This window comes from Duganella sp. BJB476 (genome assembly GCF_003416895.1).
Classification (GTDB): Bacteria; Pseudomonadota; Gammaproteobacteria; order Burkholderiales; family Burkholderiaceae_D; genus Rugamonas.
On the sequence record NZ_QVIO01000009.1, the window covers coordinates 114610 to 171443 of the forward strand.

Consider the following 56834-nt stretch of genomic DNA (forward strand, 5'->3'; position numbering starts at 1 on the left):
TCGCTGACGCCGCCATCGCCCAGTGCCGAGGTTGGACGGAAATACTGGCCATGGCCGTCGAACACTTCGCCGGCATGCACCACGATGGTCTTGCTGACGTCGACGACGCCGGTCGGCTCCTCCATTGCCTTGCCCTCCATGGGTTTGCTCACCGCGGTGCTGCCGCTGGACTGAAGGATTGCGACCGGGCTTGCTGCGGGAGCCGGCGCATGGCCGACCGCTGCCAGCGTCAGCGCGGCGGGCGCCGCGACCGCCGCGGCCACGCTCAGATGCGACGCGTGTTCCACCGGCTGCACCGCTGCCGGCGGCAGCGCCATATGCATCGCCGGATGCGCCACATGGCTGTCTTGCGGCACATGGAGGTGGTGATGCTGCGCGTCGGCATGGTGATGTTTGTGATGCTTGTGATGATGGTGGTGGTGATGCTGCTGGTGATGATGGGTATCGGCGGTCGACGCTTTGGACGCGCGCAGCAGCTTGGGCAACAGGCTCTCCGTCGAGTGCATCGCCACGCGCACGCGCTCGGCATGGCTGCCGGCCTGCTGCTTGCAGCTGTCCATCCCGCCTTCATGCATCTGCACCGCCATCACATTTTTAAGTGCCAGTTTGCTACTCATGGAATTTCCTCCTGTGAATGACTGATCTATGGGCGTTCCAGCCGGCGCGGGCTGCCATCCCAAGCCTGCCACTATACGGCCGGCGTGCCGCCGCGCAGGCGGCGCGAGCGAAGGGGCACGGCGGCCAACGAAGCAAGCGGCCGCGCCGGACGTTCGGCAGGCACATCAGGTTTTCGCTTCATGGATGATTCGCCCGCGGCATTGGCGTAGGCTGGCCCGGCGACGGTTTTATTTCAACGTCGCCGTATATTTTCACGAGGGACAACATGTTCAAGAATTTTAGATTGGGATCGTCCAGCCATAGCACCCCCGCATGGGATCCTCTGGAAAACCATCGGCAGGCGGCGACGAACGGGCGGCGCGCCGACACGGTCCGGGCGCATGAACATTTCACCAGCGCCGAATTGGGCATACGCCAGCTGCCCAGGGCGCCCAAGCGGATTCGGGTGGACGCGCAAACTTTCGAACATCTGGAGCTCGCCCAAACGGTGAACCTGGTGGTGAAGGATGCCTTCGTCGCCGGAGCCGGGAACCAACGTCTGGATATCCTGGCGAGCGGTGGCGAAAGCTGGGCGCGCCGCGAGTTGGCGACCACCAAATTCCCGCGCGGGAATACCGAAAGCCAGTTGCAGCGCGTCCAGTATGCGCAGGGCGGGCACTGTTCCACCCATGCTGCCTTGTCCGCCGCCATGCTGGCCCAGCATGCCTTGAAAGCGCCGGTGGTGCAAATCTGGGAGAATGAGATGGACCACGTGTATGCGTTGATCGGCGATCCCAGGGATCCTGTGTACGGGGAGAAGAATACCGTCGTGGTCGATCCGTGGGTCGGCGCGCCCAGCGCGTGCACGCTTGCTGAAGCCCGGCTGCACGACGCCGGATCGGGCGAGGTCACCAAATTCAGGCCGGAGCGCGGCCTGCGGACGGGGGTATACAATCCGGGTCAACCGATGCCCGCGCAACAGGTCAATATCGCACGCAACATCTACCGCATGGACACCGAACAGGTCGACAAACGACTGGCCAAGATCAACAAGACGCTGCGCAAAGACGGCGTTGGCATCGGCGCCGGCTTGGTCGACCATATCCGACGCGGGCAGGACGCCGGCACGCTGTTCGACTGCCGGGTCAGCACCGACCCCAGAACCGAGTATGAAAATCGGTCGACAGGCCAGGTCAAGACCTTCGACGCGCTATCGCCCCAGACCGCTGATCGGCTGCGCCGCGGCGACGCCGCCATGAACGCGATCATGCGAACGGAAGGCCGATGGCGGAAATGACAGCGCTCGATAACGCCGGCACGGTCTCTATGGCTACTGCGCATCACCTTAGTTAGCCTCCCTTTGCTCAGCAACGTGGCCGGCCGTTTTCGATGGGGCAGAATCTCGATGCAAGCCGGGTTCTCGCAGCCTCATCCTATGCCCCTTCCAGGGAAATCCCCCTCATTTAATTCAAGTACCAGGAACGATATATGGCAAGCAATAATGACTTATTGAATTCGCTCGACGAAATGGCAAGACTGGAGAAGGCAATCTGGAAGTCCTTTAAAAAGGCTGAGAATGAATCTTTCATCAACCCTTGGAATTTTCGAAAGCAGATCGAAGTCCGGAGGAGTCTTCCTGGAACAACTCCGTGGTTTTGGAAAAATTATCCATTCTGGCCAATTTTGGCGCTAATCTGTGCATTTATTATCATCTTCGTAAACCCAACAACAATTTCCTATGGGACGTTATCCTACATTCCGTACATGGTGTTTATTCTTTTGGGAGTTGTATCTCGTGATAAATTTATAAAAGCCTACAGTCAGCTCCAACTCAAACAGAAGAATTTTACCGATCATGCATTTGGTATCGATAATTTGTCTCTACGCATCTTTGACACGCTAAATTTTCATAAAAAATCTGGCGAAAAGCTTACTAAGAACGACATAGCAAGTTTGATAAAAATTGTGAAGGCATCACAGGACTACCAAAGCATGAGTTTTGGTTACTATGATTACCTTAGGAAGACTATTATTGGTTTGGTCGTCTCGTCTCCAGTGACAGGGTCATATTTTTTATACACACACTGGAAGGAGCTTCCTAAATATTTGGTAAAACTTGACGATTACGTATCATTGCATCACTTGTTCAGCCCAGGGCCAATTATTATGTCATTGATATTGTTATTTGCTGTGCTAGGGCTTATATATACATTGGTCTTTCATGAGCCAAAGATTGATATGCAGAAAAAACGATATCTTTTGATTTTGAATATTCTTCATGAATCCTGGCGCTAGCAGTATCCATGCCGCCCGGGGCAAGTAAATTTGTTAGCAAGCAATATTCTATTGAAAGTATCCATGCCATATTCATTACAGGACAAGCTGGTTGTTGGAGTTGCCTCAAGTGCGCTCTTTGATCTCAGTGAGTCGGATAAAGTTTTTCGCAGTCACGGAGAAGCCGCATATCGGAAATATCAAGAGGAGCATCTGAACGATCCGCTGCCTGTTGGGGTGTCCTATTCTTTCATCAAGCGCTTACTGTCGTTGAATGATCTGTCTGTTGACGGAGAACCTCTAATTGAGGTTATGCTGCTTTCTCGGAATGACCCGGATACCGGCCTACGTGTAATGAACACCATCAAGCATTATGGGCTGGGGATCACTAGGGCAATTTTTCAAGCAGGAAAGTCACCGTATGAATACATCCGCCCGTTGAATATTTCTTTGTTCCTCTCTGGAAATAAAAGCGATGTGCTGGAGGCGATTGCGTCAGGACTGCCGGCCGGCTTTGTCATAGATTCCATGAAGATTGATGATGAGAAAGATCAAACCTTAAGAATTGCATTTGACTTTGATGGGGTCTTGGCAGATGACACTTCAGAGCGTGTGATGCAGAGCTCAGATCTTGAGCATTTTCACGCACATGAAACTGCTAATGTAATGGAACCGCATGGAGGTGGGCCATTAAAGGAGTTCTTGCTCCGTGTCTCTAAAATTCAAATGGCTGAGGAAGAAAAAAAACAAACAGACCCGACGTATAAAAATAGGCTGCGTGTGTCCATCGTTACTGCGCGCAATGCACCGTCTCATGAGCGCGCCTTGAATACGCTGAAAAATTGGGGGGTAATGGTCAACGACGCATTTTTCCTTGGGGGCATTGCGAAGGGGACGATACTTGAGGTCTTACGACCTCATATTTTCTTCGATGATCAAGCCGGTCATCTAGCCTCCACGAGTCCAGTCGCTCCGTCGGTTCATATTCCATTCGGTATCACTAACACAGGTATGTGATCTGAGATGGCTCATCCGCTCTCATGCAGGGTTTTGTCGTCCTCGACGGGCTTGGAGTTGCGGCCTGTGCGCTTTGGGGGGCGAAGTGTGCTGGGCCATGCCGGACATTTGCGCACCTTGAGATTCGGCAGATTGCTTCTCCGCTGACTTAAGACTTGACACAGGTGGGATTAAATCTTCGTTCTACAACGCTAACCACCGTTGCTGGCGCCGTGGCCGTCCTGATCAAGTTGCGAGTAGTGCTGGACTTCAACGTCTGCTAGCTAGATGGAGCTTTAGTATTAATTGAACGTTCCGGCACGCTCCTTTGGCCCCAAACTTTCGGCTAACTGTGGAGCTTCGCGGATGAAAGAGATTAAGCGCAAAGTCCTAAGGTACTGAGTCACCGGTCCTTTGCCGGCGGGCTAATTCTGGTGATGCCCAGCTACGGCGGCGGCTCCAGCACCGCCTTGATCTCGGCATCGAGCTGCCCGGCCTGCTCGCGGTGCACCAGGTTTTCGATCACCTGGGCCTGCTGTTCGCGGGTCAGGGCCACGCCCATGTCGCGCTCGGCGGCGTCAATCGCGGCGCCCAGTCCAAGCTCCCGGTCCAGCGACAGCTCGGGCATCTTGCGCAGCGCCTGCGCCGCCATCCGCTGCGGCGTCACGTCGCCATCCGGCGCCGCCAGCGGCGTCTGCGGCGCCAGTACCGCGTTGGCCGCCGCCGCGAAGCCGCCCACGCAATTCTGCTCGCTGTTGAGCGTGTACACGGGCGCATGCTCGAAAGCGCGCAGCGCGCTCGCCTGCTGGGGGCTCAGGTGGGGACCGTTCAAGCGCGTCATCGGCAAATGCCGCGACGACGACGAGCGCGCCAGCCGCGCTGCCATGCGCGGCGGATCGGCATCGAACGGCCTGGCCTGTTTGGGATAGACCTGGGTACCGAAATCGTAGGGCGTGCCGGGCGGGTGTTGCAGCGCGCCGCGCACCCGCCGCGGCGCGGCGTCGGCGCCGGCCTTGCCCGTGGCGCCATGGCCATAGGCCGGCGCCAGTCCGTGTTCGGTCCGCTCGCGCGCGGTGGTGACGATCTGGATGTGGCCCGGCGTCACGCCGCGCCCCTCCTCTCCGTGCAAGGTGGTGGGCTCGACGTCGACGTGATAGCGGCGCCGCGGTATCAGGTTGGCCAGCAACGCCGGGATGCTGCGCTTGGGCGAGGACGGCGGCCGGCGCGGCGAACCGGGCGAGCCCGGCAGATCGTCCAGCGCCGCGGCGGCATCGGCGATCGACGCGGCCGCGGTATCCCTCAGTTTTTTCAGCATGAAGCAGTCTCCTGTTGGAAGTCGATGACCGGCGACCGCGCATGCCGGTATCGTGACGCGGCGCTACGCCGCCGGCGCCCTGGCCTGCTGCGCCTGGATCTTGGGCAACAGCTTGAACCAGATCACCACGGCGGCGCTATAGGCCGCCACCGTCGCCACCGTGTTGGCCGCCACCCGCACCGCGTCGCTGTCGGGGGCGATGGCGCGGGCGCCGGCCATGGCCGCCGGCTGGACCAGCGCGTTGACCACGGTGGCAGCCAGGATGCCGGTGGCGCGTTGCCCCACCTGCGAACCGGCGTGCAATGCCAGCCCGACGCCGGTGCGGCCGCCGGTAAAGCCATTCCAGCCGGCCCGCAAGCTGTTGACCAGCAGGTCGATCCGGCGGGGATTGCCGCCATCGCCGGCCGCGCCGCCGGCGTGCGGATTGCGCACCGTGAACAACGGCAGGTCGTACTCCTCGCCGCCGGCCGTCACCCGCACCGTGGTGTGGGCCTTCAGCGCGGCCAGCGCCACGCCGGTGGCCGCTCCCGCCGCGCCCGAACCCGCCGTGCCCAGCGCGACCCGGGTCAACAACGCCGGCGCCTTGAACTGGCTGGTCGGCGTAGTCAGCGCGGCGCGCAGCGCGTGCGCCGAGTCGAAGGACAGTACGCCGGCGCCGATGGCGCGCACGCTGTCCAGCGTATAGCGGTCCTGCAGCTGGGCCACGGCGGCGCGCTGGCCCTGGACTTCGGCCAGTTCGGCCTGGTACCGGGATTCCGGCTTGACCTCGCCCGCCGTCCCGTCCACATACGGCGAGGGATCGGGGTACAGCTGTTCCGGCGGCACTTTCTGAAACACCCGCGTGCCGCCGGCCAGCGCCTGGGCCGCGCCGCTCAATCCTGGCGCGACCAGCGCCTGGCCGACCACGCTGCTGATCCCGCCCGCCAGCGCACCGGCGGCCGTGCCGGCGAATGAACGCGCCATCGCCGTCTTCAACGACACCGGCGGCGCCGGCGTCGGCGTGTGCAGGCCGGTCAGATGGTCGCCGGCCATCCCGGTCATGGCGGCGATGGCGCCCTGTTCGCCGCCGGTGCGGCCGGCGCCGAACGTGGTGGAGGTGTTGGCCCCGATGCCGAGCGCCTCCAGCGCGCCGGCGCTGACGGCGCCCAGGCGGTCGCTGTAGCCGCGCAGTTGCTGGTGGCCATCGAGCTGGATGGCGCGTACCCCGGCGCGGGCGGCGGCCTGCTCCGGCGTGACCGGCGCCCTCGCCCGCGACGAACTGGCGTGGCGGGACAGGGCGGACAGGCTGGCGCTGTCGGAACGGCGCGGCGGACTGACGCCGCCGCTCCCCGGCGCCGCGCCCGAGCGGATGTTGGCGACCATGCTGCGCCACGAACCGAAGCGGCTGGAGCGGCCCGTCACGCCGGCGGCGCCCGAACCCGCCTCGGACGCGTCCGAGCGCATGGACGAACCCAGCAGCGAGCGGCTGATCGAGCGCGGTGGACTGCCGATCTCCGGCGCGGACTCGGGCAAGATGTCGATCACGGCGGCGTCCGGGCGCGGCGCCTGGGTCAGGCCGGCCAACTGCGGCGGGCGCTGGCGGCGCGGCGCCGACGGCGCGGCGGGCTCGCCGCCCACGGCCGCCATCGGAACGGCCGCGTCCGGCGGCGCGGCGTGGCTGCCGCTGATCTTCGTCATGGCGCTCCCCGCTGCCGCAAGGGCGCCGCCAGCTGCGCCAGCCCTTCGCCGGCGGCCGCGGCCACCGCCGCGATCTGCTGCAGCTTGCGCGCCAGTTGAGCGCCGTCGGTCGCGGCCAGCCGGGCCGGATGCATCACCATCAGTTCGCTCTCGGCGGTGAGGCCGAAGGCGCAGCCGGCCGCCAGCAAGTTGGGCAGGTTGGCTTGCAGCAGCCGCAGCATGGCGCCGGATGTCAGTCCCGGCGCCGCCTGCACGGTGGCAGCCACCACCAGGTCATACTCGGTCTCGCCGTCTTCAGGCAGCGCCACCACCGTCACGATCTGTCCGTCGATATCCACGGCGCCGCTGGTTGCCACCTGGGCGGCCGTCTGGTCGTCTAGGCCCAGGCACAAGGCGGCCTGCCGCAGCAGGGGCGGCAGCGCCCCCGCCGATGTCGCGGTATGGTTCATCATGCCTCCAATCTACCTGGGCGCAGCACCGCAGGATTCTTCATTTCCGCGTCGATCTTCGCCAGATAGCTGGCGCCGGACGCATTGCCCGGGTCGGCGTTGCCGGAGACGTAGTAGGACAGGCCCTGCCGCAGGCCGCCATGGTCGGCGACACGCTGGGCCAGATTGGACGCGGCCATGCGCAATTGCACGGTCACGCTGTGCTCGTACTGGCCGGTGGTGACGATCTGGCTGCCCACGCGGGTGTTGCCGGGGCCGCCATCGGACCATGCGCGGCCATCCAGGTATTTCCTGGAAATCTGTCCCAGGCCGATCGAGGTATTATTGTCGGAGGCGCGGTCCAGATCGCCTTCCTGGTGCATGGCCTTCTGGTAACCCTGCGTGAAGGCGCCCGATTCCACCTGCAGCTGCGCGCGAAACGCGCCGGGATCCAGTCCATATTCCCTGGCGGTGGCGTCCGCCGCCCGGCCGAAGTCGCCCTCCGTCTTGATCTGCGCGTCCCGCGCCGGTTCATCGCCACGGATGACGGGCAGGAACCGGGGTTGAGTCCGGGTGGCGGCCTCGCTCACGCTGGACGCCCCGGGAACGGCGGCCGCGCCGGCCGCGGGGGGCGCGGCCGCCTTGATCGATGGCGATGACGACGTATCCTGCTTGCAGCGGGCCGCCATGTTCTGGAAGTGCCGCTCCAGCTGATGCGCTATCCCGGGCGCCGGCGCCGCGCCTGGCGCGCTCGCGGATGCGTCAAGCGCATCATGGGCCGCGCGGGTCTTGTGCGCCGTGGCGTGATGATGGTGGCCATGGTGGTGATGGCCATGATGATGGTGCGGTGGTCCCGAAACCTTGTGATCTGACATGATGCGCCTTGCGGTAACGTTATTGAAGAAGTGAACTGCGCGCGACCTAACGCACGCCCAATTTTTTCAGCATCGAGGCAACGCCGCCTGGCTGCGCCACCCGGCTGGGTTGCTTCGGGTCGTAGCCGCTCTTTTTCAGCGCATCCTTCATCAACGCCGACATCGGCCGCTTGTCGCCGCTCAGTTTGGCGGTGACGGCGGCGGCGACGAACGGCCTGCGGCTTTCAAACTGGCTGGTCGAGTCGCCCGGCCTGGTCTCGGCATAGGAAACAGCGCCATTCAAGGGCTCCATGCCCGGCGGCGCCGCCGGGCGATCCGGCATCGGCAAGCCATGCGCGATCTGGTCGGCCAGCAGCTGCGCATCTTTCACCTTGACGGCGTTCTTCGCTCCCAGATAGACCACGGCGTCGTCGACGCGGCGGCCGATCTGGCCGAAATTGGGCAGTTTGAATTCCTTGATATCGACATGCTTGCTGGTGGCCTCATGTATCCTGCCGATATACGAGGGCGCGCTGGCCGCCGTGAAATTGACCGTCAGGCGGCCGGCCGGGCCCTGCAGGTTGGATGGAGGCGCGCCGGTTTCCAGGTATTCCGAGCGCTGCCCCACGTACTGGAAATCGCGCGCGGATTTGCGCTGCTGCCCCTGCCGCGGCGCGGTCTTGGGATACTTCTGGAACACCCGCTCCGGCCGGTCCGTCGTCATCGCCCCGGTCACCGAGAGGCCCGATTTTCGGACCATGGCGCTGTTGCCAAGCTCGGTCAAGGTATGGAATGCCTTGACCAGATTGCTGGTGCGCAGGTCGCCGGTGCTCCGTCCCGACGCATTGCTGGCCGGCTTGGCATAGGTCTGCCTGGTCAGTTCGGGACTGCGCCAATGCTTGTACAGATGCTTGGACGCCTGTCCCAAGTACTGCTTCGCCATCGCCGGATCCGGGTGGCTGCTGACCACGCGCTCGGTGCGCCTGGCCCATTGCTCCATCGACGTCCGCGCATAGTCCTTGGCGGCCGGCGCCCCGGCTTGCGCCAGGCCGGCCTGCACTTCCGCGATCTCGCGCCGCAGCGCCACCGTGACGTCGGTGTAGCCGTGGGCGCTGTCGCCGCGTTTGCGCGGGATCAGCGTGGCCGCGGTGGTCGGCTCGTGGGGCAAGGTGACGCCTTGCAGCGGCTGGAGCGCCGCGCGCCCGCGCTGCAACTGGGCGGCGCTCGGCAACGCCCGCCTCGCGGTTTCCCGGCCGATGTTGTCGCCAGCCTGCTCCAGCGCGTTGCCGGGCCGTTCGCGCCCCGCCGTTTGCCGGGTCAGGCGTGGTCCGCCGCCGGCCGCCGGCGGGCGGGCCAGGCCGGATAAGGGGCCGGTCAGCTGTTTGGCCGGCGTCGACAGACGCGGACGCTCCTGCGGTATGTCCCGGTGCGGCTCGCTTGGGTGGGAGGGCGAGGCTGGCATGTGGAAGCGGATTTTGTGCATGTTGACGTCTCGTTGGAGAGAGTGCCCAGTGTAGGTAAGCGGGAGGCCCGCGCGGCGGCGCAATACGCTGCGATGTCGCGCGGAACGAAATCCGGCGGGTTCAGGCCGGCCGGTCCGCCACCAAAACGCTGAGCTGGCGGGCGTGGCTCATCTCGGTGCTGCGCTGGGCGCCGGCAAAGAAGGACGCGCCCACCGTGCGCTGGGTCGAGTTGCTTTCCAGCGTGTACAGGAAGCGGCAGTCCCAGCTGGAGTCGGCCTGCAGCAGCGCCGCCTTCTTTTGCTGCAACGCGGCCAGCTGCGCGCTGTCGCCGGCATGGCCGCCCGCGCCCAATTCCTCGATGGCGTCGTCGCAGTGGTTGAGCGCCGCCGCCGCCGGGTGGGTCAGCCACTGGCGTTCGGCGAACAGCTGCTTGCCCGACACCGCGTCCAGCTTGGCCTGGGTCAGGTATTCGTCCAGCTTGGCCGCCGCCGCCTCGGGCGCGCCGCCCAGCGCGGCGATCCACTGCGGCCGCCGGCTGTCGACGTAGTGGACGAATTTTTTCGCGCTGAGAAATTCGGTATCGCGGAAGGTCAGGTCCGGGTCGAGCCGGCCGGCCTCGGAGGTCAGGCGCAGCGTGACGCCGGCCTGGGTCTGCAGCATGGTGCAGGCCTTGCCCACCAGCGGCGCATTGGGCAGCACCTCGGACTTGATATGGCCGGTTTCGCCGCTGAAATTGCCTTGCGGCGGCAGCCCCGCCACCAGCGAGGCCGACGCCGCCACGGCGCTGCCGCTGTTGTGGTTGATCTGCTCCAGCGTCTGCTTGCCGCCGGTCTCGTGGCGCTGCGTCCGCGCCCGCCACACCTTGGTCGCGCCGGCGCCGGCCAGCGGCCCGACCTTGTAATGGTCGAGGATGGCGCGCGCCCCGCCCGAGATGCCGACGCCGCTCCACACGGTGCTGGCGCGGGCGGTGTCGAGCCAGTTGATCGACAGGTCGGCGTCCTTGTAAAATTTGTCGGCCAACTCGGCCCACATGGTTTGCGGACTGGCGCCGGCCTGGCCCGGCCGCGCCGTGTCGAGCACGTCGATCAGCTTGGCGCGCCAGGTTTCCATGCCGTTCGTCTCGGCCGGGCCCGGCGTCTTGAAGCGCATGCGCGTCATCACGCCGCGCGGGGCCGCGCTGTCGTGGGCATACACCAGCGCCTGCACCGAGCCGGCCAGCATCAGCGATTCATGCCAGACCAGGCCGCCAATGGCGCTGGCGCCGACGTGGCTGGCGTGGCGCCGGTCGGAGCCGATGAACAGGCTGCCCGAGCTGGCCGAGGAGCCGACGTTGACGATGGCGTGCCGGCCGTGCAAATACTTCACTTCCGGCGCCACCATCGCCACCGGCACGCCCAGCTTGCCGACCGCCGCCGCCAGCGACGCGGCCAGGTTGCCGTTGATGCCGAACACGCCGCCGTCGGACAGGCGCACATCGTAGGTGCGGCGCACCTGTTCGACCACGCCCTTCAGTCCGCTCATCAGGCTGTCCGCCGTGCGCGGCGCTGCCGCCGCCGGCTCGAATTTCTTCATTTTGGCGATCGCCTCGGCATGGCCGGCGGGACGCAGCTCCGGCGCCAGCCGGGCCACCCAGTCGCCCAGCGTGGCGGCGCTCAGCGGCGCCTTGCGCATCGCCTGGTAGGTGGCGCTGGCGCGCACGGCGGCCGGCGTCATGCCCAGCTGGGCGGCCGCCTGCTTGACCATCTGGCGCCGCATGCCGCGATCGACGCGGGAGCCCGGCTGCCAGCCGTCCTGGGCGATCGCCTGGTGCCAGCACTGCAGCGCGGCGCCCCGCAGCGCGTGGCCGAGCGCGTCGGCGCCGGCGTCGGACGACTGCGCCAGGGCCTGGAAGTGCTGCGCCATATCGGGGATCGCATGCAGTTCGCGCAAGTCGTCGTCGGGATGGCGCAGCTCGGCGCCGCCGGTGCCGAAGGCCAGCGCCGACAGCGGCGATTTGCGGAAGCCGAAGGCGTTCGCCAGCCAGCTGGACGGCGTGCTGGCGCTGGCGCGCTGGGCATAGGTGCCCAGCTTGAACATGCGCGCCTGGGTGCGCGCCAGATCGGAGTGCGGGCCGGCCTCGGTGTAGCCGTTGCGCCACGCCAGATAAGCCTGGCGCTGCGCCGGCGGCGGCGTGGCGCCGGCGTCGGCGCGCAACGTCGCGGCGCACAGCAGGGCGTTGGCCGCCAGCGCCACCGAAGGCGGCGTGCCGGGCGCGGCCGCCAGTTGCGCCGCCCGGCCGACCACGTCGGCCAACGATTGCGGCGCCGGCGTCTGCGCCGGCCAGTGCGCGATCAGCTGGTTGGCCGCGCGCAGGCTGTGGAGCACGGCGTCGGCGCCGATCTCCGCCGCCACCGGCTCGGCCGCCCCGGCCGCCGGCGCCAGCGCCATCAGGGTCGCCAGGCCGCGCGGCGTGCGCGCCAGTTCGCGCGCCGCGTGGAAGGCATCGCCGCTGGTGGCCGCGCCGGCGCCGCCCGCCCGCAGCGTCGTCAGCGCCGCGGCGGCGCGCTGCGGATCGCCGCCGCTGACGGCCGCCAGCACCCGTCCCAATTGCAGCGGCCGCACGTAGCGCAATTCCGTGCTGCCGGCGTCCGGCAATGCGCACTCGACAAGCAGCCGATGCGCCAGGTCGGCCGCGTCGGCGCGCAGGAACATCGCGTCCAGGTGGTCGGTATGTGGCTGCGCCGCGGCGAACATGGCGCAGATGGCCTGGTGCGCCTCGGCGGGCTGGGCCAGCAGCGTGCAGGCGGTCGCGGCGCGGCTTGGCTTGCCGGCGAACATGACTGCGGTGCCGGCAACCTTGCCGCGGATTTCCTGCGCGGTCGCGGCGTTCGCCTTGGGCCGGTGCAGATTGGCCGGGGTGACGGTCGCCTTGGCGCGCGCCGTGGTTGGCGCGAGTTCGGCGATCGAACCGAAGGGGCCGATGGTCAAGGCGCCTTCCCGCACCGCCAGCTTGCGGCGCAGCTTGTTCCAGATGCCGCCCATCTCGCGCGTGGGCGCCGCCGGCGCTGCCTGCGGATTGGGCGCCGGGACGCCGCGGTTGGACAGGCTGGATGCGCTGAAACGGTCCGAACCGAACACGGCGGCATCGGAACGCCAGGAGGCGCCGAGCAGCGCACCGCTGGGCGAGTGCAGGGGGCTGATGCCGCCCCAGATCTCGACGCCGCCGTCGGACGGCGTGCCCGGCGCCGGCGCGCGGCCCAGTCCTTCCAGTTGCGGCGACCGGCTGCGGCGTGGCACGGCGCCCGACGCCGGTGGCGCCGCGGACGTGGACGGCGGCTGGGCCGCAGTCGATGGCGCGAGGAGGTCTGCCGCGCCGCTGATTTTGGTGATAGCCATATCTATGCAGTCCTTCACTCTTGGTAACGACACGCAAACGACGCGTTGTACGCGCCTCTGCTTATCAGTGTCCGACCAGCGCCACGGCCCCGCCGGCAAAAAAACGCAGCCAGCGCTCGCCGACCGAAGCATTGCCGCGCGCACCGTTGGCAGCAGCGGCGCATGCCACTAGCATGGACTCACAATTGCGGCCCGCGTACGGCCGCCGCCGCGCCGTCCGCCGGGACGGCATGGCGCTTCGTTTCCGCGCCGCTTGCTTCGCCTGCTGGCCGGGGTGCCTCGGATGGTTTCCTACACTGGACTTCAGCGCAGCACACCATCCCACTATTGTTTAACCTTAGGAGCACTTCATGAAGACACGTATCTCGGGCCCATCGCAGCACGCCGTATCGGACCTGGCGCCACAGGAGGCGGCGCAGCAGGCCCCTGCCCGCCCGGCGGCTTCGCGCACCCGCAGCGCCACCAGCGCCCATGCCGAACTGGGCAATGTGTCCAAGCGCCAGAAGACCGGCGGCGCCAGCGGCAGCCAGCTGCGCGCCGCCCTGCCGGGCGCCACCGCGTCCCGCCCGGCCACGGCCCACAAGCCTGCCGGCCCGGCCACCAGCGCGATCGACAAACTGATGGCCAGCTACGACATGCGCAACCTGTCGAAGTTCTTCCAGCCCGGCGGCGTCGAACGCTCGGCCGAGGCGCTGCTGCAGCCGCATATCACCAAGGTCATGCTGCTGACCGGTTTCTCGGTCGACAAGGGCCTGCCGGAAACCGACGGTCCTCCGGGCACCGCCACGCTGGGCCACGCCTTGCAACAGCTGGGCAAGACCGTCACCTACGTCACCGACAGCACCAACCTGCCGCTGATGAAGGCCGCGGTCAAGGCGCTCAACCCGGACGCCGCCCAGTACACCAAGTTCGAGACCTTCGATGTGGCGCACGGCGCCGGCGCGCGCGGCCACGCCGACGCCATGCTCGACAAACACCAGCCGGACGCGGTGGTGGCGATCGAGCTGCCGGCTCGCGCCGACGACGGCGTACGCCGCAATATGCGCGGCCTGGACATCAATCCCTTCAACCCGCCGCTCGACGAGATCGTGTTGGCCGCCAACGACCGCAAGGGCATCACCACCGTCGGCGTCGGCGACGGCGGTAACGAGGCCGGCATGGCCTGGCTGGGCGAGATTCCGAAAGCCATGAACGGCCTGCAGATGGCGTCCTCGGTGCCGGTGCAGCATCCGGTCACCAGCTGGAACTCCAACCTGGGCGGCCTGGCCATCGCCGCCGACCTGGCGGGCAAGACCGGCAAGCTGGAGATTCTCCCCAGCCACGCCCAGCAGGCCGACCTGATCCACGCCACGCTGAACGCCGGCGCGGTCGACGGCGTCACCCGTGGCAAAGTGGCCGGCGAAGCCGTGGTCAGCGCCGCCGGCGTGACCAACCGCACCGGCGTCGACGGCTTCGAGCCGGAAGTCCACCAGGCCATGCTGTCGATGTTGAAGAACATCGTACAGAGCGTCTACGCCGGCCAGGTGCCGCGCGGCATCGTCGCCACCAGCACCCCGCACGACGGCCGCCCGTTCCTGATCGGCGCCTTCGATTCCAGCAACGGCGGCCTGGTGGCGGCCAAGAACCTGGCCGGTTTCATCCAGATGCGTTCGCCGCACACGGCGCGCTTCGTGGTGGTCACCGACCACGGCAACGCGCCTTACGGCACCAAGACCCCGGACCAGCTGGTCACGCTGGTCGGCCACGGCCTGCAAACCACCCAGCACATCGGCGTCGACATCATCGCCATGGCCTGCAACACCGCCTGCACCGCCTTCCCGGCGGCCAAGGCTGGTCTGAAGACGCCGGTGCTGGACCTGATCGACGTCACCTCCAGCAAGATCGTCGAGCTGGGCGGCGCCAAGCCTGCCATGTTCTCGACCCCGGCCACGGCCCGCGACACGCGCTACCCCGGCGAAGTCAAGGCCAAGTCGAACGGCGCCCTCCAGCTGACGCCGATCGGCGCGGAAAAATGGGCGCCGCTGATCAACAATCTGGACCACGCCAGCGACAAGCCGGAAGTCAAGACGGCGGTCCGGGAGGCGGTGCACGAGTACGTCAACCAGGTGCCGCACGACGCCACCTCGGTGTGGCTGTGCTGCACCCACTACCCGGCCCTCAAGCCGCAGATCGAAGACGCCATGCGCGAGACCGGCCGCGGCCACATCCCGGTGGTCGACCCGATGGAGCACCAGGCCATGGCCATCATCGGCATGCTCAACGAGAAAGGCCCGGCCATCGACCGCTCCAGCCGCCGCCGCGACCTGGCGCCGGTGGTGGTGACCACCGGCTTCACCGTCGGCAACGTCGACCACCAGGTGCCGAAGTCGGCCAAGGGCATGCTGGGCCTGGACAAGGCGCCGCAAGTGATCTACACCAAGTTCGGCCGGGACTTCAAAATGAGCGTGGCGCAGAAACAAGTTAGCGAACAACTGTTCGAGCAGACCGCGGCCGCGCCGCGCCGTAGCGAGCGCCTGCAAAGCGCCGCCCACGCCTGATCGTTCATCCAGCCTTACCAGCCGCCGCCCGGGCCCGACCCGGGCGGCGGCGCCAGCATTTTCATTCATACTTTTGGGAGAGCATTATGAACACCGCTGCAAGCATCGCCATCCAAGCCAAACCCGCCATCAAGACGCCGGCCAAGCCGCCCGCCTCCGCCTTCCGTCCGGGCTCGCCGCAGGCCGGCCACTACGCCCGCGTGATCCGGGAGTTGAGCAAGGTGGTCGGCTTCGAGGCCGCCGACGAAATCCTGCTGGGCGCGCGCCTGCGCATCGACGACTACCTGATCGCCTTCATCTACGACGACGAGTTCAATCCGAATGAGCTGGCGGTCTACGTCGACATGGGCAAGCCGGGCGGCGGCGACCTGGCGCTGGCCTACGGTGTTATGCTGAAGATTAACTTCGAACTGGACGCCGGCTCGCGCGGCGTCATCAGCATGCACCCCGACACCGGCCACCTGTTCTACTCCTTCCGCTATCCGCTCAACGCCCAGGCCTCCGGCCAGAGCCTGCTCGACACCCTGATCCGCTTCATCGGCGATTTCGCGCTCGACGCCGAAGCCGTCGCCGGCTGATCCCCACCCCGCCCCACCCCGCACCGAGGGCGCCCACGGCGCCGCTTCGGCTGCCGAGCGTCCAGTTCGTTTTTGCCGGCGGCCCCGACCGCTCCTTGCCGTATTGTCAAGGGGTGCGAAGCGGGCACGGCATTCCCCATGTCCGCCGCACTGCAAGACGCCTGACGTACGCCCAAGCCTGTCGCGGAGCGCGCCCTCCGGTCATGGTCAGCAATCAGTCGCCATCCGCCACTTATTTTTCGAGGTGATTTATGAATATTGCGATTAGCACGACCACACCCGCGTGGCCGGCCGGGCAGCGCACCGCCCGGTACGCGCTCTGCCGCCTGAAAGGACTATCATGAGCTTTCTCAGCCATCTGAAACACGCTTTCCACAAAGTGGGCCACGCCCTCGAACACGCCGCCAAGGACGTGGCGCACGGCATCGGCGCGGTCGCCAAGGACGTCGGCCATGCCGCCGACGCGGCGCTGCACGCCGCCAACGATCTGGCCCACCTGCGCCTGCGGGCGGCGTTGAACGATACCGCGCAGGTGGCGACCTGCCTGGGCAAGGCCGCCATCGACGCGCAGAAGGCGGTGGTCGACGCCGCCGCCGACGCCACCGCCGACATGCACATCTCCAAGGCCTTCGACAAAATGGCACACGGCGTCAAGGACATCGAAAACAAGGCGAGCGCCTCCGGCGTGAAACTGGTCGACGAGGCCAGCCACACCCTCGCCAACGCCGCCGCCAATGCCGCCACCAGCACGCTGCGCATCACCAAGGACGTGGCCACCGGCCATCTGCATGACGCCGGCAAGGAGCTGACCCATGTGGCCGACAACCTCGCCGAGACGGCCAGCCAGTTGGGGCACGAAGCGGCCGAAGCGGGCACCGCCGTGGTGCAGACCGCCATGGGCTTGCAGAAAATCGCGGTCAACGCCACCGCCGATGTGGTCGTCAGCATGCACATCTCCAAATCGGTCGACCACGCGGCGGAGCACGCCGCCAAGTTTGTCGGCAAGGCGGAAGACGCGGTGGTCAAGATAACCGACCAGGTCGGCAAGGGCGTGGCCGGGGATCTGGAAGGCACGCTCAAGGGGACCATCGGCGTGGGCAAGGATCTCGCCAACGGCCATGCCGGCAAGGCGCTCAGCGACGGCCTGCAAACCGCCGGCCAGGCCGTTGCGCTGGCCGGCGACCTGACCGGCGAGGGCCTGATCGCCAACGCCGCTGTCGCCACCATGCAGGTTGCGCACGTCGGCGGCAAGGTGGTGCAGGAAGTGGTGGGCGGCGTCATCGGCGGCCCGAAAGACCTGATGAAACGCGCGGCGGAAACCGGCGCCGGCGTGGCGGCCGGCGCCGCGCTGGACAAGTTCGGTTCGGTGGCGGCGACTCCGGCCGGCAGCGCCGCCCTGATCGGCGGCGCCGTGGCGGCGGACGTCATCGTGAGCCGGCGCGGCCAGCGTGGCGACGGCGCGGAACACACGTCGCCGGCCGCCGGCGGCAGGGACCGGTCGCTTGAGCAACCGCAGGCGTCCGAGTTCCACATCAGCGGCAAATCCGGCAGCAGCGATACCACCGTGCCGCTGACGCACGAGCAGGAGGCCGAACGCAAGAAAGACGGCAAGGCGGATAAGGCCGCCGATGCCGCCGGTGGCGCCGCCGGCGGTGTGGCCGGGGCGGTGAGCACGGCCGGGGCATCGGTCGAAGCCGCCGCCACCATCGCGGCGGCCAGTGCATCGGCCGCCCTCACCATCATGACGCAGAACGCGCTGGCGCAAATCCAGAACGAGACCGCGCTGAACCAGGCCCTGAACTCGGTGATCGAGGAACTCGGCAAAGGCGCCAAAGCACTGGCGCAGTAAACATCCGCAACTTGCCGCAGGTCGCCCGACCTGCGGCGCCCTTCGGGCCACATCAGGAATATGGTTATGACGATAGATTCACCCGGTTTGAAGGCCGTCGCGCTGGCGGCGGCGCTGACCGCGGCATCGGCCGCGTACGCCAATGACGCCGCTTTGCTGACCCCGCTCACGGCGAACACCTCGTCGCCGTCGAACTGGCGTTTCGTGCCGGGCCAGGCATTCAACGGCGTGGCCGGCGCGCTCGACGGCGTGGCGCGGCTGAGCTACGCCAACGCGGGCGGCAACTGGATTTGTTCCGGTTCGCTATTGGCCGGTGGCCAGTACGTATTGACCGCGGCCCATTGCGCCGATGATTTCTCGTCGATGAAAGTGAGTTTCGGCTGGGCCAACGGCGCGGTCGGCGTCAGCCGTAACGTGGCCGTGACGGGCTCCTATGTGAACCCACGCTGGAACGGCGACCTCGATACCGGCGCCGACATCGCCGTTCTCAAACTGGACCAGGCCGTCACCACCATCAAGGGCTACAAGCTGAGCGCCACCAACGACGTGGGCAAGGATTACCTGATGGCCGGCTACGGCACCTCCGGCCTCGGCGGCGGCGACACCGAGCCGAACCTGGGCGAGCGCGCCTGGGGGCATTACGGCTACAACAGCTACGACGTGGACAGTAAAAGCTTCAACGAGATCAGCAATCAGGTGGTCGACAACTGGGGCTACGACCCCAACTATTACGCGCCGGGCGCCACCTACATGAGCGACTATGACGATGGCAGCGCCGCCCATAATACCCTGGGCCGCATCGCCGGCGTGAGCGGCAACGGCTGGCGCAGTGGAAGCGGCCTGGGCGCGAACGAAGCGCTGGCCGCGAGCGGCGATTCGGGCGGCGGCGACTTCATCTGGAACGGCAGCGAGTGGCTGCTGTCGGGCGTGCATTCCTGGGGCTTCCAGGGCAGCGAGATGTGCCCGAATTTCAATTTGAGCGACTGCGACGCGAGTCCCGGCAATCCATCCGGCTTTGGCGACCTGTCCGGTTCCACGGCGACCTACTCGCACCTGGCCTGGATCAACGCGGTGACCGCCGTACCGGAACCGCAAACCTACGCGATGATGCTGTCGGGCCTGGCGATGGCGGGCCTGATCGCGGGGCGCCGACGCCAGAAACAAGGTTAAAACTCTTCCCAATCGCTGCCGGCGGAGGCGGACGAATTCGCCACCTGCTTCAATGGCCTCGGGCTTGTCGCCGAGTGCCCGGCAGCGCGTCCGCCGGATCTGGAGTCCACTAGCGCCACCGGCACCGGACGCAGCGCCGTTTGCAACGGCGCAACGGCCGCGCCACTTGCCGGCTCAATCGCAAACACGCTGACCACTTGCGCCAGACCGCAGGCCTGGTCTTGCAGCGACCCCGCGGCGGCGGCCGCCGCTTCCACCAGCGCCGCATTTTGCTGGGTCGCCTGATCCATCTGCGTGATGGCCTGATTAATCTGTTCGATGCCGGAGGTTTGCTCCTGGCTGGCGGCGGTGATTTCCGCCATGATATCGGTCACACTCCCTATACTCACCACGATCGCCCGCATCGTCGCGCCGGCCTGGTCCACCAACCTGGTGCCGACCTCCACCTTGTCCACCGAGTCGCCAATCAAGGTCTTGATTTCCTTGGCGGCGGCGGCCGAGCGTTGCGCCAGATTGCGGACCTCGCTGGCGACGACGGCGAAACCCCGTCCTTGTTCCCCGGCGCGCGCCGCTTCCACCGCCGCATTCAGCGCCAGGATATTGGTCTGGAAGGCGATGCTATCGATCACGCCGATGATGTCGACGATTTTCTTGGACGATGCGTTGATCGACTCCATGGTATCGACCACCTGCGACACGACCGCGCCACCCTTGAGCGCCACCTCGGAAGCCGATATCGCCAGCTGATTGGCCTGGCGCGCATTGTCGGCATTCTGCTTAACGGTCGAAGTCATTTCCTCCATCGAGGATGCGGTTGTTTCCAGCGAACTGGCCTGTTGCACGGTGCGGGAGGATAGCTCAAGGTTGCCGGTGGCGATCTGACCGGAAGCGGTGACGATCATGTCGGTGCCACGTCGAATCTGGCCGACGGTAAGGACGAGACTATCGCGCATGGCCTTGATCGCCACCAGCAAACTGGCGGTATCGTTGGGCTTGGTGTCGATCGCTACGGCCAGGTCGCCGGCTGCGATGCTGGCGGCGATGCTGGCCGCATACTTCGGCTCTCCGCCCAATTGCCGCATCAGGCTGCGCGAGATCAGCAGAAAAAATATGGCGACCAGGCTGACCGCGCACAGCAGGATCACCAGCATGGCCGAGATTGATTTGCTCAGTGTGACCTTGGCGTCCGCTTCATCGACCTCGTTGCGCTTGGTCGCGGACTCAACCAACTTGTTGATGGCGGCGCGATGCTGCCCATAGAACCGCGTCATCGTTTCAAGGGCGGCGGCGGCGGCGGCGTGGTCGTCCTTCTCCAGCGCCGGCACAAATTGGCTAAAGGCGATGCCATAGAATTCCCGGGCGGGGTTGTCCGCCTTGTTCAATAGCTGGTCCTTGAGCGCGGCGTCCAGGTTGGACCCCGCCCAGAATGCATGACGGGTATCGTAGTCGCTCTTCAATGACTTGAGATTGTCGATCAAGGGCTTGCGTTCAGCGGCGGGCGCCGCCAGCGCCTGGACCGAGGTCAGATAGGATTCAATGATGTACTCCGGCGGCGGCAAAATGTCGGCGATCAAATCCTTGCCCTGAACTATGTGGTCATATACGGGGCCATTGACTTTAAGATGATTTAACACCGCAAACGACCAGGCGCCGCAGGACACAAAACCAACAATAATTATGGCTAGCAGCACGCCAAAGCGGTGCGCTAATTTCATATCCGAAAAATTCATTGTTTTTCCTTGAGGTGATCCGGCCAGCAAGTCCATTAGTTGTCTCTGCCAAAGACGATGGGGGATTGTTGGCTCTTCCAGTTTTTGATATCGTCGGGAAGCCACGGCACGACCACCATGGCCTTGCATTGCGGCTGGCTCTCCAGCTCCGCTATCGTGTCTTCACACGCCCACAGTGCTAGGATGACTGCGCTGTTCCTGTGGGTCTTGCAACTCAGGTGAAAGCACAGGGCAATTGCCTGGCCTGATGGCGTCGCCACGCTTGCGCCCGCCATCAGCAAGTCGATCTGCTGCTCCGACAGAACCTGGGCCAAGGTCGTATCTTCCATGGCGCGCCTGGCTGGAACGAAGATCAAGCCAGGCTGTGCGAACGTCTCGCACAATGCGAACAATGTGGATACGCCAAGCGCAACCGCCTCCACGTCTTCCCCATGGGCTGGGATGAGGTATCGTTCACGTACTAGCATAAGTATCCATGTGCCATGGTGGTGTTGAGTTTGTTGCGCATTTGAAGAAATCCATAGTCGGACGGCGATGCCTGATGGACGGCCCCGCCACCGGATGTCAGCCGCCGCGGTCGGCCAGCATGCCGGCTTCGACCGCGCGCACCGCCGCCTCGTCCAACACCGGCTTCTCGCGCAGGAACTCGGTCACCCGCAGCTTGCGGTTGTCGGCGTTGCGGCTCAGGTCGATCGGCGTGCCGGGCGGCAGATCCAGCTTGTAGCCGGTGTGGCCGCGATCGAGCGTCTGGTCGCTGCCGATCGCCCAGACTTCCTCGTCCGGCTGGTCGGTCAGGATGTTTTCCGCTTCGTTGCGGAACGCGCCGGCCGTGCCGCGGCGGTCGGCGAACTTGACGTCGGTGACGTCGGTGATGCCGCCGTGCACGTCCCAGGTATAGTATTTGTTCGTCCCATCCTTTTGCGGCACCGAGAAATCCTCGTAGCGGTAGGAGCCCGAGAACGGAATCTGCGCGTAGCTGTCGGCCGGCGCGCGCAAGCGTTCCCGTATCATCTGCATGGCCTGTCCTTCCGGCGTGTCGCCGCCGGTCGGCACCACCTCCAATACCACCGGATTCATGGCGGACCAGCTTTTCAGCCAGGCCATGCCGATGTCGGCCAGTTCGGCCGGCGCCGGCGCGCCGGCCTTGCCGCCGGCCGGCGGCGGGAAGAATTTGCGCAAGGCCGGATCGTTCAGGAAGCCCTGGCTCAGGATAGGCACCAGGCCGATCTCCTTCAGCGCCGCCTGCAGCGCCTGGCGTTCCTGCTTGTGGCCGGGATCGACCGGATCGATGCCATAGCGCTGCTGCAATTTGCCCAGCAGTTGAGGGAAGCCGCCCATATAGGTGCGCCCGTAGAGCTTGACGGCGGTGAAGGGACGGAACTGCGGCCGGTCGATCAGCAGGGCGATCATGGTCTCGGGCGCGTCCTCCTTGCAGTCGAGGAAGACGGTCATGCCCGGCTTGCTGCTCAGCACGTGCTGCAGCGCCTGCGCCGCGGCCGGCACTTTCTGGTTCGTCACCACGTAGTCGCCCGAGGCCGGGTTGCGTATCACCAGCTTCCTGGCGCTGATCTCGCGGTAGCTGGTATGGCTGACCAGGCGGTTGTCGCGGTCGGCCGTCATGCGGCCGGCGGTGAAGTCGTGCATCAGCACCGGCACGTCGTCGGCCGTGATCTGCACGTCGATCTCGATGCTGCGGTAGTGATGGGCATAGGCGTTGTCGATGGCGGCGATCGAGTTTTCCGGAATGCCGTTGCGGTTGTCGATCAAGCCGCGGTGCACCACGATTTCCTTGCGGTGGACGTTGGCGCCCGCCTCGCCATGCAGGTAGTTCACGTGGGTGTAGGAGTGACGGTGGTGCTCCACCCAGTCCTGGTGGCCGCTGATCAGGTCGTGGCGGTTGGCCTGGTAGAAATCGGCGCCGCGGGTGGTCGAGCCGATCTCCTTGCCGACGTATTCATGTTCCAGGTGCAGCGCGCCGCGGCGCCGGATCGGCCGCGGCTCCGGCGCCAGGTCGGCGCCGCGCGCGGCGGCCGCCTTGAGCGTGCGCTCCGCGCCCTGGACTGCCGGCAGCCATTGCCGGTTCTGGATGCCCAGCGCCTGTGTGCCCAGCGCCGCGCTCAAGCCCTGCTGCGCCGGCTTGCTCAGGCGGTCGCCGGCGACGAAGGCCTGGTGCACGTCGACCACCAGCTGGCCACGGGCGGCGTCGATGAACACCGGGAAGGCGGCCGGGTTGCCGTCGACCTTGCCGGCGCCCTTGGCCATCTCGCGGAACTGCGCGGTGCTCACCAGCACGTGATCGAGCTTGCCGGCCAGGTATTTCGACAGCGCCGGCGCGCTCGCCCGGCGTCCGGCGGCCAGCGGCGCCAGCTTGTCGCGCGCCGCCTGCAGCGTCACCAGCCGGGCCGTGAGTTCGGCATCCTTGTCGGCCGAGAACTCGCTGTCGATGGCGACGTAGACCTTGCCCGGGGCGCCGCCCAGCATCTTGCGGTTGGCCTGCGCGGCCGGCGACAGGCCGTCCAGCGCGACCAGCGGCACGCGCGTGCCCGCGGCGACGGCCGCCCGTGGCGCGCCGCCGATCTGGCTCAGCCCGGCCAGCGCGCCGCCGGGCGTGCGCACCACGCTCCCCTGCGGCGTCTGCTGCAAGGGCGCGTGCGTGGCGAGCGCAGGCAGGTCATGACCAAGCGTGGCCGGGTGGGGAGAAAACGCGGTTTTCATCTTTCCATTCCTTATCGGGTGATGCCGCGGCCGAAGCGGGCGCGGCGTCTGGGCTGTCCATGGGGCTACGGCATTCTGGGACAGCCCGGCGCCGGGCGCGGCGACACAAACGAAGACAGCGGGCGCGGAAAGAACCGCGCGGCGCCCGCTTGGCTCAACTCGGCGTAATGAGGCGCGGCGTCAGCAGGAACAGACGCTGCACCTTCTGCGTCTGGCGCTGTTTGAACTTGAACAGGTTACCGATCACCGGCAGGCCCGACAGCCAGGGCACGCCGCTGTCCTCCTTGTCGTTCTGCTCGACCGCATAGCCGGCGATCAGCAGGCTTTCGCCCATCCGTATCATGGCCTGGGTGTCGATGGTGCTGTTGCTGACCACCGGCAGCTGGCCGACCAGCTGGCTGGTCAGCTGGCCGTCGTCGATGTGCACGCTGAGGCGGATCTGGCTGCCGTGCTCGTCGTTGACCATCAGCGGCAGCACGCGCAGCGCCACCCCGGCCGAGACGCTGTACAGGTCGGCGGCCTGGAAGCCCGACACCGGCACATAAAAGGTCTTCTTGTTGTCCATCACCGCTTCGACGTTGTCCAGCGTGGCCACCTTGGGCGTGGCGGTGATGTGCGCCTGGCTGGTCTGCTCCAGCGCGCTGACGCGCGCGAGCAGGTAGCGGCCGGCGCCGCCCAGCACCGCCGTCAGGGTGGCGCCGGTGGGCGTGGTGGCGGCGGTCCCGCTGGCGGCGGCCGGATTGGCGAAGCCGGCGGGGTCGAGCGAGGTGCCCTGGCTGGCCTGGGCCAGCTGGCCGTTGCCGGTCTCGAAATCGAGGTGGCCGGTGTGCACGCGCCAGTCTATGCCCAGCTGTTCGAGGCCGGTCTCGGTGATATCAATGATGCTGGCACTGATCTCCAACACCTGCGGCCGGGTGTCGAGCGCGGCGATCAGCTGGCCGTACGCCGCCATCCGTTCCGGCAGGTCGCGGATCAGCACGGCGTTGCTGCGCGGATCGGGCTGGATCACCGGCCCCTGCTCGGCGCCGGCGCGCGACGCGCCCGAGCCGTCGGCCCCGCTGTCGCCGGCCGACGGCAGCGGCGCGGCGCCGCTGTCGGCGCCGGCGGCCATGCCGCGCGGCAGAGGCGGCTTCAAGCCCTGGCCGTCGGCGCCGCCCTGCGCCGGACCCGGTCCATTGCCGCCGGCCAGCGGCGTCATGGCGCTCAGCTTGTTGACGGCGCCGGCCGGCGCCGCGGACTGGGTGCGCGCCGCGGCGCCGGCCTTCTCATTGTTCTGGTACATGCTGCGCAAGACCGAGGCGATGCCCGGCAGCGTCACGGTCTGGCCATCCAGCCGCAGCGGATGGTCGGCGGCCCAGCCATAGCGCAATGGAAACAGCCTTACCTCGGTGCGCGGCTGGCCCTCGGCGGCGCGGTCGATGCGCGCGGCGATCTCGCCGACCAGCTCGACGTAGCGCGGCGGCCCCGACACCAGCGCGGCGCGGGCTTCGTCGTCGTACTGGATCGGGAAACGGGGATCGTCCACGTGCAGGCGCTGGACCGCGCGCCGCAGCTGGCTGGCGCTGACATAGTTCAGGCCGATGGTGGCGCTCTTGGCCTCATTGGCGCCGGAGATGCGCAGCACGGCGCCGTCGTAGTACCAGACAAAGCCGAAGGAAGCGGCCAGCCGGTCGAGGAAATGCTGCGGCGACTCGCTGAACTTGCCGCTCACGCTGCCCTCCACCTGCGGCGAGATCCAGGTCATCACGCCCTGGCTGGCGGCCAGTTCGCGCAGGATATCCTTGACGTCCTTGCGGTCGGCCGCGTATTGCAGCGTCCTGGTGCGCCAAGGAATGGCGGTGGCCGCGCCGGCGCCGGCGCAGCTGGCCAGCAGGGCCGCGCACAGCAGCGCGCGCGGCAAACGAAGGGAAAAAACGGCTGGTATCATGAGGTCGGATCGGATCAGGTGGGGAAGGGTCAAGATGGCGCCGGCGTCAGCGGCACGACGTCTCGGACGGCGATTCCTGGAATTGCTTGCGGTAGCCGCGGATCAGCGCCGAGCGGCTTTTCAAACCCCAGCGGTTGGCGGTCTTGATGATGTTGGCGCCGGCCTGGCCCTCGTCCTGCAGGTCGGCGCGTATCGCCTCCAGCCGCAGGCGCCGCACCACGGCCGAGGGCGACATGCCCAGGTGTTCGCGGAAGGCCATCTGCAGGGCGCGCTCGGTGACGCCGATCTGGGCCGCGATCTCGCGCGTGCACAAGTCATTCTTGGTGAAGTGCTCGACGATGTAGCGGTAGGCCCGGCGGTACTTGGCCGGCAGGCGCGCGCTGACGTCGTCGGTCGGCAGCGCCACCGCGTTGTGCACGCTGCCGTCGAGCGATTTGATCACCTGGGTCTCGTTGCGCAGGCATTGCAGCGCGTCGTGGGTGTAGCTGGCATAGAACTTCATCGCCTCGGCCACGTAGCCGCGCTGCATGCAGATCTTGGCCTGGCAATACAGGTAGTCCAGATTCCAGCGCCGCGTGGTGCAATTGCCCGGACCGCTGCGCTGCAGCGTCTGTTCGGCCAGGTCGACGCAGTCGCCCGCCAGCGCGGCCAGGGCGATCTCCAGCCGCACGCCGTTCGAATAAGCGTGGCATTCCCACTTGCGGGCGCTGGCCGCGTGCGCCGCCAGCGCGACGCCGGCGTCGCGCTCGCCGGCGGCCAGCCGCGTCAGCAGGGCCAGGTACTGGGCGTGGCGGGCCACCAGTTCCGGCGTCGGCCGCCCGGCCGCGGACCGTCCCATGTGCTCGCCGAAGTCGCGCAGCAGTTGCATGTGATTGCCGCGTGTCATGACCGACTGCCAGAACGCGTGGTCGCGCAGGACGGCCGAGCAGCGCACCCCCAGTTGCACCGCGAAGTCCACCGCCAGCAACTCGGTCAGCAGCAGCCAGCGCCCGTCGGGCTCGGACGCGGTCAGCGCGCGCGCGTGCGCCAGCGCCTCGTCGGCCGCGTCCTGCTGGCCCAGCAGATGATGGATGATCGCCACCCCCAGCGCGGCCTCGATCTTTTGGCGGCCGCTGGCGGCGCCCTCCTGGCTGATGCGGGAAAAACAGTGCAGCGCCGCGCTGTAGCGGTGCATGGCCAGCGCCTGCCAGCCGGTATTGCGGCACGAGAACACGCGCAGCTGCTCGTTCGAGCCGCGCAGCAGCTTCTGCGCCTTGCGGTAGTGTTCCTCCGCATCCTCGTCGCGGCCCAGCAGCAGCGAGGCGTCGGCGGTGGCCTGGCAGGCCAGCACCCGCAGCTCCTCGTCGACGGCGCCGTCCGGGTCGGTCTGGCGGGTGCTGTGCCGCAGCGCGGTTTCAAATTCACCATCGAGCATGGCAAACGCGTACGACGGCATGGGCTCGTCCGTCGTCAGGGCGGAAATGACCGCGAAGTAGATGCTGTACATGAATCTGACCCTTTATTGGTGCACTGAACAAAAACGTGCGCGGCCCACGTGTGCGGGGCCGCAGACCGCGTGGCGCGAGGCTGATGTCGCCGATACCGTCATCCACACTGCCTAGCTTAGCGAGTTGACAAAAGAAATTTCTCAACAAATTCACGCACTGCACAAATTTTTTGTTTGGGCCGCTATGGCGCCGGGGGGCCGAGCACGCCGTGCTGGAAGAAGCCGCGGAAATCGCGGAACGAGAATTCCGTCTTGAACTCGTCGACGAAAGAGCCGGTCAGCAAGACCAGCATCAGCAGCGCGATGGCGCCGCGGATGGGCTGGCTCAGGGCCATCGGCTCAAGCTTGTCGGCCGCGCGCGCCATCAGGCCGAAGCCGAGATCGATCAGCACCAGCACCAGGATCACCGGCGAGACCAGCTTGACGGCCACCGTCATGACCGAATCGAGGCGGTGGATCAGGAAAGTCTCGGCACTGCCGCTCAGCGTCGGCAGCGCCGTGCTCAGCGGCCACCAGCGGAAGGAGGCAAACACCACGTCCAGCAACACCAGCATGCCGCCCGAGGCATAGAACAGCACGATGGCGAGCTGGATCAGCACGTTCGAGATCGGCGTGCTCTGCTCCCCGCGCAGCGGGTTGCTGGTCTGGATATTGTTGAAGCCGGCCATATTGTCGATCACCACGCCGACGCTTTGCGCCACCCAGAAGATGGTCGAGGCGGCGTAGCCGATCACCATGCCGATGAACATCTCCTTGACGACCAGGACCAGCGCCGTCGTGCCGTCCACCAGCGCGATGGCTTCCGCCGGTTGGCCGGCCGCGATGAAAAAGCAGATCAGGTACACCACGCCGTTGCGGGCGCCACCCGGCAACACCTGGTCCGAGGTGGCCGGCAGCACGGTGAAGATCACCAGCAGCCGCACGCTCGACAGGCACATCATATACAGCAGTTCGTGCCAGTTGGCGTGCAGCCCGAACATCTGCTCGATCAGCGAGGCATCCTGCATCAGGCCGCCTCCCGCGCTTCGCGCGCGGCGCGGAAATGGCGTGCCATGCTGGCCTCGGCCGATTCCTCGTCCTGCGCCAGTTCCTCGGCCGCCAGCCGCTCCCGCTCCAGCTTGGCGATCTGCTCCAGGCTGAGATCGCGCTGCGCCTCGACCCGGCCGATCTCGCGCTGGGTGGCGCCGACCTCGTCGTGCTGCGCGGCCAGGCGCTGGCGGCCCGCTTGCAGCGCGGCGTCGGCCTGCCGCAGTTCCAGCTGCAGACGCGCGCGTTCGGCCTCGTGGGCCAGGTAGCCGTGCACCGCGAAGCCGCCGTCCGCGTCAAGCAGCGCCGCCAGGCGCCGGTCCTGCCGCGCGCAGCCGGCCTGGCTGTCGGCCAGCGCCCGTTCCTGCCCGGTCAGTTCGCTGCGGCACTCGGCCAATGCGGCGCGCTGCGCCGCCAGCGCGCGCTCCAGGCGCGCCAGCGCGCGCCGCTTGATGCCCAGCACCGCCCGCCAGGAAGCCAGCGCCGCGCTCATGGCAGCCATTGCGCCAGCGCGTCCAGCGTGTCCTGGGGCGCGATCCATTCGTCGGTGTGCTGGCCCAGGAAGTCCAGGATCTCGGCGTGTGCGGCGATGGCGTCGTCGGCCAGCGGGTCGCTGCCGGCCTGGTATTCGCCCAGCTGCAGCAAGGTTTCGACTTCCTTGTACTTGGCCATCAGGCGCCGCACCCGGCCGGCGCAGGCCAGCTGCTCGGGCGCGACGATCTGCGTCATCACCCGGCTCAGGCTGCCCAGCACATCGATCGCCGGATACTGGTTGCGGGCCGCGATCTCGCGCGACAGGATCAGGTGGCCGTCCAGGATGCCGCGCACCTCCTCGCTGATCGGGTCGCTGCCGCTGTCGTCTTCGGCCAGCACTGTGTACAGGCCGGTGATCGAACCGGTGTCGCTCATGCCGGCCCGCTCCAGCAGCCGCGGCAATTCGGCGAAGATGGACGGCGGAAAGCCGCGCCGGGTCGGCGGTTCGCCGGCAGCCAGGCCGATCTCGCGCTGGGCGCGGGCGAAGCGGGTTAGCGAGTCCATCATCAACAGCACGCGCAGGCCGCAATCGCGGAAGTACTCGGCGATCGCGGTGCCGACGTGCGCCGCCTTGGCGCGCTCGACCGAAGAGCGGTCCGAGGTGGCGCACACCACCACGGTCTTTTCCATGCCTTGGGGACCGAGCACCAGCTCGATGAACTCGCGCACCTCGCGCCCCCGTTCGCCGATCAGCACGATGACGTTGACGTCGCACTCGGTGCCGCGCGCCAGCATGCCCAGCAAGGTGCTCTTGCCGACCCCGGCTGGCGCGAAGATGCCCATGCGCTGGCCCTCGCCCAGCGTCATCATGCCGTCGATTACGCGGATGCCGGTGTACAGCGGCGCTTCGATCAGGCGCCGCCGCATCGGATCGGGCGCCAGCGCGTAGACCGGCACCTGCCGCTCGTAGTCGAGCGGCCCGGCGCCGTCGATCGGCTGGCCGAGGCCGTCGAGCACGCGCCCCAGCAAGCCGGCGCCGACGCCCACCGACAGCGGCCGGCCGTGGCCGTTCACGCGGGTGGCGCGCGAGAGCCCGACCATGCTGCCGAACGGCGCCAGCAGCGCCAGCTGGCGGCCGAAGCCGACCACCTCGGCCTGTTGCAACAGCGTGCCGTCGGCGTCGCGCAGATCGCACAGCTCGCCCAGCTTGACGTCGATGCCGCCCACCCGCAGCAGGGTGCCGGTGACTTCGACCACCTTGCCGGTCCGGTGCGGCGCCGCAATCAGGTCCAGCTCGGTTTCGAGCTGGTCGGCGAAGGTATGCAGCGCGTCCATGTCAGGCCGCACCGTGTTCGAGCGCATCGTCCGCCCCGGCCTCGTGCTGGCCGCCGGCCAGGGCCAGACGCACCGCGGCCTGCACCGCCCGCAGCTGGATCGACAGGCTGGCGTCGAAGACGCCGTAGTCCCATTCGCAGCGGCAGTCGCCGGGGCTGGCCGCGGCGTCGTCAAGCACTTCGGCGACCACTGGCCAGTCCATCTGCCGGGCCGCCTCGGCGAAGGCGGCGCGCGCGGCCGGGCCGTCCTGCGGGTGCACGCTGACGGTCAGGAAGCTGGCCTCCTCCAGCGCCCGCCCCAGCTGGGCGGCGGCGCGCCGGAACAGGCCGGCACGGTCCTCGTCCATCGTGATGCGCTCGACCGCGCGCAGCACGATGCCGGCCAGACGCTCGCGCATGCACAACAGCGCGCGGCGGTCGTCGCCGACCCGCGCCAGCATCTCGGCATGCAGCGCGTCGGCGGCCTGGCGCCGGCCGCTGGCGTAGCCCAGGCGCGCGCTGCGCTCGAACTGCAGCTGCGCGGCCTCCAGCACCTGCCGCGCCTCCTCCTCGGCCGCGGCGCGCACCGCGGCCGCCTCGCCGTGGGCCTCGGCCAGCCAGCGCGCGCCCACCTCCTGCAGATCCACAAAGCCGTGCTCGATATCGGACAGGCGCGCGAGGTCCTCGCGCCGCACCACATCGGCGCCGGCCTGGATGCCGACCCCGCCCTCGCCTCTCAGCCAAATAACCATGCGGCCTCCGGGAACAACGCCGGCAACAGCGCGACAAAATCGGCGCCGTCGTCGCCGTCGGCGGCGGCCGGCGCGCCGGCCGGCGCCTCGGCCGGCAGCACCAGCGCGATCAGCTGGCGCAGCGTGGGATCGGTCCAGGCTTGCTCGCGCAGCAACATCGCGTGACCGCTCCAGGCCCAGCCGGCGGCGTCGGCGACCGGCAGCACGGCCGGCCCCGGGCCGGCCTCGCCGTGTTGCAGCAACTGCAGCGCGTCCGCGCCCAACAGGGCGCGCAGCGGTTCCAGCACGGCGCGGTCGATGCAGCGCCGCAGCGCCGCGCGCCGCGCGTACAGCGCGCGCGCGGCCAGCACGCGCCACAGCAGCGCCGGCTCCAGCAGCGCCAGCCGGTTTGCCGGCCGCGCCAACGCCGCCGGCGCCAGCGGCGCCAGCCGCAGCGCCGCGCGCAGCCGGCCCAGCCGGCCGGGCTGGGAAGCCGGCAAGTGCCAGGCCAGCGCGGCGTCGGCGTCGAACAGCCGCGGCAGCCAGCTGGGATCGAGCTGGCGGTCCAGTTGCAGCAGCCGTTGCTCATAGGCGCGCAGCAGCGCCGCCACCGGCGTCATGGCGGTGTCGTTCATCGGCCGCCGCTCCGCGCGCGCAGGCGGGCGCGCAGCGCGTCGGCGGCGCGGCGCCACCAGGGCGCGGGGCCGAGCGCGGTGACGTTGGCGGCGGCGCCGGCGTCAGCCTGGCGGCGCCGCCACAGTATCGCCGCCAGCAGCATGGCCAGCGCGGCGAGCGCCGCCGACAGCTGCCACGGCGCGTAGCTGGCGGCGCGCCGCGGCGGCAGTGGCAACGGGCGCGCCATCACGCCCGGCACCATGGTCACGCTGACGTTGTCGTAGTTCAGCCCTTCGACGCTGTGTACCACCAGGTTCTTGATGCTGGGTACCAGCGAGGCGACGTCGGTGTTGGGCCGGTACTTGATGAACACCGAGGCGCTGGCCGGCTTGACCACGCTCGACAGCGGGTCGTTGTTGGGCAGCGCGATCTCGACATTGGCGACCGCCACGCCGTCGATGGTGGCCAGCGTGTGCGCCAGCTGTTGCGACACGCCGTAGATGAAACGCACCCGCTCCTCGGTCGGGGTGGAGATCAGGCCATCCTTCTTGAACATTTCGCCCAGGTTGCTGTAGCGCGCGCGCGGCAGGCCGTGCGCGTGCAGCGTGTTCATGGCGCGGGCGAAGTCTTCTTCCGCCACATTGATCTGCCAGCTCTTGCCGCCGTCCGGGGTGAGCTTGCTGGCGTCGACCTCGGTTTCCAGCAACACGGTCAGGATGTCGTTGGCGTCGGCTTCGCTCAGCTGGGCGAACAGTTGCTTGTCGCAGGCCGCCAGGCACAGACACAGGCACAGGGCTGCGCTCAGGCGCGGAAACAGGCTCATGGTCGCGCTCACTGGTTTTTCATCAGGGTTTGCACCGAACTCTTGCCCGATTGCGCCAGGCCGTTGGCGACGTTCAGCTTGAACGTCAGCATCGCCATCTCGGTCTGCACATGGATGATGCGTTCGGCCAGCTGCGGCAGGTTGCTGGTGTCGCCGATGGAAAAGGACTTGGCGTTTTCCAGCGTGCTGGCGATCGCCTGGTCCTGCGAGGACACCAGATGGTTGAGCGCGGACGGGCCGTGCGCCGGCGCGCGCACCGCGCTGGTGGCCGGCTGTTGTTCCATCAAGGCGGCGAAACGGTCTACCAAGGACGATGCCGGCGGCGCGGCGGGCGGCGCGGCGGCGCCCGATTCGACGCCGGCGGTGGCCGCGCCGGGCGGCAGCGGCGGCAGCGGAGGGATGGCAGCGATCATGGCGTTCCCCTCAGGCCCGCAGGTAGTGGCTATAGCCGGGCTCGGCCGGTGCAGGCGGGGCCGGCTCCGGCTCGTCCTGCGGCTCGGGATGTTTGCCGAACAGCATGTTGACCAGGGCGATCGCTTCCGGGTCCTCGTTGCGCACCAGCACCTCGTTGGCGCTGATGGACCAGGCCGGGTCGTTGGCGGCGAACAGGCACACCGCCAGCAGCGCGGTGCTGATCGGCATCGCCGCGATGCCGGGCGTGGCGCCGTCCAGGTTGCGCAGGATGTGGGTGGCCTGCAGGTATTTCTTGCGCTTCATCAGCAGCCAGGCGTCAAAGGTGTCCAGTTCGCGGAAGCGCGGCCGCAGCACGCGCAGCGCCGCCAGCAGCGCGTCCGACTCGGCCAGGCAGTCGTTCTTCACGCCGGCCAGCAGCACTTCGATGAGGGAGGAAACGATTTTTTTGTCGCACGAGGTGTAGTCCATGGGGTCCTGCCACTGGTTGGGTTGCGGGAGCGGGCCGGCGGCGCCGCTGGTCACTGCATACGATACGCGCCGGCGCCGGCGCCGGCGCCGCCGGTGACGAAGCCATGGGGCCGCGAACGAACCGCCCGCCGCGGTTCGTTCGCGGCGCGGGCGCTTCGCTGGCGGCGCCGCGCGCGCGGCGCGGAACGGCACAATGACGGGCGAGCGCTTGTTCCCTTCCCTTTGCCGGTGTCCCATGTCAGACGAAAAAACCGAACGGCCCACAGAAAAGAAACTGCAGGATGCGCGCCGCGACGGCGAGAGCACCAAGAGCACCGATCTCGGCAGCGCGGCGGTGCTGCTGTCGGTGGTGGCCCTGATGGCGCTGGGCGGCACCACCCTGGGCGACGGCCTGCGCGCCCTGCTGCACGCCGCCCTGGACGAGGTGACGGCGGCCGGCCGGCCCGGCTACGACCTGTACACCCCGATGCTGGCCATCGCGCTGCAGGGCGCGCGCCTGCTGCTGCCCTTCCTGCTGGCGACGATGGTGGCCGCGGTGGCCGGCATCTGGGCCCAGACCGGCATCAACATTTCATTCAAGCCGGTCGAGCTGAAGTTCAGCGCCGTCGATCCGGCCGCCGGCATGCAGCGCATCTTTTCGGTGCGCTCGCTGATCGACCTGCTGAAGATGGTGGTCAAGGCGGTGGTGATCTTCGCCGTCATGCGCCAGACACTGATGCTGCTGGCGCCGCTGATCGTCGGCACCGCCTACCTGCCGGTGGCCGACATCGTGCAGATCAGCTGGCAGGTGCTGTACCAGTTCATCGCGATCGGCGGCGTGCTGGCGCTGCTGATGGGCGCGGTCGACTTCGGCATCCAGCGCTGGCTGTTCATCCGCGACCACCGCATGAGCAAGGACGACATCAAGCGCGAGCACAAGGATTCCGAAGGCGACCCCCGCCTCAAGGGCCAGCGCAAGGCGGTGGCCAAGGAGATGGCGCAGGGGGCGCCGGCCAGCGCGCTGAAGGGCGCGCAGGCGGTGATCGTCAACCCGACCCACTACGCGGTGGCGCTGCGCTACGCGCCGGAGGAGATGGGCCTGCCGCGGGTGATCGCCAAGGGCGTCGACGCCGACGCCCTGGCGCTGCGCCGCGCCGCGCAGCAGCAGGGCATCCCCATCATCGGCAATCCGCCGCTGGCGCGCGCCTTGTACACGGTCGCGCTGCACCATCCCATCCCCGAGCCGCTGTTCGAGACCGTGGCCGTGATCCTCAAGTGGGTGGCCGAGATCGGCGCCCGTCCCGGCGAGGCGCATGCCGGCCCCGCCCACTCTTACCTGGCCGAACCGCTATGACCCTGCTGAAAAAACTCGACCTCGGCGGCGAGGTCGCCATTGCCGCGCTGGTGGTGGCGGTGATCGCGCTGATGATACTGCCGCTGCCGACCTTCCTGATCGACACGCTGCTGGCCATCAACATCACCATCAGCGTGGTGCTGCTGATGATCACCATGTACATTCCCAGCGCGGTGTCGTTTTCCTCCTTCCCCTCGCTGCTGCTGTTCACCACGCTGTTCCGGCTGTCGCTCAATATCGCCTCCACCAAGTCCATCCTGCTGCATGCCGACGCCGGCAGCATCATCGAGAGCTTCGGCGAGCTGGTGGTGGGCGGCAACCTGGTGGTGGGCCTGGTGGTGTTCCTGATCATCGCCACGGTGCAGTTCATCGTCATCGCCAAGGGCTCGGAGCGGGTGGCCGAGGTCGGCGCCCGCTTCACGCTGGACGCCATGCCGGGCAAACAGATGAGCATAGACGCCGACGTCCGCGCCGGCAACCTCAACCCGGACGTGGCGCGCCACCGGCGCGCGCTGCTGGCCACCGAGAGCCAGCTGCACGGCGGCATGGACGGCGCCATGAAGTTCGTCAAGGGCGACGCCATCGCCGGCCTGGTCATCACGCTGGTCAACATCCTGGCCGGCATCGTCATCGGCATCACCTACCACGGCATGACCGCGGCCGAGGCGGCCAACCGCTTCGCCGTGCTGTCGATCGGCGACGCCATGGTGTCGCAGATTCCCTCGTTGCTGATCTCGGTGGCGGCCGGCATCATGATCACCCGCGTGGCCGGCAACGAGGACGCCGGCCCGACCTCGCTGGGCGCGGAAATCGCCAAGCAGCTCTGCGGCAACGCGCGCGCCCTGTTCAGCGCCTGCGCGCTGCTGACCGGCTTCGCCTTCGTCCCCGGCTTTCCGTCGGCGCTGTTCCTGGTGCTGGCCGGGCTGGTGTGCGCCGCCGGCTTTTACCTGTGGCGCCAGGAAAAGAACGGCGGCGCCGGCGGTGGCGGCGCGCCGCTGCCGGCGTTGCAACGCGAGGGCGCGAAGGACGCCGCCACCGGCATCGCCGACGCCGCCCCACCGTTCGCCTCGCCGCTGGCGATGCGCCTGTCGCCCGGGCTGGCCGCCTTGCTGAACACCGGGCAGTTCAACACCGCCATCACCGCCGGACGCCAGCGCCTGAGCGAGGAACTGGGCCTGCCCTTCCCCGGCCTGAGCATGTGGAAGAGCGTTGCGCTGGACGCCCTGAGCTACGAGGTGCTGATGCACGACGTGCCGGTGGCGCGGGTGGCGCTGCCGGCGCAGCTGGCGATGCTGGAGCAGCCCGACGACGCGCTCAAGGCGCAGGCGCAGGAATTGCGGGACGTGGCCGGCATGGCGCACAGCTGGTGGGCCGACACGGCGCTGCGCCAGGCCAACCCCGCGGCGCCGCTGCGCGCCAGCGAGGTGCTGATCGCCGGCCACGCGCTGCAACTGCTGCGCGAGCAGTCCAAGCTGTTCGTCGGGGTGCAGGAGACCCAGTGGATCCTGGAGCGCCTGGCCGGCGAGTATCCCGGCCTGGTGGAGGAGGTCAAGAAGGCGCTGCCGGCGCAACGCATCGCCGACGTGCTGCGGCGCCTGCTCGAAGAGCAGATCCCGATCCGCAATATGCGCGCCATCATGGAAAGCCTGGTGGCCTGGGGCCCCAAGGAAAAGGACATGTTGATGCTGACCGAATATGTGCGGGGCGACCTGGGCCGCTATATCGCCCACACCGCCACCGCCGGCACCGGCCGCCTGCAGGCGGTGATGCTGGACGTCGCGGTCGAGCAGCTGATACGGCAATCGATCAAGGCCACGCCGGCCGGCAATTACCTGACCCTGCCGCCGGACCAGGTCGACGCCATCATCGTCCGGCTTGAGCAGATCGCCGGCTCGCCGCCGCCGGCCATGCTGGCGGTGGTCACTTCGATGGACATCCGGCGCTACTTCCGCCGCATGATCGAGCAGCGGCTGGCCTGGCTGCCGGTGTATTCGTTCCAGGAGCTGGGCGGCGATGTTCAGCTCCTGCCCCTGGGCAAACTGGTGATGTAGGAGGCCACGCCACATGTCGACCTCACCGATCAAACCGCAAGCGGTGCGCCTGGCGCAACGCAACACCCAGCCGCCGCAGCGGCTGGCGCGCACCCACGCCCTGGCGGCGCGCTTTGCGGCGCGCTATCACGAATGCGAACCGGCGCCGCCGGCGCCCGCGCGCGCCGACGGCGACGCCGCGCCGGAGACGGGGGACGGGGAGGCCGTCGCCTCGATTGCCGCCGACGCCGCCGGCGTGGCGGCCGCCGCGGCGGTCACCACCTCGATGCCGCTGGGCGAACGCATCGCGCGCGCCTGCCTGGACGGCCAGCACGGTGAACTGATGACCGCGCATCTGGCGGCGCTGGTGGCGCGCTTCTGCAACGCCCCGGCCGTCAGCGCCGGCGGCGGCTGGGAACTGCAGATCGACATCAACCCGGCCATCCTGGCCGAGACCCGCTTGTACCTGCAACTTTCGGCCTTTCGCTTATCGCTTCGGTTCGAGACGCCCGACCCGCGCGCACAACGCTTAATCTGTGACCACAGCGCCGAGTTATGCCGGCGCCTGCGCGCGCAGCTGCAAGGTCAGCTCGATGTCACCGTCACCTGCTGGTAAGTTGGAAGGAAGCGATATGGAAGCCGTCATGCCCACGGGCCGCCTGCAAGACCGCCTGCCGGCCTTGGCGCCGGCGCTGGCGCGGCTGGCGCGCGGCCTGTTCGACGCGCGCCTGAACGCGCCGCTGGCGGCGCTGGGGCTGGCCATCGCGCCGGCGCCGGCGACGCCGGCGATCCGTCCGGCCCGCCTGCGGCTGCGCTGCGGCGGCGGCGAACTGGAAACCGTCATCGACGTCGAGCCGAGGCCGGCGCTGGAAAGCGCGGCCTTGCCGGCCGACGCCGCGGTGCGCGCGGCGCTGGCCGGGACGCTGCTAGCGCCGCTGTTCGAACGGTTGGCCGCGGCCGGGCTGCCGGCGCTGGAGGTGGCCGCGCTCGACCTGCTGGCCGACGGCGAAGCCTTGCCCGGCCTGGGGCTGGCCGTGCGCGCCGGCGGCGGCGGCGCCACGCTGCGCTTCACCGCCGCCGACCGCCGCGCGCTGACGCTGCTGGAACACTATGCGCGCGACGCCGGCGCGCACTGGCCGCAACCGTTGCCAGCCGCGCTGGCCGCGCTGCTGCTGCCGGGCCGCGCCCGCATCGGCGCGCGGCGCTGCACGCCGGCCCTGCTGCGCTCGCTGCGCCCGGGCGACGTACTGCTCAATTGGAGTCCGGCCGGCGCCGGGCTCGCCACGCCGGCGCGTCCGCAGCTGTACTGGGGGGCGCCGCGCGCCCTGCAGTACGCCGCGACGGCGCGCCTGGACCACCGCACCCTGACCCTGGAAAGCCTGCCCGCCATGCAACTGGACGACCATACCCTCCCTCCCGACCCATACGCCGAAGCCGAGGCGCCCGCCGTCGGCGTGGCCGCGCTGGAGTTGCCCGTCACGCTGGAGATCGCCACCATGGTGCTGGCGGTCGAGCAGCTGGCCGCGCTGCAGCCGGGCCAGGTGCTGGAGTTGCCGCTGCCGCTGGACCAGACCCAGATCCGCCTGGTGGCCTACGGCCAGACGCTGGGCTACGGCCAGCTGCTGATGGTCGGCGAGCAACTGGGCTTGCAGATCAGCCGCATGGCGGACGTGCATGAACCAGACGCCTGATTTCGCCTCGCTGCTGCTGGCGGTTTTCGCGCTGGCGCTGCTGCCGTTCGCCGCCATGGTGATCACCTCCTACACCAAGATCGTGGTGGTGCTGGGCCTGCTGCGCAACGCCATCGGCGTCCAACAAGTGCCGCCCAACACGGTCTTGAACGGCATCGCCATCATCATTTCCTGTTACGTCATGGCGCCGATCGGCATGGAGGCGAGCCGCCACGCGCAGATGACGCCCGAGCCCGGATCTAACCAGATGATCCAGCTGTTCGACGCCGCGCGCGGACCGTTCCGCCAGTTCCTGGAAAAACACACCGACCCGCGCGAAAAAGCCTTCTTCCTGCGCTCGGCCCAGCAGATCTGGCCGGCCGACAAGGCCGCCCAGCTCAAGCCCGACGACCTGGTGGTGCTGGCGCCGGCGTTCACGCTCACCGAGCTGACCGCCGCGTTCAAGATCGGCTTCCTGCTGTACCTGGTGTTCGTGGTGATCGACCTGGTCGTGGCCAACGTGTTGATGGCGCTGGGCCTGTCGCAGGTCTCGCCCAGCAACGTGGCCATCCCCTTCAAGCTGCTGCTGTTCGTGACCATGGATGGCTGGTCGACGCTGGTGCACGGCCTGGTCCTGACGTATCGGTGAACCATGGACTATGACACTATCGGCCGCCTGACCAGCGCCGCCATGACCCTGTGCCTGCTGGTGTCGCTGCCGGCGGTGCTGGCGGCGGCGCTGATCGGCCTGCTCGTCTCCTTCCTGCAGGCGGTGACCTCGCTGCAGGATTCCAGCATCTCGCACGGCATCAAGCTGATCGTCGTGACGGTGGTGATCATGCTGGCCGCCCCCTGGGGCGCCTCGGCCATCCTGCAGTTCGCCCGCAACATCATGCAGACCATCTTCCTATGACCCTGCGCATCCACTCGCCGGACACCACCCTGATGCAGGAGCTGCAGGCGCGCGACGCCGCCGAAGCGCAGAACCTGCCCCAGCTCAACGCCGGTTCGGCCGCCCAGCGCGCCGGCCACCGGCGCGGCCACGGCCATGCTACCAGCCTGCCGCACCAGGACGAGTTCGACGCCAACCTGCCCACTTTGCCTCCGTCGCCGCTGCACAAGGCGCGCGCCATGCAGGCCCGGCTGCGCAGCCGCCAGCGCCGCGCCGCCGATCAGCCCGAGAACGCCACCAGTGCCAGCGAGCTGGAGGAACTGCTGATGCTGCAGGAGCAGCATAACGGTTCCGGCGCGAGGCCGCAGATCCGTGCGGTGGCATCGGCCCAGAGCGGCCTGGGGGGGCGCCACGGCGGCCGGGAGGCGGACCCGTCCACACGTTGGACGGCGCCGCGCCAGGAGGCCGGCGACGATGCGCTGGCCGGGCCGCTGCGCCACTTGCTGCGCGACTATGCCGCGGCCGCCGCCGGGCCGGCCCGCTACGCGCTGCTGGAAACGGCCATGCTGCAAATCCGCACCCTGCACACGACGCCGGCGGCGGCGTCCGGGGCGCTGAGCTATGCGGTGCTGCGCCTGATGCGCGCGCACCTGGCGCGGGCCGACGCCGCGCCCGACGGCCCGGCCACGCTGGCGGCGGTGCGCGCCCGCCTGTTGCAGCTGATACCGCAAGCGGCGGCCGGCGCCGCCACGCCGGCGCAACGCCGCCTGCACCTGTTCCTGCCGCTGCTGCTGCTGAACGCGTCGCGCCCGCGCACGCCGGAACAGCGGCGGATGGCGGTGGCCAAGCTGGACAGCGTGCTGCGCCGCGCCGGCGTCTGAACGCGTTCGCAAATGACGTGAGAAGTTCGCATTTGCGCCGACGCCGGCGGCTGCAATCGATACAGTAAGCAGCATGGATACGGCGGATCGCCAGCGGCGATCGGCACACATACGGAGCGACAGAGAACTGATGATGACCAAGGAAATCCGCGTACTGACCGGCGTGCACCGCGGCGCCGCCCTGCGGTTGTCGCCCGGCCGCTGGCAGATCGGCGCCGACCCGACGGCCGACATCCAGCTCAGCGACTGGCGCCAGGCGCCGCTGCTGCTGCTGATCGGCCAGGACGGCGGCACCCGGACGCAGGCCGACGACGCCGACGCGGCCGAGCGGCCGCTGGCCGACATGCGGGCGGTGCGCTTCGGCGACATTGTGCTGTGTCTGGGTGACGCCGATGCGCCGTGGCCGGACGATGCCGCGCTGCTGGAGCAGCTGGAACCGGTCGCGACGACCGTGGCCGCCGTCCCGGTCCCGGCGCGCGGCCGGCCCGCCGCGCATTGGCTGATGGCGCTCGGCGCCGTGCTCGGCCTGGCCACCGGCGGCGTCGCCATCTACAGCCAGCCGTCGCGCGCCGACGACCTGCCGCGGCACGACCAGCTGTTGCGCCAGGTGCGGCAGCAACTGTTGCAACTGCGCCAGCCGGATCTGGAAGCGCTGGTGCAGGGCGATTTGATCGTGGTGCGCGGCCTGGTGGGCAACAGCGCGCAGGCCGCCGCCGTGCGGCAGATGCTGCAATCGCTGGCGCCGACACAATCGCTGGCCGATATCGCCACCGTCAGCGACGTGATCGCCAACATCCAGGACACGCTGCGCGACCACGGCCTGCGGGTCGGCTACGAGGGCCAAGGCCGCTTCGTGGTCGATGGCAGCAGTGCGCGCGCCGCCGAACTGAACCAGACGGTGACGCAGCTGGCGGCCGACTTCGGCCCCGACGTCAAGCAGATTCGCGGCCGCATCACGCCGCTGCGGCGTGATTGGGCCGCGGGCAACAACGATTCGGCGCTGGCGACCGACGCCTTGCAGTACGTGCAGGCGCAGGACGGCAGCAAACATTTTCCCGGCGTGCGCGAGTAACGCCGCCTTCGACCTGCAGTTAAAGGAGCATACGATGTTTTCAGCCCTCACCCCGGACATCCTGGACTACCTGGACGATTTCCAGGCGCGCCTGGCGGCCGCCCCCGGCGACCCGCGCGGCGCGGCCGTGGCCGTGGCGCTCGACAGCACCGCCGCCGCGCTGAGCGGTTGGATGGCTGAGGCCGATCCGACGCAGCGTCACGACAAGCAGACACTGCACGCCGGCTTTGCGGCGGCGGCCGAGATCTGCCGCGCCGTGGCGGCCAAAGCCGTGGCCGCGCAGCAAGCCTGACCCGACACGGGGACGGCCGCAGGGCCGCCCCACCCTAACCTTTGCGCTTGCCACGGCAGCGTAGGGCCCCGCCCGCTTGGGCATTTTTATTCTCATCACCACCCTAAGGAGTATCACCATGCCAGTAGCCGGAACCGTAGCAAACGTAGCAGGCACCGCAGCCTCAGCAGCAGAATCGGCGGCCTTCATCGCCTCCGCTCAAGCCTCCGCCGCCAGCACCGTCATGACCCAGAACGCGCTGGCCCAAATCCAGAACGAGATCGCCCTGAACCAGGCCCTGAACTCGATCATCGAGGAACTTGGCAAGGGCGCCAAAGCACTGTCGCAGTAAGCCGGCGTCACGCCTTCGGGACCGCTGGCGCGGTCCTCTCCATGTGCCGGTCCGGCCGGGCCGGCGCATGTTTACCATCCCGCAGCATCGGGAACGCGGCCTGGCCGCCAGGGCGCAGCGTCAGCGCGCCGCCGGGACGACGGAATGGGGGCCGCGCCCGTTCCGCCTCCCCTTACCGTCCATCGCGTCCACCTACGCCATCGCATGAGCTACCAGCGCTTCTCCGACCTGATCCACGACCTGTGCCGGCAGATGGCCATCCCCGATCCCGAGCAGGTGCTGCAGACCGGCATGCTGGAAGTGGAAGGTTTCGACGTCATGCTCGATCACCTGGAGCAGGATCCTGAAGCGGCTTATCTGAACTTTTGCTACGGCATCGTGACCAGCGGCCGCAGCCTCAAGGTATACCGTCTGCTGTTGGAAGCGAACCTGGTGATCTACGCGCAGGATCAGGCGCAGCTCGGCATGGAGGAGGATACCGGCAGCGTCGTAATGATCGTGCGGGTGCCCTTCGGCGCCGACGTCGACGGCGCCTGGTTGGTCGACCTGCTGGCCCATTACGCCCAGCACGGACGCTACTGGCGCGACAACATCTTCCAGACCAACGACCAGATGTACGACAATATCGCCGACGGTTCCTATTTGTGGATACGCGCCTGACGGCGCAGCGAACGGGTCAGAAGTTATCGCAGGTTTGCGCCAGCCGTGACGGCAAGGCGTATTGCAGCGACGCCGGCGATGGCGCGAACGGGCAGGGCTCCGCGCGCGCGTTGTCGACGTCAAGCCGGTAACCCAGCGTGTACATGGTGTGCAGCCGCACGGGGCCGTTCTTGCCGATGCCCATCTTCTTGCGCAGCTTGTAGATGTGCTGCTCGATGGTGCGCTCGGTGAACTCCACCGTGTCGCCCCACACACGGGCGGCCAGCTGCCGCTTGCTGAAATAGGTGCCGGGAGTGGAAAAAAACAGCCAGGCCATGGCGAACTCGCGCGCGGTCAGATAGATCGGTTGCCCGTCCAGCGTCACCAGTCCTTGCCGCTGGCACAGCGTGTAAGGGCCCACCATCAGCGACGCCGGGGCCGGCCGCTCCGCGCGCAGCGCGTCCAGCACCCGCCGGGTGCGCACATACATCTCATTCTGCTCGACCGCACCCACCAGCACGTCGCTGACGCCAGCGTCGAAGGCGCGCAGCATGCGCTCGCGGTCATGGAACTGCCCGAACACAATGACCGGCATTAAATGGTCGGCATGGCAGGCGCGCCAGGACAGCAGGCAGTCGCCCTCGCGCTCGAAGACCTTGGCGTCGATCAGGACCAGGTCGTAGCTGTCGTTGCGCGCGGCGCGCAGCAGCGCGCGGGTGTCGGCAAAACAGCTGCAGACCACGCCGTCGGCTTGAAAACATGCCTCGATCGCGGCGAAATGCGCCTGCGTCTGCGTCAGTACAGCAAATCTCATTGGAATCCCTTTATATCAGCGGCCGCTGCGGTGTGCCCGCTCATTGTGGCGCGCGAGGGCTTCCTAATAAAGCAAGTTTTTATGTGGCTTCGTGTTAAAGTTTTCTTGTTCATACATCGGGAGAAATTTCTCGCTGATGGCTTGCCGGGGCTGCGGCTCGGTCGTGATCGGCGCACCACGGGCGCCGCGCTAACGCGCGTAGCTGCGTTGTTGGACGATCCGCATGATGCTGCGCTTGTATCGATCGCGCTCGGCGGGCGTTTCGGAGTGGTAGGAGCCGACGGCATCCCAGGTGTTGCCGTATTTCAGCATCTTGCTGCGCAAATGCCAGGCCGCGACGTACACGCTGACGCAAGGATCCATCAGGCTGTCGGTGGCGATGCCGTAGCCTGACAAATCCTTCAGATGGATCGAATTAATCTGCATCATGCCGTAGTCGATGGTGCCGTTGACGTTGCGGTGCAGCGCCGTGGCGCGGCCGCGCGACTCCTGCCAGGCGATGGCGCGCAACAAGTCGGGATGGACATGCTGGTAAACAGCGGCGGCGTCGAAGCAGTCGGCCATCGCCGAAGGCATAGCCAGGGACAAGGACGCGGCGAGGGAAATGGTCAGCGGACGTATCATGGATCGAACCACTCGGCAAAAATAGAGGCGTACAGCATAGCGTCGCGCCGCTGCGCGCCGGTCCCCCGCACCCGCACGGATGACGCGACAAACGAAACGGCCGGGCCTACAGGCCGGCGGCCGGCGCCGACACTTCCAGCTTGTAGCCGAGCGAATAAATGGTGCGCAGCCGGACCACACCGTCGCGACCTATCCCCAGCTTGCGCCGTAACTGATAGACATGCTGCTCGACCGTGCGCGCGCTGCACTCCTGCTCAGCCGGCGCCAGCAGCGTCGCCAGCTTGCGCTTGCTGAAGAAGGTGCCAGGGGTGGAGAAGAACAGCCACGCCATCGTGAATTCGCGTTCGCTCAATTCGATCCCCTGCCCGTCCCGGCGTAACGCGCGCTGCGTGCGGTCCAGCTGGTAGGGGCCGAGCGCCAGGCGTTCCGGCTCGGCGCCGCGTTCAGGCAGGACGCGCAACGCGCGCCGTACCCGCAGATACATCTCGTTCTGGTCCAGCCCGCCCACCAGCACGTCGCTGGCGCCGGCCGCGAAGGCCCGGAACATGCTGTCGCGGTCGGCGAACCGGCCATAGACAATGAGCTTGGGAGCCCGCCCTGGATAGCTGGCGCACCATCCCAGCAGTTCGCCCCCCATCGTCTCGAATGATGCGGTGTCGATCAGCAACAACGCGTAGGACAGTGCCCTCAGGGCGACCAGCAAGGCCTGGGAACAGTCAAAGTACTGACAGGCGACGCCGTCGGCCGCAAAGCATTGCGCGATCTTCGCACCATCCTGTTTGCTTTGGGTCAATATCGCGAAATTCACAGCAGCTCTCCTTGAGCGCAGCCCCGCCGACGGCCGGACTGCACAGACAACCTGTAGTTTGAGTACAGGTTCATCTTGACAGGAGCAACTACATATGCCCATCAGGAAATCTTGATAGTGTTGTAAGGTAAATGGAAAGCCCGGCTATTCATCGTCCTACACGATGCGCGGGGATGCTGACCTAGACCGCCAGCCAGGCGCCGGCGCCGCCTTGGGCACGCGCCAGCGCACCCAAGGCGGTGTAAGTTAGTTCCTCTGGACCGTGCTCGTCGGACAGGCTGGCGTGGCCGATCGAGACCGTGGCATCAGGCGTCGGCGCGCCCGGATCGACCTGGCGCGGCATGCAACGCAGACGGTCGGACAGGCGGCGCATGACGATAGAGGCGGCCTCGGCGTCGGCGCCGGGCAGCAGCACGGCGACGGTGCCGGCATCGTAGCGCGCCGCGCAATCGTCGGGGCGCAGCGCCGCCTTCAACAATGCCGCGATCCCGGACAGGATGGGCGCTTCGGCCTGCAGCATCAGCAGCGACAGCGGCTGCGCCGCCGCGCGGGCATGATCGACCGCCTCGGCCAGGCGTTCCTGCCACCAGTCGCGCTGGTGCAGGCCCGACACCGGGTCGAGCTGGCCCGGCGCCATTGCGGCGCTGTCCAGCGCCCGGCGCCGCTCCGCTTGCATCAGCGCGGTATGGGTGCGGAAGGTCTTGAGCGAGAGCAGGTTTTTGGCGAACACGGCGGAGCAATCGAGCAGGCGCCAGAAACGTTCGGTGTTAATCAGCAGCAGGAAAGTCTCGACCTCGGCGCGTGACGGCTGCGGCGCCGGCACGCCCAGCAGCATCTCCAGCGCGCCGACGCAGGCGCCGGCCAGCGCCACGGATTCCGGCGCGTCGGCCCGCACGCGGCCGGCCAGCACCAGTGCCAGCAACGGCGCGCCGTTGCGCGCCGCCGGCAGCGCTTCGCCCGCGGCCAGCCGGATCACCGGACAATCGGCCAGCACTTGCGCGACCCTGGGGTGGTCGCCGCGATCCGGCTGGAACAGGTCGATCTCGGCCAACGCGTAGCCGGCACGCGCGAACGTGGCGAAATGGTCCATGCGGCGGCGGGTGCTGCGCTAGTCGCGCGGCTTGCAGGCCAGCACGGTCGGAAACAGGCAGGCGCGGTCGTCGATGAACCGGATATCGGTGAAGCCGGCCTGCTCCAGCTGGTTCCGGGTCTGCTCATGGGTGCGGAAAGCGCTCCATTTCGCCTCGATGATGCGGACAAACAGCAGGTATTGCAACGCCAGCGCGGCCGGGTCGAGTTGCTCCATGCGCCAAGGCGACGCCGGCGAGAGCGTGGGCGGCGGGGTCAGGAAGCTGGTCAGCAACGTGCCGCCCGGCTTCAGCGCCGCATGGAAGGCCCGGTACAGCGCCACCACGCGCGCATCGTCCGGTTCATAGATGTTCAGGCCATTGCTGGTCAACACGTCGACCGGCGCCTGGCCCAAGCCTGACCACGCGTCCCGGCAATGCAGGGTCAGCCGCTCGGCCAGGCCGTTGCGGCGGGCCAGTGTCTGCGCGCCGGCGAGGGCCGCAGGATCGAGGTCGACCCCGACCAGGCCGACATCCGCCAGTCCGCAGTAGTCAAGCGACAGCAACTCCCCCATCAGCCCGCAGGGCAGCGAGGCCAACACCAAGCCAGGCCGTAGCAGCAGTTGCAACTGCTGGCGGAACACGCCATAACGCTCGCGCGTCGCCAACACCGCCGGCAGTTCCTCAACGATCATGCGTTCCAGCGGGCTGATGTTCGCCACTGCGTCGGCGGAACTGTAGCTCACCAGGCGATGCGTCCACTCGGCATTGAGCCCGCGGTTCGTCAGCAAGAAACGGCCCAGTTCGAAGCTGGACAAGGCCTCGAGCACCTCCAGTTGTTGCGCCACCGTGGCGCCGGGCATATCGCCGGCCTGGCTCAGCCGCGCGCGTATCGCCGGCAGCAACTGGTCCAGGCTGTACGCGGACTGACCACCATGGGAAATCAGTGCGGCGTCGGAAGGATCAAAGGGGAGTTTCATGGTCAACCTTGTGAAATAGGGGTACAGGGAGAGGGCCGGTTGCCACGCGCAAGCTGCCTGCCTACTCTACGGCAAACACTGCGCCTTGCCGGCGTTCAAACCGAATGCAAGTCGCGTTGGGCGAATCTGGCGCCCCCGGCCAACTCAATGTCGAGACTGAAGAAATCATCGCTTCCTGTCGTGCGGAAGCTGTAGGGAGGGTGGTCTCCGGTGGTACCTACACGTAGCAGGCCGCATGCGACGACGTCGTCGAGCCGGTGGCTGGCGTCGACTTGGGCACTGGCCGCGCTGCCGACCAGCAGCAGCCAAAGTAAGGTGAACAGTTGCACTGGATATCGATAGCGCACAGCTGCGTGCATGAATTTACCTCGTCGTGTATCGGTGTGCTTTGAATCGCACGAAAATCGTCATTCTACGCCGGTGCCCAGATGCCGGTGCGCGTCCTGGAGTGCCTACCACGGTGCGGCGCGGAAACCGCGGCGTGACGGCACGGCCAGCCACCATTCACAAATGCGACCAGAGCCTCCGCTGCACTAGCAGGTTTGGGGTGGGCGGCTGCGCGATCGGATTCAGCGCCGTGCGAGCCAGGCTACAGCTCATGGCTGTTGCAAGAGGGGGCAGCGGCTTATTGAGGAGGCCTGCATCTGGTGAATCCGCTTGCTGAGGAAACGTACAGTCGAGCGCCTCAACGAAGGTCAACCGAACCCTTTCAGCCGGGCATCGTGAAATGCAATGTCTGCGTCCGCAATTTTTGGTCTATTGCGCCAGCGCGTCGAATACCGCGTCGCGGATCTGTTCCACCGGTCCGACTCCGACGATACGGCGATATTGCGGTGCACCCGGCAAGCTCGAACGAGCCCAATTATTGTAATAAGCAAGCAGTACTTCGGTCTGGTTGTGGAACACCGATAGCCGCGTCGTGACGATTTCGGCCTTGTCGTCGTTGCGCTGAATCAGCGCTTCACCGGTAATATCGTCAACACCATCCACCTTAGGCGGATTGAATTTGATATGGTAAACGCGACCTGATGCCGGATGGGAACGGCGTCCGCTCATGCGTTCAACGATCAGTTCATCTGGTACATCGATTTCTAACACGTAATCAATATGGATACCGGCATCGACCATGGCGTTGGCCTGAGCAATGGTGCGTGGAAAACCGTCGAACAGGTAGCCATGTACGCAATCGGGCGCTTTGAGGCGGTCTATGACGAGACCCAGCATGATGTCGTCGGACACCAGCCCTCCTGTCTCCATGATTTTCTGGGCTGCCAGACCAAATTGCGTGCCTTCCTTAATGGCCGCGCGCAGCATATCACCGGTGGAAATATGCGGAATATTGTATTTTTCTTTGATGAGATTAGCTTGCGTCCCCTTACCTGCGCCGGGCGCCCCTAACAAAATGAGTCGCATAAAATTTCCTTATTCAGATAGTTAATAAGTTCTTCCACCGCGCTTCAACACGTATGGATACGGGAAACAGACGCTGCCACGACAGCACCCCAGAGTACAACGCGGCTGTCATCAATTCGAAATTCTGCGACGGACTTGCGCAGACCTGCCCAACATTTAATACCTGAGTGCAGCACTTGATTGCCTCCTGAACGCGCCCGGTAGCGAGCACGTTTCCAGTCCAGTCGCAACAAGGCGAGACATAGCGCCCCTATGCCTGCTTTCCCTCCGCCATACGCTTAGTGAGGCTCCTGTAGTTGCTGGAGAACCGCCGGATTCTCCAGCGTGGACACATCCTGCGTGATCACCTCGCCCTTGGCCAGTACCCGCAGCAAACGGCGCATGATCTTGCCCGAACGCGTCTTCGGCAAGTTATCCCCAAAACGAATCTCCTTCGGCTTGGCGATCGGACCAATCTCCTTGGCCACCCAATTGCGCAACTCCAGCGCCAGCTTCTTGGCCTCATCCCCAGTCGGACGCGCCTGCTTCAGCACCACGAACGCGCAGATCGATTCACCCGTCGTATCATCCGGCTTGCCCACCACCGCAGCCTCGGCCACCAGCGGATTGGCCACCAGCGCCGATTCAATCTCCATCGTCCCCATGCGGTGACCCGACACGTTCAGCACGTCATCGATACGCCCGGTGATGGTGAAGTAACCCGTATCCTTGTTCCGAATCGCCCCATCGCCAGCCAGGTACATCTTGCCGCCCAGCTCCTCCGGGAAATAGCTCGACTTGAAGCGCTCAGGATTGTTCCAGATGGTGCGGATCATCGAAGGCCAGGGACGCTTGACGACCAGGATGCCACCCTGCCCGTTCGCCACATCCACACCAGCCTCGTCCACGATCGCCGCCATGATACCCGGCAGCGGCAAGGTGCACGAACCCGGCACCATCGGCGTCGCGCCCGGCAGCGGGGTGATCATGTGGCCGCCGGTCTCGGTCTGCCAGAAGGTGTCGACGATCGGGCACTTCTCGCCGCCCACCTGCGTGTAGTACCACATCCACGCTTCAGGATTGATCGGCTCGCCCACCGTGCCCAGCAAACGCAGCGACGACAGGTCGTAATTTTTCGGATGCACTTTCGGATCCACGTCCGACGCCTTGATCAGCGAACGGATCGCCGTCGGCGCGGTGTAGAAGATGCTGACCTTGTGCTTGGCAATGGTGTCCCAGAAGCGGCCGGCGTTCGGGAAGGTCGGCACGCCTTCGAATACCACTTGCGTCGCGCCCACCGCCGTCGGACCGTAGGCGATGTAGCTGTGGCCGGTCACCCAACCGATGTCGGCCGTGCACCAGTACACATCGGTCGGCTTGATGTCGAACGACCACTTCATCGTCAGCGCGGCCCACAGCAGGTAGCCGCCGCTCGAATGCTGCACACCCTTCGGCGTGCCGGTCGAACCGGACGTGTACAGGATGAACAGCGGATGCTCGGCATCCACCCACTCCGGCTCGCACTCGGCCGCCTGGTTGGCGACCAGCTCATGCAGCCATAGGTCGCGACCGGCCTGGAAGTTGATGTTGCCGCCAGTGCGCTTGTAGACGATCACGTCCTTGATGGTGTCGCAGCCGCCCAGCCCCAGCGCTTCGTCGACGATGGCTTTCAATGGCAGGTTCTTGCCGCCGCGCAGTTGCTCGTCGGCGGTGATCACGGCCACCGCGCCGGCGTCGATGATGCGCTCCTGCAGCGACTTGGCGGAGAAGCCGCCAAACACCACCGAGTGCGTGGCGCCGATGCGCGCGCAGGCCTGCATCGCGGCCACGCCTTCGACCGACATCGACATGTAGATGATCACGCGGTCGCCCTTCTTGATGCCGCGCGATTTCAGGCCGTTGGCGAATTTGCAGACTTTCTCGTGCAATTCCTTGTAGCTGACGTTGACCGACTTGCCATCGTCCGCCTCGAAAATGATGGCGGTCTTGTCGGCGTTGCCGTTCTGCAGATTGCGGTCCAGGCAGTTGTACGAGACGTTCAGGTGGCCGTCTTCAAACCACTTGTAGAACGGCGCGTCGGCTTCGTTCAGTACTTTGGTGAACGGCTTTTGCCAGACCAGGTTTTCCTTCGCCAGGCGCGACCAGAAGCCTTCGTAGTCGGCCGCCGCTTCCGCGCACAGCGCGTTGTAGGCGTCCATGCCCGATACTGCGGCGCTTTCAGAAAAAGCAGCTGGTGCCGGGAAAATCCGGTTCTCCTGCTTGGAATATTCGATATCCAACACATGTCCTCCTAAACTAAAGTAATGAATTGCGTTTCATTGCGACCCGCGCACGTCCGCGATCAGTGCCAGCACCGTGTCGATTCGTAGATTGTCACAACAAATGGTCAGACCATCGGCAAACGCGGACGTCGTCAACTTGGTTAACACGGAGCCACTCGGCATTTCCACCGCGAGCCGCGCACCGCTTTCCCATGCAAGCTGTGCCGTTTCCGACCAATCGACTTGGTGTGCCATATTTCCAGCGAGATCTTCCGCAATACGCGCCGGGTCACGCAATGCGCGCGCCGCACTACTGCTCAGATAAACTGCGGATGGCTGCTGTAGCGTCACATCACGGAAAGCCGACCGCATTTCCTCAGCGGCCATCTCAAACAAAGGGCAATGCGACGGAACGTTGACGGCAAGTCGTTCGACTTTGCTTGCCCCGTGTTCGACTGCGAGTCGCATCACGGTCTGCATCGCGGCATCGGCGCCGGCAATCACCATCTGTCTGTGCGCATTAAGATTAGCAAGATAGACTGGGGTCGACGCGCTGTGTGTACATGCGATCAAGGGCTCCAACTGATAACGGTCCAGACCGGTAATTGCCGCCATCCCATGACCATAGGGGAAGGCGCTCTCCATCAACCGTGCGCGCCGGGCGACCAGTTTGACCGCATCCCTATGGTCAATCGAACCCGCAATGACCGCCGCAGGGTAGGCGCCGATCGATAGGCCGGCGACCATATCAGGAAAGGCGCCGTGCGCAATCAGCGTGCGTGCCATCGCAACGCCGGCAATTAACAAGCACAGCTGCACAGCTACCGTCGATGCCAACGCCTCCTGTGTATCCAGGTTGAGTGGATCTGCAGCGAGTACAGCCGCCGATTCGTCGAGTGTGCGCAGCACCTCGGGATGACTCGGTAACGCGTGTAACATCCCTGGGCGTTGCGCGCCTTGTCCCGGAAAGGTAAATAATATGCTCATGTCTGCCTCAGAGATGCCTGTTCATCATATGAGAATCCGGCGGGAATACGGCTGGCTCCCGCAATACGCTCCCGAAGGTCGGTCGGCGGAGCACAGGCCGCCCAGTCAACCCTTGGCCAAGGCGGTGCCTGACACTGCGTCCCCCTTGAGTCAAAGGTGGGCGGCGTCGGCAATGGCGTTCTCGTCGGCTTGCGCACTCATCACATCGCCCGCCGGAGATTTCCGCAAATGCATCCCGCCGTTCAACCAACTATCGCCTTGACCGAAAAATACAACACCGAAGGTCCCAGCAGGCAACCGAGGCCCGTATGAAACGTGGCGACCAGCGCACCATAGGGCACCAGCTTGCGGTCGGTTGCGGCCAGTCCTGCCGAGACGCCACTGACCGTGCCGGCCAGTCCACCAAACACCATCGCCGAGCGTGGCGTCTTAAGCCGAAGAAAACGCGCCGCAAACGGTGTCCCGACCATCACCATGATGGCTTTGATAAGGCCGGTGGCGATACTGAGCGCCATCACATCGGAACTGGCGCCGATCGCCGCCCCAGTCACCGGGCCGACGATGTAGGTCACGGCTCCAGCGCCGATCGTGGTCATGCTCACGGCGTCGGAATAACCGAATGCATAGGCCAGGCTGGCACCGACGACGAAGGGCAGGAACGTGCCAAGTAGTAAGGCGACGACGCCGATCAAGCCCGCTTTGCGCGCTTCCGCAGCCTGCACTTCGAAGGCGGTGGCGACAATTGCAAAATCGCGCAGCATGGCCCCCCCCATCAAACCGATACCTCCGAACAGGGATAGATCGGCCAGGCCCTTGTGGCCGCCGGTCTGGATTCCCCCCCAGTACGCCAACCCGAGGCCGATCATGATGGCGATGGCCGAGCCATGTACGCGTCCCAGGGTGAGGTGACGTGACAATTTCCCAGACAGCAGGATAATCAATCCCACCACGGCGAACGCGGTCACCAGACCATTTTGCGCAGCCGCTTTCTGAAGTATTTCTAACATGGCGTCACTCCTGTCCGATAAGGGGATTGTCGAATGCGAGGTCGGAAGCGGCCGATTCTAGCCGTGTTTCCATTCGATTCAACAGGGCGATGGCACACGCGCAGACCGTCACGGCGCCCAGCGCCGACAGTACCGCGACTGGTCCGCCGCGCAAGGCCGCCACCACATCTTGCTGCGCCGCCATCGCGACCACCACCGGAATATAGAGGGCCCCCCAGTATTCGACACCGATCTCGGTCAGCTTGGGGAGCAAGTCCTTGCGCTGCATATACAGGCGTATGCCTATCAGCAGCAGCATCGCGATACCGACTCCGCCTACGTTGGTGTGTACCCCCATGGCCTTGCCCAGCAGGTCGCCAAGAAAAATGCCTAGCAGGTGACAAGCTGCAAGCAATGCAGTGCCGTAGATGATCATGATGTGTCTCCTCGTTATGATGGAAGGTGAACTACTTTTTTATAATATTGTTGCACTGCCGTACATCGTTGCCACTGGTCTCTCTGCTAAATAACGGTGGCTAGTTAGTCCACTGCTCGCGCAACATGTCCCTTACCTTGGCCGAGGCCTGGCGATGCGGAGCGTCAAGCCGGATGGTGAGGTCGCGCGCCCGCTCGGCGAGAATATCGTCAAGCGCCGCCCGCAAGTTGAACTGAACGATGTCGAGTGCTTCCCGGGTAGGCTCATCCGGGCGCGGGATAGTCAGACAGCGCCACAAAATACCCAGCGATGCGAAGTTCTGTATGTCATAAGCCATCGGTGGGACGGTTGCAGCCAGCGCCTCAAGCGCCTCGATCGACCGCAGCGTTATGCGGGCTGCCGATTCCTTACCCATGGCGTGCACCATTACCTGGGCGTCGTCAAACGCGATCAGGCGGTTGGCTTGATAGCCGTGTGCAAGAAAAGCCCCCGACATCGCTTTGCCAACTATGAGTCCAATGACGGGATGTCCGTCCAGACGAGCTTGCGCATATGCGCCGGCCGCCCCTGCCAGAGCCTGGTGTATGCCATAGCCCTCCTCGCGCCTGCCGTAGGCTTGGCTCGGGACGTCAATGACGGCAATGATGGGCCGTTTGAGGGCGCTGCTACGATCCGCCGCGATCACCTCTTGGACGGCGCGGGCCAGTTGCCAACCTTCGATCAATCCAACCTCGCCGTTGCGCGCGCGCGGAAAACGATTGTCAGGATCTGGTAGCACGGCAAGATAACGAGCCGCCTGACCTGCCAGGGCCGCATCAACGACCCGTACCGAGGCAGGGTAGCCAGCCAGCGGTACGGCATTGCCGGTCAGAGCGGAAAGCCATCGTTCGCCGCGACCGAGGTTCGGAGTGTTCATACTGGATTTCCCTTCCCGTAAAGTGAGCGTATCGTCTCCGGCGTGACTTGAACCGTCGCATCGACTTCGGCCAAACGTGCCAGGAATCCTGCCACCTGGTCGCTGCGATGCTGGACCGGCAATCCACGTGCAAACAATTCGACGATCTGAGTACGGATCAGTTCGACATCGTCCTCCACGCAGACGTCCACCAACTGGCTCCGGTAGCGCTGCTCTCCGCCCGTCAAGCTCCAGATCAAAGAACGGTCACGGGCATCGAATTCGGTGATACCGGCCTCTTGTTCGATGACCGCGGGGCCGTTCAGGCCAAGACGAGCCTCTTTCGTGACGATCAGATAACTGCACAGCCCCGCGGCGATCGACATGCCGCCATAGCAGCCTACGGTGCCGGCTGAAATCCCTATCACGGGTTGGTAGCGGCGCAGATCGACGATGGCAGAATGTATCTCCGCAATCGCCGCCAGGCCAAGGTTCGCCTCCTGCAGCCGTACGCCCCCCGTTTCAAATAGCACGACTGCTTTGGTCGGAGTTCCTTTGCGGTTGTCGTCGGCCGCTAACTCAAGCGCACCGGCAATTTTGGCGCCGCCAACCTCGCCCATGCTACCGCCCTGAAAAGCCCCTTCAATGGCGAGCAGTACCACCGGCTGGCCAGCGATCGTCCCCTTGGTCACCACCACCCCGTCGTCCGACTGGGCGACCACTCCTTGCATGGGCAGCCACGGGGAGGCCATTCCGTCAAACGGGCCTATCAGTTCACGCATGGAGCCGGTATCGAGCAATGCCCCGGCCCGACTCCGCGCGTTGCGTTCGATAAAGCTGTCGCGATGCAAATATCCTGGAGAATTCATATGCTCCTCATTTCCTATCCGGTTCATGCAATGCCTCGAAAGCCTGTTCAAGCCGCATGCGCACCACGCCGGGTGTCGCGCCGCAGTCATTGATCTCGATTTTTGCTGCCGGCAATAACGTCGTCGTAAAAATTCGCGTCAACAATGCCTTCCAGACCTTGGCCATACCGTGGACAGAGGTATGGATGACGATGCTGGTCGCACCGGGCGCGTTCGGCGCTAACAATACCTCCAGATCGCCAGATCCAACCACGCCAACCAGGACGCGCCGCGCCGCCGACCCGCCAGCGGGATAGTCATACACAAGTTTTTCCATGATCGCTCTCTTCGGTTCAATTGGGTTAGACCACGTCGAGGCGGTCCAGAAATAGCGTAGCCGCCAACAGGTCGGCCGCGCCGCCCGGCGACACGTTACGTGCTAACAAATCATCCTCCAGTTGCCGCATCGCCAATTGGCCGGACACGCAATTGGCCCCTCCTGCGACCAAAACACGTTGTGCACCGGCTTGCATGGCAAGCAGGGCGTCTTCTCCGCCACGTGACAACACGCAGGTGTCGTCCAACTGCTCGATAATCGCCAGCAACGCGTTAAGCCGGCAGGCATTTTCACTGTCGCCACGGACCCGGGCTTTCCACAGGGCAGGCAACGCGATGTCTATGACATGCGGAAAATTTTCCTGGGCTTGGGCGCGAGCCCCACCCACGCCGTATTTTCGGCAGGCGTGCTCGCCCTTATTACCTGTCGTTAAGGGCGCAAATTTGTCCGGGTGGCGGGCGATGGCGCCTGCGCGTGCCGCCACCTCGGCCGGTCCCAGCGCGGCGCGGTCTTGTGCGGCCGCCGTGACGAGCAAGCCCAGCGCCCAAATCGCACCGCGATGGGTGTTGACACCATCGGTCGCGTTCATCATGGTCGCCTCGGCATGGCGGCCCAAGCCGCCAACGCGTTCACGCAGAACGCGCGGATCACGGATGGTTGCGCCAGCAATTGCCATGGCCTTAAAGGACGGGTGCAGCGCCCATGCAGAATGGCACATCAGCGCCCAATCGAGATCGCGATGCGCGCCGCCACCACGCAAATCAACCAGGCCTGGCTTGGGTGTCAAGGTGGCCTCGTCTATCAGGGCGCCCACCACCTGGTCAGCCAGGTGCGAAGTCCATCGCGCCTGCCGGCACGCTGGAACATCGGCGATCCGACTCCGCCTGGCAGCGATGGCCACTGTCATCACCAGCTCCGGAATTTAGCGGGGGGGGTGTACAAGCCACCTGACCAATCGACCAGATCGGCAACGCTCTTCGCCGCCAACAGTGAGCGCGTAGCATCTGTGCGCTTCACTCCCATATCTTCCGGCAGCGCGATCAAACCATCTCGGCGCAAGCTGACAGTGGTTTTTGCATCATGGGTCAGACCGATTGGTGTCACGCCAGCGACGGCCGCCAGCATCGCTTTCCGCTCGTCGAGCGAGCGCGCCTTGTAGAGGTAAGCGATTCCTTCCTCCGTCAGCACATGGGTCACGTCGTCGCCGTAGATCATGACTGGCGCAATGGGCATGCCACTGTCGCGCCCCACTTGCACTGCATCGAGCGACTCAACAATCGTCGGCTGACCGCCATCCTGAAACGTCTCCACCATCTGTACCACCAGTTTCTTGCCGCGGGTCAGCGGATCATCGGTTTCAATCATGTCGAGCCAAGCCGGCGTGGCATGGCGCCTGCCGTGCGGATCGTGGCCCATATTCGGCGCGCCGCCAAAGCCTGTCAATCGACCGCGCGTCACGGTCGACGAATTGCCGAGTCCGTCCATTTGCAGGGTCGAGCCGATAAAAAGGTCGACCGCATATTGGCCAGCCAGTTGACATAGGGCGCGGTTGGACCGCATTGAACCGTCGCGGCCAGTGAAGAAGACGTCGGGCCGGGCCGCAGCATAATCTTCCATGCCCAGTTCGGCGCCGAAACAATGAACGCTCTCGACCCAACCGGACTCGATCGCCGGGATCAATGTTGGATGGGGATTCAATGTCCAATTCCGACAAATCTTACCCTTGAGTCCGAGCTGTTCGCCATAGGTGGGCAAAATCAATTCAATCGCGGCGGTATTGAAACCGATGCCGTGGTTCAGCGATTGCACTTGGTGACGCTCGTAAACGCCGCGGATCGCCATCATCGCCATCAAGATGTGTAGCGGTTTGATCAGGCGCGGATCGCGTGTAAACAGCGGCTCGATGAAGAATGGCTTGTCGGCCTGGACCACGAAGTCGATCCAGGAACCCGGGATATCCACGCGCGGCAGATCGGATGGATCGTCAACTATTTCATTGACCTGGGCGATTACAATGCCGTCGCGAAATGCTCCTGCCTCGACCAGTGTTGGCGTATCCTCGGTACTCGGCCCCGTATACAGATTGCCCTGGCGGTCAGCTTTGTAACCGGCCACCAGCACCACGTTCGGTGACAGATCGACGTACAGGCGAGCATACAATTCGACATAGGTATGGATCGCGCCAACCTCGAGTAGTCCATCCTGGAGAAACTGCGAAATGCGCAGACTTTGGGCTCCTGCGAAAGCAAAATCAAGTTTGCGCGCGACACCACGCTCAAACAAATCCAGATGTTCCGGCCGGCTCACACTTGGCATGATCAGGTGAAGGTTGTTCACTTTAGATGGATCAATTCGCGCCAGAGAGCGTGAAAGAAAATCTGCTTGTTTCTGGTTATTCCCTTCAAGCACGACGCGATCGCCCGA

The 56834-nt window shown here is 66.2% G+C and carries 54 protein-coding genes (2 of these 54 only partly in view); 18 read left to right on the top strand and 36 right to left on the bottom strand.

The window, feature by feature from the left end; translation table 11 throughout:
- Positions 1-617 carry the 5' portion of a pectate lyase gene (locus tag D0T21_RS27880; RefSeq protein ID WP_116993239.1) on the bottom strand. The gene continues 553 nt to the left of window position 1, outside the view, so only the first 617 of its 1170 coding nucleotides appear in the window; the start codon lies at positions 615-617; its stop codon lies off the left edge, out of view.
- A 266-nt stretch (positions 618-883) separates the two neighbouring features.
- On the opposite strand from D0T21_RS27880, the gene D0T21_RS27885 reads away from it, so the two are divergent.
- The 3 genes from D0T21_RS27885 (at position 884) to D0T21_RS27890 (ending at position 3888) form a co-directional block, all read left to right on the top strand.
- Positions 884-1894 (top strand): hypothetical protein, encoded by a 1011-nt coding sequence (locus D0T21_RS27885; RefSeq protein WP_147328187.1) that lies wholly within the window; start codon positions 884-886, stop codon positions 1892-1894.
- A gap of 191 nt (positions 1895-2085) precedes the next feature.
- Positions 2086-2892, top strand: coding sequence for a hypothetical protein (locus D0T21_RS31880; RefSeq protein ID WP_147328188.1), 807 nt, complete (start codon positions 2086-2088; stop codon positions 2890-2892).
- A gap of 63 nt (positions 2893-2955) precedes the next feature.
- A complete protein-coding gene (locus D0T21_RS27890; protein WP_116993241.1) occupies positions 2956-3888 on the top strand; it encodes a 5'-nucleotidase in 933 nt (310 codons plus the stop codon).
- Positions 3889-4312: 424 nt separating this feature from the next.
- Here the strand turns inward: D0T21_RS27890 and D0T21_RS27895 are convergent, their stop codons facing one another.
- The 6 genes from D0T21_RS27895 to D0T21_RS27920 form a co-directional block, all read right to left on the bottom strand.
- A complete protein-coding gene (locus D0T21_RS27895; RefSeq protein ID WP_116993242.1) occupies positions 4313-5182 on the bottom strand; it encodes a hypothetical protein in 870 nt (289 codons plus the stop codon).
- Positions 5183-5245: 63 nt separating this feature from the next.
- Entirely contained in the window at positions 5246-6859 is a 1614-nt protein-coding gene (locus tag D0T21_RS27900) for a hypothetical protein (RefSeq protein ID WP_116993243.1), read from the bottom strand.
- Entirely contained in the window at positions 6856-7311 is a 456-nt protein-coding gene (locus D0T21_RS27905; protein ID WP_116993244.1) for a CesT family type III secretion system chaperone, read from the bottom strand. Before D0T21_RS27905 ends, D0T21_RS27900 begins: the two co-directional genes overlap by 4 nt.
- On the bottom strand, positions 7308-8162 hold the full coding sequence (locus tag D0T21_RS27910) for an FmdB family transcriptional regulator (RefSeq protein WP_147328189.1): 855 nt from the start codon (positions 8160-8162) through the stop codon (positions 7308-7310). The genes D0T21_RS27905 and D0T21_RS27910 overlap by 4 nt, the downstream gene beginning before the upstream one ends.
- A gap of 46 nt (positions 8163-8208) precedes the next feature.
- Positions 8209-9624 carry a T3SS effector HopA1 family protein gene (locus D0T21_RS27915; RefSeq protein ID WP_116993246.1) on the bottom strand — a complete coding sequence of 472 codons (1416 nt, stop codon included), beginning with the start codon at positions 9622-9624 and terminating at the stop codon, positions 8209-8211.
- Between the two features lie 100 nt (positions 9625-9724).
- Positions 9725-12979, bottom strand: coding sequence for a hypothetical protein (locus tag D0T21_RS27920; RefSeq protein ID WP_116993247.1), 3255 nt, complete (start codon positions 12977-12979; stop codon positions 9725-9727).
- A 350-nt stretch (positions 12980-13329) separates the two neighbouring features.
- On the opposite strand from D0T21_RS27920, the gene D0T21_RS27925 reads away from it, so the two are divergent.
- The 4 genes from D0T21_RS27925 (at position 13330) to D0T21_RS27940 (ending at position 19113) form a co-directional block, all read left to right on the top strand.
- The gene (locus tag D0T21_RS27925; protein WP_116993248.1) at positions 13330-15516 is read left to right on the top strand and encodes a glutamate cyclase domain-containing protein; all 2187 of its coding nucleotides are present in this window, start codon (positions 13330-13332) and stop codon (positions 15514-15516) included.
- An 86-nt stretch (positions 15517-15602) separates the two neighbouring features.
- Positions 15603-16094 carry a hypothetical protein gene (locus D0T21_RS27930; protein ID WP_116993249.1) on the top strand — a complete coding sequence of 164 codons (492 nt, stop codon included), beginning with the start codon at positions 15603-15605 and terminating at the stop codon, positions 16092-16094.
- A 340-nt stretch (positions 16095-16434) separates the two neighbouring features.
- A complete protein-coding gene (locus tag D0T21_RS27935; protein ID WP_116993250.1) occupies positions 16435-17943 on the top strand; it encodes a hypothetical protein in 1509 nt (502 codons plus the stop codon).
- A 66-nt stretch (positions 17944-18009) separates the two neighbouring features.
- On the top strand, positions 18010-19113 hold the full coding sequence (locus tag D0T21_RS27940) for a trypsin-like serine protease (RefSeq protein WP_116993251.1): 1104 nt from the start codon (positions 18010-18012) through the stop codon (positions 19111-19113).
- Here the strand turns inward: D0T21_RS27940 and D0T21_RS27945 are convergent.
- The 13 genes from D0T21_RS27945 to D0T21_RS28005 form a co-directional block, all read right to left on the bottom strand.
- A complete protein-coding gene (locus tag D0T21_RS27945; RefSeq protein WP_229211665.1) occupies positions 19110-20879 on the bottom strand; it encodes a methyl-accepting chemotaxis protein in 1770 nt (589 codons plus the stop codon). The two genes, D0T21_RS27940 and D0T21_RS27945, sit on opposite strands and share 4 nt — an antisense overlap.
- Positions 20879-21172 carry a hypothetical protein gene (locus D0T21_RS27950; RefSeq protein ID WP_147328190.1) on the bottom strand — a complete coding sequence of 98 codons (294 nt, stop codon included), beginning with the start codon at positions 21170-21172 and terminating at the stop codon, positions 20879-20881. The genes D0T21_RS27945 and D0T21_RS27950 overlap by 1 nt, the downstream gene beginning before the upstream one ends.
- Before the next feature lie 235 nt (positions 21173-21407).
- On the bottom strand, positions 21408-23558 hold the full coding sequence (locus D0T21_RS27955) for a glycerophosphodiester phosphodiesterase family protein (protein WP_116994571.1): 2151 nt from the start codon (positions 23556-23558) through the stop codon (positions 21408-21410).
- Between the two features lie 154 nt (positions 23559-23712).
- Positions 23713-25485, bottom strand: a complete 1773-nt coding sequence (gene sctC / locus D0T21_RS27960) for a type III secretion system outer membrane ring subunit SctC (RefSeq protein ID WP_116993255.1) — start codon at positions 25483-25485, stop codon at positions 23713-23715.
- Between the two features lie 46 nt (positions 25486-25531).
- The gene (locus D0T21_RS27965; protein ID WP_116993256.1) at positions 25532-26971 is read right to left on the bottom strand and encodes a helix-turn-helix transcriptional regulator; all 1440 of its coding nucleotides are present in this window, start codon (positions 26969-26971) and stop codon (positions 25532-25534) included.
- Between the two features lie 182 nt (positions 26972-27153).
- Entirely contained in the window at positions 27154-27978 is an 825-nt protein-coding gene (sctT, locus tag D0T21_RS27970) for a type III secretion system export apparatus subunit SctT (protein ID WP_116993257.1), read from the bottom strand.
- The gene (locus D0T21_RS27975) at positions 27978-28499 is read right to left on the bottom strand and encodes a hypothetical protein (RefSeq protein ID WP_158568062.1); all 522 of its coding nucleotides are present in this window, start codon (positions 28497-28499) and stop codon (positions 27978-27980) included. Before D0T21_RS27975 ends, sctT begins: the two co-directional genes overlap by 1 nt.
- Positions 28487-29806 carry a type III secretion system ATPase SctN gene (sctN, locus tag D0T21_RS27980; protein WP_116993259.1) on the bottom strand — a complete coding sequence of 440 codons (1320 nt, stop codon included), beginning with the start codon at positions 29804-29806 and terminating at the stop codon, positions 28487-28489. The genes D0T21_RS27975 and sctN overlap by 13 nt, the downstream gene beginning before the upstream one ends.
- A 1-nt stretch (position 29807) precedes the next feature.
- Positions 29808-30536: a type III secretion system stator protein SctL gene (gene sctL, locus D0T21_RS27985; RefSeq protein WP_116993260.1), complete on the bottom strand. Its 729-nt coding sequence runs from the start codon at positions 30534-30536 to the stop codon at positions 29808-29810.
- Positions 30521-31150 carry a type III secretion protein HrpB4 gene (locus tag D0T21_RS27990; RefSeq protein ID WP_116993261.1) on the bottom strand — a complete coding sequence of 210 codons (630 nt, stop codon included), beginning with the start codon at positions 31148-31150 and terminating at the stop codon, positions 30521-30523. The genes sctL and D0T21_RS27990 overlap by 16 nt, the downstream gene beginning before the upstream one ends.
- The gene (gene sctJ / locus D0T21_RS27995) at positions 31147-31953 is read right to left on the bottom strand and encodes a type III secretion system inner membrane ring lipoprotein SctJ (RefSeq protein WP_116993292.1); all 807 of its coding nucleotides are present in this window, start codon (positions 31951-31953) and stop codon (positions 31147-31149) included. Before sctJ ends, D0T21_RS27990 begins: the two co-directional genes overlap by 4 nt.
- 8 nt (positions 31954-31961) lie before the next feature.
- Positions 31962-32366, bottom strand: a complete 405-nt coding sequence (locus tag D0T21_RS28000; RefSeq protein WP_116993262.1) for a hypothetical protein — start codon at positions 32364-32366, stop codon at positions 31962-31964.
- 10 nt (positions 32367-32376) lie between these two features.
- Positions 32377-32835, bottom strand: coding sequence for an HrpB1 family type III secretion system apparatus protein (locus D0T21_RS28005; RefSeq protein WP_158568063.1), 459 nt, complete (start codon positions 32833-32835; stop codon positions 32377-32379).
- Between the two features lie 235 nt (positions 32836-33070).
- Between D0T21_RS28005 and sctU the strand changes: the two genes are divergently transcribed.
- From sctU to D0T21_RS28055, 11 genes are all read left to right on the top strand, one after another.
- Entirely contained in the window at positions 33071-34168 is a 1098-nt protein-coding gene (gene sctU, locus D0T21_RS28010) for a type III secretion system export apparatus subunit SctU (RefSeq protein WP_116993264.1), read from the top strand.
- Complete coding sequence (gene sctV, locus D0T21_RS28015; protein WP_116993265.1) at positions 34165-36219, top strand: type III secretion system export apparatus subunit SctV; 2055 nt, start codon at positions 34165-34167, stop codon at positions 36217-36219. The genes sctU and sctV overlap by 4 nt, the downstream gene beginning before the upstream one ends.
- 13 nt (positions 36220-36232) lie before the next feature.
- On the top strand, positions 36233-36814 hold the full coding sequence (sctP, locus tag D0T21_RS28020) for a type III secretion system protein SctP (protein WP_116993266.1): 582 nt from the start codon (positions 36233-36235) through the stop codon (positions 36812-36814).
- A gap of 28 nt (positions 36815-36842) precedes the next feature.
- Entirely contained in the window at positions 36843-37889 is a 1047-nt protein-coding gene (gene sctQ / locus D0T21_RS28025) for a type III secretion system cytoplasmic ring protein SctQ (protein ID WP_158568064.1), read from the top strand.
- Positions 37873-38517, top strand: a complete 645-nt coding sequence (gene sctR, locus D0T21_RS28030; protein WP_116993268.1) for a type III secretion system export apparatus subunit SctR — start codon at positions 37873-37875, stop codon at positions 38515-38517. The genes sctQ and sctR overlap by 17 nt, the downstream gene beginning before the upstream one ends.
- 3 nt (positions 38518-38520) lie before the next feature.
- A complete protein-coding gene (gene sctS / locus D0T21_RS28035; protein ID WP_116993269.1) occupies positions 38521-38781 on the top strand; it encodes a type III secretion system export apparatus subunit SctS in 261 nt (86 codons plus the stop codon).
- Positions 38778-39641, top strand: a complete 864-nt coding sequence (locus D0T21_RS28040; RefSeq protein ID WP_116993270.1) for a hypothetical protein — start codon at positions 38778-38780, stop codon at positions 39639-39641. Before sctS ends, D0T21_RS28040 begins: the two co-directional genes overlap by 4 nt.
- Before the next feature lie 130 nt (positions 39642-39771).
- Entirely contained in the window at positions 39772-40713 is a 942-nt protein-coding gene (locus D0T21_RS28045) for a hypothetical protein (protein ID WP_116993271.1), read from the top strand.
- A 34-nt stretch (positions 40714-40747) separates the two neighbouring features.
- Complete coding sequence (locus D0T21_RS28050) at positions 40748-41005, top strand: hypothetical protein (protein ID WP_116993272.1); 258 nt, start codon at positions 40748-40750, stop codon at positions 41003-41005.
- Between the two features lie 118 nt (positions 41006-41123).
- Positions 41124-41336 carry a hypothetical protein gene (locus tag D0T21_RS31885; RefSeq protein ID WP_147328191.1) on the top strand — a complete coding sequence of 71 codons (213 nt, stop codon included), beginning with the start codon at positions 41124-41126 and terminating at the stop codon, positions 41334-41336.
- 204 nt (positions 41337-41540) lie between these two features.
- Positions 41541-41996 carry a molecular chaperone Tir gene (locus D0T21_RS28055; RefSeq protein WP_116993273.1) on the top strand — a complete coding sequence of 152 codons (456 nt, stop codon included), beginning with the start codon at positions 41541-41543 and terminating at the stop codon, positions 41994-41996.
- Positions 41997-42012: 16 nt separating this feature from the next.
- Here D0T21_RS28055 and D0T21_RS28060 read toward each other — a convergent pair whose 3' ends face one another.
- The 16 genes from D0T21_RS28060 to mdcA form a co-directional block, all read right to left on the bottom strand.
- Positions 42013-42789, bottom strand: a complete 777-nt coding sequence (locus D0T21_RS28060; RefSeq protein ID WP_116993274.1) for a response regulator transcription factor — start codon at positions 42787-42789, stop codon at positions 42013-42015.
- A gap of 189 nt (positions 42790-42978) precedes the next feature.
- The gene (locus tag D0T21_RS28065) at positions 42979-43413 is read right to left on the bottom strand and encodes a lytic transglycosylase domain-containing protein (RefSeq protein ID WP_116993275.1); all 435 of its coding nucleotides are present in this window, start codon (positions 43411-43413) and stop codon (positions 42979-42981) included.
- Positions 43414-43519: 106 nt separating this feature from the next.
- Positions 43520-44221: a response regulator transcription factor gene (locus D0T21_RS28070; protein ID WP_158568065.1), complete on the bottom strand. Its 702-nt coding sequence runs from the start codon at positions 44219-44221 to the stop codon at positions 43520-43522.
- A gap of 181 nt (positions 44222-44402) precedes the next feature.
- Positions 44403-45311 carry a diguanylate cyclase domain-containing protein gene (locus tag D0T21_RS28075; protein WP_116993277.1) on the bottom strand — a complete coding sequence of 303 codons (909 nt, stop codon included), beginning with the start codon at positions 45309-45311 and terminating at the stop codon, positions 44403-44405.
- A gap of 18 nt (positions 45312-45329) precedes the next feature.
- The gene (locus D0T21_RS28080) at positions 45330-46268 is read right to left on the bottom strand and encodes a cyclopropane-fatty-acyl-phospholipid synthase family protein (protein WP_116993293.1); all 939 of its coding nucleotides are present in this window, start codon (positions 46266-46268) and stop codon (positions 45330-45332) included.
- A 95-nt stretch (positions 46269-46363) separates the two neighbouring features.
- The gene (locus tag D0T21_RS28085; RefSeq protein ID WP_116993278.1) at positions 46364-46627 is read right to left on the bottom strand and encodes a hypothetical protein; all 264 of its coding nucleotides are present in this window, start codon (positions 46625-46627) and stop codon (positions 46364-46366) included.
- A 397-nt stretch (positions 46628-47024) separates the two neighbouring features.
- Positions 47025-47681, bottom strand: coding sequence for an adenylate kinase (adk, locus tag D0T21_RS28090; RefSeq protein WP_116993279.1), 657 nt, complete (start codon positions 47679-47681; stop codon positions 47025-47027).
- A 278-nt stretch (positions 47682-47959) separates the two neighbouring features.
- Positions 47960-49942, bottom strand: coding sequence for an acetate--CoA ligase (acs, locus tag D0T21_RS28095; RefSeq protein ID WP_116994572.1), 1983 nt, complete (start codon positions 49940-49942; stop codon positions 47960-47962).
- Between the two features lie 33 nt (positions 49943-49975).
- Positions 49976-50908: a malonate decarboxylase subunit epsilon gene (mdcH, locus tag D0T21_RS28100; protein WP_116993087.1), complete on the bottom strand. Its 933-nt coding sequence runs from the start codon at positions 50906-50908 to the stop codon at positions 49976-49978.
- A gap of 242 nt (positions 50909-51150) precedes the next feature.
- Positions 51151-51915: a malonate transporter subunit MadM gene (gene madM, locus D0T21_RS28105; protein ID WP_116993089.1), complete on the bottom strand. Its 765-nt coding sequence runs from the start codon at positions 51913-51915 to the stop codon at positions 51151-51153.
- Between the two features lie 4 nt (positions 51916-51919).
- Positions 51920-52330 carry a malonate transporter subunit MadL gene (gene madL / locus D0T21_RS28110; protein ID WP_116993090.1) on the bottom strand — a complete coding sequence of 137 codons (411 nt, stop codon included), beginning with the start codon at positions 52328-52330 and terminating at the stop codon, positions 51920-51922.
- A 100-nt stretch (positions 52331-52430) separates the two neighbouring features.
- Positions 52431-53246 carry a biotin-independent malonate decarboxylase subunit gamma gene (gene mdcE, locus D0T21_RS28115; protein ID WP_116993092.1) on the bottom strand — a complete coding sequence of 272 codons (816 nt, stop codon included), beginning with the start codon at positions 53244-53246 and terminating at the stop codon, positions 52431-52433.
- Positions 53243-54094 carry a biotin-independent malonate decarboxylase subunit beta gene (locus D0T21_RS28120; RefSeq protein WP_116993094.1) on the bottom strand — a complete coding sequence of 284 codons (852 nt, stop codon included), beginning with the start codon at positions 54092-54094 and terminating at the stop codon, positions 53243-53245. The genes mdcE and D0T21_RS28120 overlap by 4 nt, the downstream gene beginning before the upstream one ends.
- Positions 54095-54101: 7 nt before the next feature.
- Entirely contained in the window at positions 54102-54410 is a 309-nt protein-coding gene (locus D0T21_RS28125; protein ID WP_116993095.1) for a malonate decarboxylase subunit delta, read from the bottom strand.
- 25 nt (positions 54411-54435) lie between these two features.
- Positions 54436-55317 (bottom strand): triphosphoribosyl-dephospho-CoA synthase, encoded by an 882-nt coding sequence (locus tag D0T21_RS28130; RefSeq protein ID WP_116993096.1) that lies wholly within the window; start codon positions 55315-55317, stop codon positions 54436-54438.
- A protein-coding gene (gene mdcA, locus D0T21_RS28135) for a malonate decarboxylase subunit alpha (RefSeq protein ID WP_116993097.1) crosses the window boundary here: on the bottom strand, positions 55317-56834 show its 3' portion. Its footprint extends 144 nt past the window's final position; 1518 of the gene's 1662 nt are visible here — the last part of the coding sequence; its start codon lies beyond the right edge, outside the window; the stop codon is at positions 55317-55319. Before mdcA ends, D0T21_RS28130 begins: the two co-directional genes overlap by 1 nt.

Coding starts and splice junctions, on each gene's coding strand:
- sctJ (WP_116993292.1), bottom strand. CDS start 31,953: ATGAGCCTGTTTCCGCGCCTGAGCGCAGCCCTGTGCCTGTGTCTGTGC.
- D0T21_RS28065 (WP_116993275.1), bottom strand. CDS start 43,413: ATGATACGTCCGCTGACCATTTCCCTCGCCGCGTCCTTGTCCCTGGCT.
- sctQ (WP_158568064.1), top strand. CDS start 36,843: ATGCCCACGGGCCGCCTGCAAGACCGCCTGCCGGCCTTGGCGCCGGCG.
- D0T21_RS28045 (WP_116993271.1), top strand. CDS start 39,772: ATGATGACCAAGGAAATCCGCGTACTGACCGGCGTGCACCGCGGCGCC.
- D0T21_RS27900 (WP_116993243.1), bottom strand. CDS start 6,859: ATGACGAAGATCAGCGGCAGCCACGCCGCGCCGCCGGACGCGGCCGTT.
- D0T21_RS27890 (WP_116993241.1), top strand. CDS start 2,956: ATGCCATATTCATTACAGGACAAGCTGGTTGTTGGAGTTGCCTCAAGT.
- D0T21_RS27930 (WP_116993249.1), top strand. CDS start 15,603: ATGAACACCGCTGCAAGCATCGCCATCCAAGCCAAACCCGCCATCAAG.
- sctR (WP_116993268.1), top strand. CDS start 37,873: ATGAACCAGACGCCTGATTTCGCCTCGCTGCTGCTGGCGGTTTTCGCG.
- sctL (WP_116993260.1), bottom strand. CDS start 30,536: ATGGTTATTTGGCTGAGAGGCGAGGGCGGGGTCGGCATCCAGGCCGGC.
- D0T21_RS27990 (WP_116993261.1), bottom strand. CDS start 31,150: ATGAACGACACCGCCATGACGCCGGTGGCGGCGCTGCTGCGCGCCTAT.
- D0T21_RS27940 (WP_116993251.1), top strand. CDS start 18,010: ATGACGATAGATTCACCCGGTTTGAAGGCCGTCGCGCTGGCGGCGGCG.
- D0T21_RS28000 (WP_116993262.1), bottom strand. CDS start 32,366: ATGATCGCTGCCATCCCTCCGCTGCCGCCGCTGCCGCCCGGCGCGGCC.
- adk (WP_116993279.1), bottom strand. CDS start 47,681: ATGCGACTCATTTTGTTAGGGGCGCCCGGCGCAGGTAAGGGGACGCAA.
- D0T21_RS31885 (WP_147328191.1), top strand. CDS start 41,124: ATGCCAGTAGCCGGAACCGTAGCAAACGTAGCAGGCACCGCAGCCTCA.
- D0T21_RS28050 (WP_116993272.1), top strand. CDS start 40,748: ATGTTTTCAGCCCTCACCCCGGACATCCTGGACTACCTGGACGATTTC.
- D0T21_RS28130 (WP_116993096.1), bottom strand. CDS start 55,317: ATGACAGTGGCCATCGCTGCCAGGCGGAGTCGGATCGCCGATGTTCCA.
- D0T21_RS28120 (WP_116993094.1), bottom strand. CDS start 54,094: ATGAATTCTCCAGGATATTTGCATCGCGACAGCTTTATCGAACGCAAC.
- mdcE (WP_116993092.1), bottom strand. CDS start 53,246: ATGAACACTCCGAACCTCGGTCGCGGCGAACGATGGCTTTCCGCTCTG.
- sctS (WP_116993269.1), top strand. CDS start 38,521: ATGGACTATGACACTATCGGCCGCCTGACCAGCGCCGCCATGACCCTG.
- D0T21_RS27935 (WP_116993250.1), top strand. CDS start 16,435: ATGAGCTTTCTCAGCCATCTGAAACACGCTTTCCACAAAGTGGGCCAC.
- sctV (WP_116993265.1), top strand. CDS start 34,165: ATGACCCTGCTGAAAAAACTCGACCTCGGCGGCGAGGTCGCCATTGCC.
- sctC (WP_116993255.1), bottom strand. CDS start 25,485: ATGATACCAGCCGTTTTTTCCCTTCGTTTGCCGCGCGCGCTGCTGTGC.
- D0T21_RS28005 (WP_158568063.1), bottom strand. CDS start 32,835: ATGGACTACACCTCGTGCGACAAAAAAATCGTTTCCTCCCTCATCGAA.
- D0T21_RS28060 (WP_116993274.1), bottom strand. CDS start 42,789: ATGAGATTTGCTGTACTGACGCAGACGCAGGCGCATTTCGCCGCGATC.
- D0T21_RS28055 (WP_116993273.1), top strand. CDS start 41,541: ATGAGCTACCAGCGCTTCTCCGACCTGATCCACGACCTGTGCCGGCAG.
- D0T21_RS27945 (WP_229211665.1), bottom strand. CDS start 20,879: ATGGACTTGCTGGCCGGATCACCTCAAGGAAAAACAATGAATTTTTCG.
- sctU (WP_116993264.1), top strand. CDS start 33,071: ATGTCAGACGAAAAAACCGAACGGCCCACAGAAAAGAAACTGCAGGAT.
- D0T21_RS28085 (WP_116993278.1), bottom strand. CDS start 46,627: ATGCACGCAGCTGTGCGCTATCGATATCCAGTGCAACTGTTCACCTTA.
- D0T21_RS28040 (WP_116993270.1), top strand. CDS start 38,778: ATGACCCTGCGCATCCACTCGCCGGACACCACCCTGATGCAGGAGCTG.
- D0T21_RS27950 (WP_147328190.1), bottom strand. CDS start 21,172: ATGGAAGATACGACCTTGGCCCAGGTTCTGTCGGAGCAGCAGATCGAC.
- sctN (WP_116993259.1), bottom strand. CDS start 29,806: ATGGACGCGCTGCATACCTTCGCCGACCAGCTCGAAACCGAGCTGGAC.
- D0T21_RS27975 (WP_158568062.1), bottom strand. CDS start 28,499: ATGGCTGCCATGAGCGCGGCGCTGGCTTCCTGGCGGGCGGTGCTGGGC.
- D0T21_RS28125 (WP_116993095.1), bottom strand. CDS start 54,410: ATGGAAAAACTTGTGTATGACTATCCCGCTGGCGGGTCGGCGGCGCGG.
- D0T21_RS27895 (WP_116993242.1), bottom strand. CDS start 5,182: ATGCTGAAAAAACTGAGGGATACCGCGGCCGCGTCGATCGCCGATGCC.
- D0T21_RS27915 (WP_116993246.1), bottom strand. CDS start 9,624: ATGCACAAAATCCGCTTCCACATGCCAGCCTCGCCCTCCCACCCAAGC.
- sctT (WP_116993257.1), bottom strand. CDS start 27,978: ATGCAGGATGCCTCGCTGATCGAGCAGATGTTCGGGCTGCACGCCAAC.
- D0T21_RS27925 (WP_116993248.1), top strand. CDS start 13,330: ATGAAGACACGTATCTCGGGCCCATCGCAGCACGCCGTATCGGACCTG.
- D0T21_RS27920 (WP_116993247.1), bottom strand. CDS start 12,979: ATGGCTATCACCAAAATCAGCGGCGCGGCAGACCTCCTCGCGCCATCG.
- D0T21_RS27910 (WP_147328189.1), bottom strand. CDS start 8,162: ATGTCAGATCACAAGGTTTCGGGACCACCGCACCATCATCATGGCCAT.
- D0T21_RS28075 (WP_116993277.1), bottom strand. CDS start 45,311: ATGGACCATTTCGCCACGTTCGCGCGTGCCGGCTACGCGTTGGCCGAG.
- D0T21_RS27955 (WP_116994571.1), bottom strand. CDS start 23,558: ATGAAAACCGCGTTTTCTCCCCACCCGGCCACGCTTGGTCATGACCTG.
- D0T21_RS27965 (WP_116993256.1), bottom strand. CDS start 26,971: ATGTACAGCATCTACTTCGCGGTCATTTCCGCCCTGACGACGGACGAG.
- madL (WP_116993090.1), bottom strand. CDS start 52,330: ATGATCATCTACGGCACTGCATTGCTTGCAGCTTGTCACCTGCTAGGC.
- D0T21_RS27905 (WP_116993244.1), bottom strand. CDS start 7,311: ATGATGAACCATACCGCGACATCGGCGGGGGCGCTGCCGCCCCTGCTG.
- D0T21_RS31880 (WP_147328188.1), top strand. CDS start 2,086: ATGGCAAGCAATAATGACTTATTGAATTCGCTCGACGAAATGGCAAGA.
- mdcH (WP_116993087.1), bottom strand. CDS start 50,908: ATGAGCATATTATTTACCTTTCCGGGACAAGGCGCGCAACGCCCAGGG.
- D0T21_RS28080 (WP_116993293.1), bottom strand. CDS start 46,268: ATGAAACTCCCCTTTGATCCTTCCGACGCCGCACTGATTTCCCATGGT.
- madM (WP_116993089.1), bottom strand. CDS start 51,915: ATGTTAGAAATACTTCAGAAAGCGGCTGCGCAAAATGGTCTGGTGACC.
- sctP (WP_116993266.1), top strand. CDS start 36,233: ATGTCGACCTCACCGATCAAACCGCAAGCGGTGCGCCTGGCGCAACGC.
- D0T21_RS27885 (WP_147328187.1), top strand. CDS start 884: ATGTTCAAGAATTTTAGATTGGGATCGTCCAGCCATAGCACCCCCGCA.